This is a genomic window from Pseudomonas sp. R3.Fl (assembly GCF_023516765.1).
GTDB lineage: Bacteria > Pseudomonadota > Gammaproteobacteria > Pseudomonadales > Pseudomonadaceae > Pseudomonas > Pseudomonas citronellolis.
Genome location: NZ_JAMGSO010000001.1, coordinates 1,976,635 through 2,032,283, shown reverse-complemented (window position 1 = coordinate 2,032,283; position 55,649 = coordinate 1,976,635). Strand labels below are relative to the sequence as shown.

The window sequence follows — 55,649 nt, the reverse complement described above, 5'->3', positions numbered from 1 at the left end:
GCCGACCCAGAACGCCCGGAGTTCCGGCTGCGCTGTTTCCCGGGCCAGCAGGCGCAGGTCCTCGGCCGTCTCGGCGTCGAAGATCAGGGCCTGGACGCCGCGCTCCATGGCCGACTGGATGATCCGGGCCACTTGCCCCGCCGACCGGCGCAGTTGTTCCAGAGCGCAGTGTTCGACGCGCAGCCCGGCGGCGCCGAGCATCCTGGCCATGTCGGCCGGCGCATCGGCATGTTCCAGGCGCCAGGTGTCGGTGCTTTCCAGCGGCGCGCCGTGCACCAGCACCTGACCGTCGCGCACCGTGCGGCCCATTTCCGGAAAGGCGGGGGCGACCAGCGCCAGGCCCGCCAGGGGATGCAGCGCGGCGACTTCCGCGGCCCAGTTGCCGCGCAGGGTCGAGTCGATCTTCTTGTACAGCCGCTGGCCCGGCCTGGCCAGGGCATGGAAGGCTGCGACGCTGCGCTGCGCGGCCTGTGTGGCGTCCAGGCGGCGGCTGTCGGTATCCACGGCGATGACCTCGACCTGCGCCTGCGTCGGCCGGGCGTCGAGCATCACCAGGCTTCGCCAGCCGCGGCTGGCGAAGCCCACGGCGCAGTCCGCCGCGCCGGACAGGTCGTCGGCGATGATCAGCATGTTCATCGGGGCGACTCCGGCGCCATCGAGGTGCGCTGCTCGGCGCTTTCGGCCCGCTGCCTGACGCGCTTGGCCAGGGTGGAGACCAGTACGGGCGTGAGGATGGCGGTGACCACCACGCAGGAGGCGACGAGCATGGTGGCGCTGGCGGCGGCCGGGGCGTAGACCGGGTTGGCGGCGGCGACCAGGGCCGGCACGGCCGCGGCATTGCCCGCCGTGGTGGCCGCCGCGGCGCCGGCGACGCCAGTGCCACCGGTCAGGCGGTCGGCGAAGTACAGCGGGATGCCGGTCAGCACCACCACCGCCACGCCCATCAGAAGGCCGAGCACGCCGGCCTGCCAGACCTTGTGCAGGTCCAGGCTGGCGCCCAGGGCGAGGGCGAAGAAGGGGATCAGCACCGGCACCGCCTTGCCGAGGAATTCGCGCATTTCACGGTCGAGGTTGCCGATGAGGATGCCCAGCAGCAGCGGCAGTATCGCCCCCAGCAAGGTCGGCCAGGGGAACGCCGAGAGCCCGGCGACGCCCAGGGTGAGCATGGTCAGGAAGGGGCCGGACTCCAAGGACATCACCGAATAGGCGCCGACGTCCTCGGGGCGGCCGTACTGGCCCATCAGCGCCATGTACAGGCCGCCGTTGGTGTCGTTCATCGCCGCCACCACGGCCAGTGTGGACAGGCCGGCGAAGAAGCCGGCCGAGATGGGTTGTTCCCCCAGGAACTGGCCGAGCAGGATGCCGAGGAGCATCGCCGTGCCGACCTTGGTCGCGAACAGCGCGCCGCCTTTCTTCAGCAGGTAGGGCGTGGTGCGGACGTTGATGCTCGCGCCCATGCAGACGTAGAACACCGCGAGTATGGGCAGCGCGCCGGTGAACAGGGCGTTGGTGAAGGAGCCGAAGAATTTCGGCGTGTCCGGCGCGAAGGTGGCCACCAGCGAACCGAGCAGCAGCGGGACGATCATCATGCCGCCGGGAATACGCTCGATCGTGCGCTTGATCGGGATCTGGATCATGGGCAGGTACCTGTTCGTTCTTGTTCGACTTGTTGTAGGGGGATTTGATCGAATCGCTCATGTATTTGATTGATTCGATCATCAGGATGCGATTTAAAGGACATGTTCTGCGCAAGTCAATCATGGTTTTGCGCATTTCGATCAAGAAGGGACGGCCGGCAGGCTGCGGAGGGAGGCGGCTGGAGGCTGGGCGGAGCGAGGGAAGGGGGCCCGCTTCAGCGGGCGGAGGAACTGGTCGGCGCCAGTTCGACGGTGGCCATGGGCAACTGGCGGAAGGGTTCGAGCGTCCTCTCGTCCGGCGTCGAGGTGATCAGGCGCCATTCCCGCTCCAGCGGCGTCCAGTGCTGCTGGCGCGCGCGGCCCAGCTTCTCGGCGTCGGCCAGTATGTACACCTCGGCCGCCCGCCTGATCACGCATTCCTTGAGGTAGGCCTGCTGGGCGCTGGCTTCGCAGAGGCCGAGCCCGGCGACGACGCCGTCGGCACCGAGGAAGGCGCGGTCGAAGCTCAGCCGGCTCAGCGACAGTTCCGCCAGCGGGCCGAAGGTGCTCATGCCGGTGCTGCGCAGGTCGCCGCCGATCAGGGTGATCCGCACGCCGGGGGCATTGGCCAGCGCGGTGAGCGCCAGCAGGTTGTTGGTGATGACGTGCACGTTCTGCAATGCGCGCAGATGCGCTGCCAGCGCCGCGCAGGTGGTGCCGCTGTCGAGGAAGATGCTGTCGCCCTCGCGGATGTGCGCGGCCGCGGCCCGGGCGATGGCCATCTTTTCCTCTCGATGGCTGGCGTTGCGCTGCTCCAGGCTGGCTTCCGGCTCGTGGGTGCCGATCAGCGCGGTGGCGCCGCCGTGGGTCCGCACCAGCCGCCGCTGTTGGGCCAGCAGGCTGAGGTCGCGGCGCACGGTGGCCTCCGAAACGCCCAGGGCGGCGCCCAGTTCTTCCACGCTGGTGTCGCGGTGGCGAACGAGGTCGAGGATGGCGCGCTGGCGGTCGGTCGGTTTCATGGCGGTCTCGCTTTGCTGTCGGGGCTGCCGGTTGGCCGTTGCGCAGGCCGCCCGCGGTGGCGGGCGGGGCGGGCTAGCGGGGGCTGAGGATGGTGTCGCGCGCCTCGGGCAGCAGCCCCGGGTAGTCCAGGGTGTAGTGCAGGCCGCGGCTTTCGTGGCGCTGCATGGCCGAGCGGATGATCAGGTCGGCGACCACGGCGAGGTTGCGCAATTCGATCAGGTCGCGGCTGACCTTGTAGTTGCTGTAGAACTCGTCGATCTCGCTGAGCAGCATCTGCACGCGGTGCTGGGCGCGCTGCAGGCGCTTGGTGGTGCGCACGATGCCGACGTAGTCCCACATGAAGCGCCGCAGTTCGTCCCAGTTGTGCGCGATGATCACGTCTTCGTCCGAGTCGGTGACCTGGCTTGCGTCCCAGCTCGGCAGGGCCGGGGTGGCCGGGGTGCTTTCCAGGCGCGCCTGGATGTCGGCGGCGGCGGAGCGGGCGTAGACGAAGCACTCCAGCAGCGAGTTGCTGGCCATGCGATTGGCCCCGTGCAGGCCGGTGAAGCTGGTTTCGCCGATGGCGTAGAGGTGCGGCACGTCGGTGTGGCCGTGCTCGTCCACCAGCACGCCGCCGCAGGTGTAGTGGGCGGCCGGCACCACCGGGATGGGCTCGCGGGTGATGTCGATGCCGAAGGTCAGGCAGCGTTCGTACACCGTGGGGAAGTGTTCCTTGATGAACTCGGCCGGCTTGTGGCTGATGTCCAGGTACACGCAGTCCACGCCCAGGCGCTTCATCTCGTGGTCGATGGCGCGCGCGACTATGTCCCGCGGGGCCAGTTCGGCGCGCGGGTCGAAGCGCTTCATGAAACGCTCGCCGTTGGGCAGGCGCAGGTAGGCGCCTTCGCCGCGCAGCGCCTCGGTGATGAGGAAGCTCTTGGCCTGCGGGTGGTACAGGCAGGTGGGGTGGAACTGGTTGAATTCCAGGTTGCCGACGCGGCAGCCGGCGCGCCAGGCCATGGCGATGCCGTCGCCGGAGTTGCCGTCCGGGTTGCTGGTATAGAGGTAGACCTTGCTGGCGCCGCCGCAGGCGAGCACGGTGAAGCGCGCGGAGAAGGTGTCCACCTCGCCGCTGTCGCGGTTCAGCACGTAGGCGCCGAGGCAGCGCTGGCCGGGCAGGCCGAGCTTGCGTTCGGTGATCAGGTCGACTGCCACGCGCTGCGCCAGCAGCTCGATGTTCGGGCGCTGCCGGGCCTGTTCCAGCAGGGTGTTGAAGATGGCCGCGCCGGTGGCGTCGGCGGCGTGGATGATGCGCCGGTGGCTGTGCCCGCCCTCGCGGGTGAGGTGGAATTCGAAGCCGCGGTCCTCGCGGCCCGCCTCGCTGTCGCGGGTGAAGGGCACGCCCTGGTCGATCAGCCACTGGATGGCCTCGCGGCTGTGCTCGACGGTGAAGCGCACGGCGTCTTCCCGGCACAGGCCTGCGCCGGCGTCCAGGGTGTCCTGCACGTGGGACTCGACGGTGTCGGTGTCGTCCAGCACCGCGGCGACCCCGCCCTGGGCCCAGAAGGTCGAGCCCTGGGACAGTTCCCCCTTGCTCAGCACGGCGATGCGCAGGTGCTGCGGCAATGTCAGGGCCAGGCTGAGGCCCGCGGCCCCGCTGCCGATCACAAGGACGTCGTGATGAAAGTGCTCGCTCATGCCCGGATTCCGATTGGTGGCGGCCTAGTATATAGAAGGGGGGATCGGCACAATAGCGGCCCTGTGCCTGCCGCCGTATTTCTGGCGCAAGCCCCGGCGTTCATGCGCCAGGGGCGGCAGGCGGAACTATTTCAGTCTTTCCGGTTCTAACGGTGAATGTCCGAAACCTTCTTGCGGCGGGGTTCCCGAAGAGCGAGAAGGCTGTGGTTGTTCGCCGATTGCAGTGGATTTTCAAAGGCTTGGACAATGGGTCCGGCCGGGTCGCGGTGAAGCGACAAAAAAACTGTGCGGCGTACGCTTGGAGGGGAGAACTTTTGCAAGACATCCGAGTCTATCTTGGCAGAGCGATTCTGCTGGGTGCTCGCAGCTCCTCCGGGCTTGTTGAGGAGCATGCATGCTAACCCAGGAACAGGATCAGCAACTGGTTGAACGGGTACAGCGCGGAGACAAACGGGCTTTCGATCTGCTGGTGCTGAAGTACCAGCACAAGATCCTCGGGTTGATCGTGCGGTTCGTGCACGACGCCCAGGAAGCCCAGGACGTTGCGCAGGAGGCTTTCATCAAGGCGTATCGCGCCTTGGGCAACTTCCGCGGTGACAGTGCCTTTTATACCTGGTTGTACCGGATCGCCATCAATACCGCGAAGAACCACCTGGTGGCGCGCGGTCGGCGGCCTCCGGACAGCGATGTGACAGCCGAGGATGCGGAGTTCTTCGATGGCGACCACGCCCTGAAGGACATCGAATCACCGGAACGGGCAATGTTGCGGGACGAGATCGAGGAAACGGTCCATCGCACCATCCAGCAACTGCCAGAGGACCTGCGCACGGCATTGACCCTGCGCGAATTCGAGGGATTGAGCTACGAGGATATCGCCACCGTGATGCAATGCCCGGTGGGTACGGTCCGCTCACGGATCTTCCGTGCGCGGGAAGCGATAGACAAAGCCTTGCAGCCGTTGCTGCATGATGAACAGCCCTGAATACGGCGGAACAGCCAAGAGAGGTACGCCATGAGTCGTGAAGCCCTGCAGGAGTCGCTGTCCGCGCTGATGGATAACGAAGCGGACGAACTCGAACTGCGCCGGGTACTCGCAGCCTGCGGTGAAGACGCGGAAATGCGTGCCACCTGGTCGCGCTATCAACTGGCCCGGTCGGTGATGCACCGCGAGCCGGTGCTGCCCAAGCTGGATATCGCCGCGGCGGTATCGGCTGCGCTGGCCGAGGAGGCCGCCCCGGCCCAGCCGCGGCGCAATCCGTGGCGCAACGTCGGGCGCGTGGCGGTTGCCGCGTCGGTGACACTGGCCGTGCTGGCGGGTGTTCGTCTATACCATCAGAATGATAGCGTTGCTCCGAGCCTGGCCCAGCAAGGCGCCACGCCGCAGATCACTCTGCCGCAGGTGCAGGGCCCGGCGGTACTGGCCGGCTACAACCAGGACGAGGACGCACCGCAGGTCATCACTGGTGGCTCGGGCAGCCCCACCACCTGGCACGAACAGCGTCTTCCGGGATATCTCCGCCAGCATGCCCAGCAGTCGGCGGTGAACGGTGCCGACAGCGCCCTGCCTTACGCGCGAGCCGCCAGCCTGGAAAGTCGCTGAAACCCCTTTAAGGAGCGTCATGCGCGCCACCTTCCTGTTGTTCTTCCTGGGCGGTCTGCTGGCAATGCCGGTACAGGCCGCCGATGTTCAGGCGTGGGTCAAGCGGCTGACCGAGGGCCAGCAGCGACAAAGCTTCCAGGGCACCTTCGTCTACGAGCGCAACGGCATCTTCTCCACCCATGAGGTCTGGCGTCTGGTCGAGCCCGACGGCTCGGTGCGCGAGCACTGGCTGCAACTGGACGGCCCGCGCCAGGAAGTGGTCAAGCGCGATGGCGTGACCCAGTGCATCGCCGGCGGCATGGCCGGGCAACTGGGTGCCGGGCAGCTGTGGCCGGTGCGCAAGCTGGCCTCGGACGACCTGGCTTCCTGGTACGACATCCGCGTGGTCGGCCAGTCCCGCATCGCCGGGCGCGCGGCCACGGTGATCGGGCTGATCCCCCGCGACCAGTACCGCTACGGCTTCGAGCTACACCTGGACCAGGAAACCGGCTTGCCGCTGAAATCGCTGCTGCTCAACGACAAGGGCCAGGCGCTCGAACGCCTGCAGTTCACCCAGTTCAGCACCGCGGCGCCGGACGACAGCGGCCTGCAGCCTTCCGAGGCCTGCCAGGCGGTCCCCGCGGGCAAGCCGGACGCCTCGGTCGCCAGCAGCTGGCGCTCGGAATGGGTGCCACCGGGTTTCACCCTGAACAACACCTATGAGCGCCGCAGTCCGGTGTCGGACGATCGCGTCGTCAGCATGGACTATGGCGATGGCCTGGCGCGTTTCTCGATCTTCATCGAGCCGCTGCACGGCGCCAGGATCGACGACGCGCGCACCCAGCTGGGGCCGACCTCGGTGGTGTCCAAACGCCTCAATACCGAAGATGGCGGCATGATGGTCACCGTTGTCGGCGAGATTCCCACCGGGACCGCCGAACGCATCGCCATGTCGGTGCGGCCGCAGGCGCCCGCCCAGGGAGCTGCCGCGCAGTGATCGAAGAGCGGGGGCGGGTGATCGGCGTCGAAACCGCAGCGGTGCGGGTCCAGACGCTGCGCCAGAGCACCTGCTCAGCCTGCAGCGCCAAGGCCGGATGCGGCCAGGGGTTGTTGCAGCAATTGGGCTCCTCTGCGGGGCGCGGCGAAGTCCGCGCCCTTTCTGCTTTCCCGCTCGGGGTGGGTGACGAGGTGGTGCTCGGCATACGCGAGGACCTCTTGTTGAAATGCGCCCTGATGTTCTATCTATTCCCCCTGCTCGGCCTGTTCGCCGCTACGCTGCTCGCGTGGTGCGCCGGCCTCGCCGAGCCCTGGTTGATCCTGGCCGGCCTCGCGGGTTTCCTCGTGACCTGGCTGTGGGTACGGCGCCATGCCCGGCGCCATTCGGATGACCCGGCGTTGCAGCCGGTTGTGCTGCGTACGCTGGTCACAGGGGCCGAGGGCCCCGCCTAAGTCCACTTCCCTTTGAATACGGGAGCAGTAGTCCATGCAAACCCTGAAACGCAGTATGGCCGCGATGGTCGCCCTGCTGGCCTTGAGCCTGTCTGTGGTCGCCCGCGCCGAATTGCCGGATTTCACCCCGCTGGTGGAGAAGGCTTCGCCGGCCGTAGTGAACATCAGTACCACCCAGAAGGTGCCGGACCAGGTCGCCAGCGGGCAGATGCCCGACCTGGAAGGCCTGCCGCCGATGTTCCGCGACTTCATCGAGCGCAGCATGCCGCGTGGCCAACGCCCGCCGCGTGGGGCGCAGCGCGAGGCGCAATCCCTGGGTTCGGGGTTCATCATTTCCGATGATGGCTACGTCCTGACCAACAACCACGTGGTCGCCGACGCCGACGAGATCGTCGTGCGCCTGTCCGACCGCAGCGAGCACAAGGCCAAGCTGATCGGCGCGGACCCGCGCAGCGACGTGGCCCTGCTGAAGATCGACGCCAAGGGCCTGCCGACCCTCAAGCTGGGCGATTCCGACAAGCTCAAGGTCGGTGAGTGGGTGCTGGCCATCGGCTCGCCGTTCGGCTTCGACCACTCGGTGACCGCCGGTATCGTCAGCGCCAAGGGCCGCAGCCTGCCGAACGAGAACTACGTGCCCTTCATCCAGACCGACGTGGCCATCAACCCGGGCAACTCCGGCGGCCCGCTGCTGAACCTGCAGGGCGAGGTGGTCGGCATCAACTCGCAGATCTTCACCCGCTCCGGCGGTTTCATGGGCCTGTCCTTCGCCATCCCGATCGACGTCGCCATGAACGTGGCCGACCAACTGAAGAAAGGCGGCAAGGTCAGCCGCGGCTGGCTGGGCGTGGTGATCCAGGAGGTCAGCAAGGACCTCGCCGAATCCCTCGGCCTGGACAAGCCGGCCGGCGCCCTGGTGGCCCAGCTGGTGCAGGACGGCCCGGCGGCCAAGGGCGGCCTGCAGGTCGGCGACGTGATCCTCAGTCTGAACGGCCAGACCATCAACGAGTCGGCTGACCTGCCGCACCTGGTCGGCGGCATGAAGCCGGGCGACAAGGCGGCCCTGGACGTGTTCCGCGATGGCTCGCGCAAGACCCTGAACATGACCATCGGCAACCTGCCGGACGAGGACGACGAAGTCGCCGCCGTCGAAGGGCAGGGCGCCGAGCGCAGCAGCAACCGCATGGGCGTGACCGTCGCCGACCTCACCGCCGAACAGCGCAAGTCGCTGGACATCAAGGGCGGCGTGGTGATCAAGGACGTCCAGGACGGCCCGGCAGCGATGATCGGCCTGCGTCCGGGCGACGTCATCACCCACCTGAACAACCGCACGGTGGATTCCGCCAAGGCCTTCTCCGACATCGCCAAGGCGCTGCCGAAGGGCAAGTCGGTGTCCATGCGCGTTCTGCGCCAGGGGCGTGCCAGCTTCATTACCTTCAAGCTGGGGGAATGACTGGCGGGTAGGTAGGCCGGAAAAGGGTCGTGCCACCGGGGCATCCGGTGTGGCCGATGAATCCAATCGCGGACGGAGTCCGCTCCTACGACGTGCTTCCCTGAACCGTAGGAGCAACTGTCTGCGTCGAGGTGCTTTTCGTAGGATGGGTTGAGCTTGCGAAACCCATGCGGTTGCGCTGATGGGTATCGCTTCGCTCAACGCCATCCTACGAAAAGCCGTGCTTCCTGGAAGCGTAGGAGCGGGCTCTGTCCGCGATTCGGCGGATAACGCCGCACGCAGAAACCTCCGGGCGCACCGGAATACCTCTGAAGGCCAAATGAAAAACGCCGTTTCCCCCTCAGGAAACGGCGTTTTTTTAAGTGCGTTCAGCGCAGCTCAGCGGAACGCCCAGCGCACCCCCAACCAGGCGGTACGCGGCGCCCCCGGAGCAACGAAGGTCTCACCCACGGAATTGCTCCGCCTGCCATTGACTGCGCCATTGCCGGCAGCACCATCGGTACGCATCACGCCATTGTCGTCGAACGGATTGGCGCCAAGCATGCCGGCCGTGGCGTACTCACGGTCGAACAGGTTGTTGACTTGGGCGAAGACGCGCCAGGCCGGAGTGAGCTGGTAGGCGCCGTTGAGGTTGAACACGGTATAGCCGCCGATCTCGCCGCCACCCTGGTACAGGCCGCCACTCTGGTGGTCGTTGTTCTCGTTGCCGCGCACGTAGGAGCTGGAGACGCTGATGGCATCGGCGCCGATGCTCAGGCGCTCGGTCACCGCATAGTCGGCCGACAGCTTGAGGATGTTGCGCGGGATCAGCGGAATGCGGTCGCCGGACTTCACGCTGATGTTGCCGTCCTCCGCGCTGCTGTTGGCCTCGCCCAGGAAGGTTTCGCCCGAGCGATAGGTGGCGTCGATGAAGGTGTAGTTGGCGGCCAGCGCCCAGTCGCCCCAATTCCCGGAGATGCCGGTTTCGATGCCGCGCCGGCGGGTTTCGCCGAAGTTCGCGAAGTAGCCGCTGCCGCTGGTGCTGGAGGACACGAACATGATGTCGTTGCTGTTGCGCGCGCTGAACAGCCCGGCGTTCCACTGCACGTTGTTTCCGATCAGGCCGCGCAGGCCGGCTTCCCAGGTGCGCGTCACCACCTGTTCCAGCGGCGGATCGCCAGCCATGGAGTTGGGCAGGCGGCAGGGCGACTCGGGGTTGGCGCAGCCCAGCTCGATGGTGGTCGGGGCCCGGCTGCCTTCGCTGTAGCCGACGTAGGTGGTCAGGCTGGGCGTTGGACGGAAGGTCAGGCCGATGGCCGGGTTGAAGCGGTTGAAGCTGTGCTTGCCGCTGAGCGAGGCGTTCTCGTCGACGGTATCGCCCAGGGCGTCGCCGTCGAGTTCGTAGTGGGACAGTTGGTCGTGGTTACGCACCGAGATGTCGTTGTAGCGCCCGGACAGCGTGAGATCGAGCGTCGGGGCCAGGCTCAGGGTGTCGCTGCCGTAGAGGCTCCAGGTGCGGGTGTTGCCCTTCAGGCGTGCGGCGCGGTCGTCCAGTTCGCCGTCCAGGTTGAAGGCGTTGCCGGCTTCGGCGTAGACGCCCGTGCCGACGATGCCGCGGTCGGCGGTGAGCGCGCCGTATTCGGCCGACTGCCGGAAGCGTACCTGGCTGTAGTCGAAGCCGCCGCCCAGGGACAGCAGGTTTTCCTTGCCGAACAGGCGGTTGCGCAGCGAGAACTGCTCGAACAGGCCGATGTTGCTCTGGGTGGTGCGGGTGCGGTTGATCATTCCGGTGCATTTTTCGCCGGGTTCGCCGCCCGGCTCGAACTGCGCGACGCAGGCCGCCAGGTTCGCCGCGGTGGTGTAGCTGCCGGCCGTCGGCAGGATGTTCTGCCCGGCTTCGCCGATGCCCTCGGGCAGGGACTCGTCGTTGATGTCGCCGTTGAAGGTGTCAGTCTTGATGTGGCGGTAGTAGAGGTTGCCGGAAGCGCTCAGGTCGTCGCTGTAGTCGTGGTTCCACTGCAGGTTGAGGAAGTTGGCGGTGTTCTGCGTGTTGTCCGGGTAGGTGTACACGCTGTCGCGGTCGCGGCGTAGGAAGCTCTCGGGGACCATGCCGTTACCGTTGAGGTCGCTGTCGGCGAAGCTGTAGGTCAGCTTCAGGTCGGTGGCTTCGCCCTGCCAGCCGAGCTTGCCGAACAGCTGCTGCGCGTCGGAGTCGGAGTGGTCGCGCCAGCCGTCTTCCTCGAAGTGGGTGCCGGCGAAGAACCAGTCCCATTGCCCCTCGCTGCCGCCGTACTCGGCCTCGCCGATCCTGCGCCCGTAGGAGCCCAGGGTGGCCTGGACGGCGCCGCCGGGGTTGTCGCGGCCGTTCTTTGTCTGCACCGAAAGCGCGCCGCCCAGGGTGTTGAGGCCGAACAGCGGGTTGCTGCCGGGCATCAGTTGCGCGCCGGCGATGGCGTTGTCGGGGATCAGGTCCCAGCTGACGACGTCGCCGAACGGCTGGTTCATGCGCACGCCATCGAGGTACAGCGACAGCCCCTGAGGCGTGCCGAGCAGCGGCGAGGCGGTGAAGCCGCGGTAGTTGATGTCCGGTTGCAGCGGGTTGTTCTGGATCTCGTTGACGTAGACCCCGGCGCTGCGCCGCTTGAGGTAGTCGGCCAGGTCGAGCGCCTGGCTTTTCTGCATGTCCTCGCCGCTGAAGGTCTGCACCGGCGCGGCGATCTGGTCGCGGGAGACGCCCAGCGAGGGCAGCGGCAGGCTGCTGATCACCTCGCTCTGCCCGAGCGACAGGGGCTGCTCGCCGTCCGCGGCCCGGGCGGGCAGGGCGAGGCCGGCGGCATGGGCCACGAGCAGGGCGAGGGCGCTCGGGCCGAAGGGGTGGCGTCTGGGCATGGCAGTGCTTCCTGGTTCTTGTTGGCGTTATGGGGCGGCGCGGCCGAATCGCTCCGCCGCGCCTGGGCCAGGCGCGCAATCGCTCGGTGGGGAGGGCGGCCCTGGTCGGCGTGCGGCTGCACGGAGGACACTAGGGCCGTGGACGGGGTGGGAAAATCCTACGTTGGATGCGGGCGCATCGTACGAACGTACTGGATGGCGGCCGCTGGGCGTCGGCAGCGCTGCGGCGCAGGGTGACGCCTGGCTGCGGATTCAGGTAAACTCCCCGGCTATTTTTCGGCGGATCGCCGCCTTCAGCCTTCCGAGTGTGTCAAGCCGTGAGTGACCTGAGTCATATCCGCAATTTCTCCATCATCGCCCACATCGACCATGGCAAGTCGACCCTGGCCGACCGCTTCATCCAGATGTGCGGTGGTCTGTCCGACCGCGAGATGGAAGCGCAGGTCCTCGACTCCATGGACCTGGAGCGCGAGCGGGGCATCACCATCAAGGCCCACAGCGTCACCCTGCACTACAAGGCGAAGGACGGTAAGACCTATCAGCTGAACTTCATCGACACCCCCGGCCACGTCGACTTCACCTACGAAGTCAGCCGCTCCCTGGCCGCCTGCGAAGGCGCGCTGCTGGTGGTGGATGCCGGCCAGGGCGTCGAGGCGCAGTCGGTGGCCAACTGCTACACCGCCATCGAGCAGGGCCTGGAAGTCATGCCCGTGCTGAACAAGATGGACCTGCCGCAGGCCGACCCGGACCGGGTGAAGGACGAGATCGAGAGCATCATCGGCATCGACGCCACCGACGCCGTGGCCTGCTCGGCGAAGAGCGGCATGGGCGTGGACGAGGTGCTCGAGCGCCTGGTGCAGACCATCCCGGCGCCCGAGGGCGAGATCGAGGCGCCGCTGCAGGCGCTGATCATCGACTCCTGGTTCGACAACTACCTGGGCGTGGTCTCGCTGGTGCGCGTCAAGCACGGCCGCGTCAAGAAGGGCGACAAGATCCTGGTGAAGTCCACCGGCAAGCTGCACCAGGTGGACAGCGTCGGCGTGTTCTCGCCGAAGCACACCGAGACGCCGGACCTCAAGGCCGGCGAAGTGGGCTTCATCATCGCCGGCATCAAGGACATCCACGGCGCGCCCGTGGGTGACACCCTGACCCTCAGCACCACCCCCGACGTGGCCGTGCTGCCCGGCTTCAAGCGTATCAAGCCGCAGGTCTACGCCGGCCTGTTCCCGGTCAGCTCCGACGACTTCGAGGACTTCCGCGAAGCCCTGCAGAAGCTGACGCTGAACGACGCCGCCCTGCAGTACGAGCCGGAAAGCTCCGAGGCCCTGGGCTTCGGCTTCCGCATCGGCTTCCTCGGCATGTTGCACATGGAGATCATCCAGGAGCGCCTGGAGCGCGAATACGACCTGGACCTGATCACCACGGCGCCCACCGTAATCTTCGAGATCGTGCAGAAGAACGGCGACATCCTCTATGTCGACAACCCGTCCAAGCTGCCCGACCTTTCGTCCATCGACGAGATGCGCGAGCCCATCTGCCGGGCCACCATCCTTGTGCCTCAGGAGCACCTGGGCAACGTCATCACCCTGTGCATCGAGAAACGCGGTGTGCAGCGTGACATGCACTTCCTCAGCGGCCAGGTCCAGGTGATCTACGACCTGCCGATGAACGAAGTGGTGCTGGACTTCTTCGACCGTCTGAAGTCGACCAGCCGCGGCTACGCCTCGCTGGACTATAGCTTCGACCGCTTCGAGCCGGCCAACCTGGTCCGTCTCGACGTGCTGATCAACGGCGAGAAGGTGGACGCCCTCGCCCTGATCGTCCACCGCGACAACGCTCCCTACAAGGGGCGCCAACTGGTGGAGAAGATGAAGGAACTGATCCCGCGTCAGATGTTCGACGTCGCGATTCAGGCGGCCATCGGCGGGCAGATCATCGCCCGTTCGACGGTCAAGGCGCTCAGGAAGAACGTGCTGGCCAAGTGCTACGGTGGTGACGTGAGCCGTAAGCGCAAGCTGCTGGAGAAGCAGAAGGCCGGTAAGAAAAGGATGAAGCAGGTCGGTAGCGTGGAGATTCCCCAGGAAGCCTTCCTCGCCGTGCTCAAAGTGGACAGTTAGATTCTATGACGCTGAATTTCCCGCTGTTGCTGGTGATCGCCGTCGCCTTGTGCGGCGCCCTGGCCCTGGTCGACCTGGTGCTCTTCGCACCGCGCCGCCGGGCCGCCATTTCCGCCTACCAGGGCTCGGTCACCGAGCCCGATCCGGAAGTGCTGGACAAGCTGAACAAGGAACCCGTGCTGATCGAGTACGGCAAGTCCTTCTTCCCGGTGCTGTTCATCGTGCTGGTGCTGCGATCCTTCCTGGTCGAGCCGTTCCAGATCCCCTCCGGCTCGATGAAGCCCACCCTCGAGGTCGGCGACTTCATCCTGGTCAACAAGTTCGCCTACGGCATCCGCCTGCCGGTGCTGGACGCCAAGGTGATCCCGGTCGGCGACCCGCAGCGCGGCGACGTCATGGTGTTCCGCTACCCCAGCGACCCGAACATCAACTACATCAAGCGCGTGGTCGGCGTGCCGGGTGACCGCGTGCGCTACACCAGCGACAAGCGCCTGTACGTCAACGACCAGCTGGTGGCCGAGCAACTGATCGGCGAGGAGCCGGGCAGCCTGGGCAGCGTGACCCTCTACCAGGAGAAGCTGGGCGAGGCCGAGCACCTGATCCGCAAGGAAATGACGCGCTACCGCGTGGAGCCCGGCAAGGAGTGGACGGTACCCGCCGAGCACTACTTCATGATGGGCGACAACCGCGACAACTCCAACGACAGCCGCTACTGGAACGATCCGAAGATTCCGAAGGAGCTGCTGGGCATGGTTCCGGACCGCAACATCGTCGGCAAGGCCTTCGCCGTGTGGATGAGCTGGCCGGACCCGAAACTGCGCAACCTGCCGAACTTCTCGCGGGTCGGCGTGATTCACTGAATGTGAGATGCGTCGAGCGCCGGCCGCCGGTCGGTGCTAGAACGAAGGGCGGGGCGGCACGCGGGGAGCGGGTCTGCCCCGCTTGCACTTGGAACCGCCGGTGGCGGGGGATGAGAACCATACCGACATGAGGTCAGCATGAAGTACGCAGGTTCGCAGAAGGGGATGTCGTTGCTGGGTTGGCTGGTGGTGCTGGCCATTGTGGCCTTCCTGGCCAGTACCGCGTTCAAGATCATTCCGCACTACCTCGACTACTACGCCATCGAGAAGGCCATCAAATCGGTGGAAACCGACAAGGCGGCGGATGTGCGCAGCGTCCCGGAGTTCTACTCTTACGTGGACAAGGCGCTGACCATCAACAACATCCGCGACCTGAAGCTCGAGGACGCGCTGACCGTGGAGCAGGACAACAACGAGTTCCGCGCGCACCTGAAGTATGAAAAACGCGAGCCGCTGATCGAGAACCTCGACCTGGTGGTCCACTTCGACAAAGAATTCCGTGTAAGAACGCCGTGAGCAATACCCTGGATCGACTCGAGCGCAAGCTCGGCTACACCTTCAAGGACCAGGACCTGATGGTCCTGGCCCTGACCCATCGCAGCTTCGCCGGGCGCAACAACGAGCGCCTGGAGTTCCTCGGTGACGCCATCCTCAACTTCGTCATCGGCGAAGCCCTGTTCAGCCACTTCCCGCAGGCCCGCGAGGGCCAGCTGTCGCGCCTGCGCGCACGGCTGGTCAAGGGCGAGACCCTGGCCCTGCTGGCCCGTGGCTTCGAACTGGGCGACTACCTGCGCCTGGGCTCGGGTGAGCTCAAGAGCGGCGGTTTCCGCCGCGAGTCGATCCTCGCCGACGCCATGGAAGCGCTGATCGGCGCCATCTACCTGGACACCGGCATGGATTCCGCGCGCGAGCGCATCCTCGCCTGGCTCGGCCCGCAACTGCGCGAGCTGACCCCGGTGGACACCAACAAGGACCCCAAGACGCGCCTGCAGGAGTTCCTGCAGTCGCGCGCCTGCGAGCTGCCGCGCTACGACGTGGTGGACATCCAGGGCGAACCGCATTGCCGGACCTTCTTCGTCGAGTGCGAAGTGGCCCTGCTGAACGACAAGACCCACGGGCACGGCGGCAGCCGCCGCATCGCCGAGCAGGTGGCCGCCGCCGCCGCGCTGGTGGCCCTGGGCGTGGAGAATGGCCATGACTGAACAACACGACGACATCAGCCGCTGCGGCTACGTCGCCATCGTCGGCCGCCCCAACGTGGGCAAGTCGACGCTGCTCAACCACATCCTCGGGCAGAAGCTGGCCATCACCTCGCGCAAGCCGCAGACCACCCGCCACACCCTGCTCGGCATCAAGACCGAAGGCGCGGTGCAGGCGGTGTACGTCGACACCCCCGGCCTGCACAAGGACAACGACAAGGCGCTGAACCGCTACATGAACCGCTCCGCCAGCGCCGCGCTGAAGGACGTCGACGTGGTGATCTTCGTCGTCGACCGCCTGCGCTGGACCGACGAGGACCAGATGGTCCTGGACCGCGTGCAGCACGTCAGCTGCCCGGTGCTGATCGCGGTGAACAAGGTCGACCGCCTGGAAGACAAGGCAGAGCTGCTGCCGCATCTGCAATGGCTCACCGAGCTGCTGCCCAAGGCCGAAGTGGTGCCGATCTCCGCCCAGCACGGGCAGAACCTCGACCTGCTGGAAAAACTGGTGGCCGAGCGCCTGCCGGAAAGCGAGCACTTCTTCCCCGAAGACCAGATCACCGACCGCAGCAGCCGCTTCCTCGCCGCCGAACTGGTGCGCGAGAAGATCATGCGCCAGCTCGGCGCCGAGCTGCCCTACCAGATCACCGTGGAGATCGAGGAGTTCAAGCAGGAGGGCGCCGTGCTGCACATCCACGCGCTGATCCTGGTGGAACGCGAAGGGCAGAAGAAGATCATCATCGGCGACAAGGGCGAGCGCATCAAAAGCATCGGCCAGAGCGCGCGCAAGGACATGGAAGTGCTGTTCGACTCCAAGGTCATGCTCAACCTCTGGGTCAAGGTGAAGGGCGGCTGGTCCGACGACGAACGCGCCCTGCGCTCGCTCGGCTACGGCGACCTCTGACACCCACCCGCGCGGCCCGCTCCAACGGGCCGCCTGAAGGCCGCACCCGCGCATGAGCCTCGTCAGCGTTCCCCTGCCGACCTTCATCCTGCACAGCCGCCCGTACAAGGAAACCAGCGCGCTGGTGGACTTCTTCACCCCCGAAGGCCGCCTGCGCGCTGTATTGCGCGGCGCGCGTGGCAAGTCCGGGGCGCTGGCGCGGCCGTTCGTGCCGCTGGAGGCGGAATTCCGCGGCCGCGGCGAGCTGAAGAACGTCAGCCGCCTGGAAGCCGCCGGCATCCCCAACCTGCTGGCGGGCGAGGCGCTGTTCAGCGGCTTGTATCTGAACGAATTGCTGATCCGCGTGCTGCCGGCGGAAGTCGCCCATCCCGAGTTGTTCGAGCACTATCGCGCGACCCTGCCGGCGCTGGCCGCCGGACGCCCACTGGAGCCCTTGCTGCGTGCTTTCGAATGGCGGCTGCTGGACGAGCTGGGCTATGGTTTCGCCCTCGATCGCGATATTGTCGGACAAGATATCGTCCCCGGCGGCCTCTACCGCCTGCTGCCCGACGCCGGCCTGGAGCCGGTGGGCGGCTTCCAGCCGGGCCTGTTCCACGGCGCCGACCTGCTGGCCATGGCGGAGGCCGACTGGAGCGCCCCCGGCGCCCTGGCCGCGGCCAAGCGCCTGATGCGCCAGGCCCTGGCGCCGCACCTCGGCGGCCGACCGCTGGTCAGCCGCGAACTCTTCATGAATCGCAAGGAACCTCCCCGTGACTGAAGCCAACCGCATCCTCCTCGGCGTCAACATCGACCACGTCGCGACCCTGCGCCAGGCCCGCGGCACCCGCTACCCGGACCCGGTGAAAGCGGCGCTGGACGCCGAGGAAGCCGGCGCCGACGGCATCACCGTGCACCTGCGCGAGGACCGCCGGCACATCCAGGACCGCGACGTGCGCGTGCTCGCCGAGGTGCTGCAGACGCGCATGAACTTCGAGATGGGCGTGACCGAGGAGATGCTGGCCTTCGCCGAGGCGATCCGCCCGGCCCACGTCTGCCTGGTCCCGGAAACCCGCCAGGAACTGACCACCGAAGGCGGCCTGGACGTGGCCGGCCAGGAGGCGCGCATCCACGCCGCGGTGCAGCGCCTGGCCGCCGCCGGCTGCGAGGTGTCGCTGTTCATCGACGCCGACCCCCGGCAGATCGAGGCCTCCGCCCGCATCGGCGCGCCGGCCATCGAACTGCACACCGGGCGCTACGCCGACGCCCACGGCGTGGCGGAAACCGCACTGGAACTGGCGCGCATCCGCGACGGCGTGGAGGCCGGCCTGTCCCACGGGCTGATCGTCAACGCCGGCCACGGTCTGCACTACCACAACGTAGAGGCGGTGGCGGCGATCGCCGGGATCAACGAACTGAACATCGGCCACGCCCTGGTGGCCCATGCGCTGTTCGTCGGCTTCAAGCAGGCGGTGGCGGAGATGAAGGCGCTGATCGTGGCGGCTGCCAAGCGCTGAGCCCTAGGGGTTCCGGGCGCGGCTCCGGCGTTGGCGGAGGCGGCGGTGTATCGGCGTATAACCGCGAACGGTTATACGCCCTACGTTTCCTGGGACACCCAGTCGTGGGAGCAATTGTCTTGCCGGCTGCGCCGAGGTGCTCTTCGTAGGAGCGAGCTTGCCCGTACCGTAGGAGCGGACCTTGTCCGCGATAGCCGGACGTCCCGGCGCGATTCGCGGATGAGATCCGCTCCTACGCAACCCCACCCACGGCATTCCCCCTGCCCGCGATTCGCTAGGGCTTGCGCGCCACCAGGGTGGCGCGCAGCGGCGCCGGCAGGCCTTCGAGGGTGCGGGTGGGGTCGTGCGGGTCGAGGAACTCCGGCAGCGACTGGTAGCGCATCCACTGGGTGGAGCGCTGTTCCTCCACCGTGGTGCGGCTCTGGTCGACGCAGCGCACATCCGTGAAGCCGGCGCGGCGCAGCCACAGTTCCAGGGCCGCTACCGAGGGCAGGAACCAGACGTTGCGCATCTGCGCGTAGCGGTCCTCCGGCACCAGCACCGTGGTGACGTCGCCTTCCACCACCAGGGTTTCCAGCACCAGCTCGCCGCCGCGGCGCAGGCAGTCCTTGAGCGCGTAGAGGTGGTCGATGGGCGAGCGGCGGTGGTAGAGCACGCCCATGGAGAACACGCTGTCGAAGCCTTCCAGCTTCTCCGGCAGCTCCTCCAGGGCGAGCGGCAGGTGCCAGGCGGGCAGCTCCGGCAGGTAGCGCTTCATGGCCAGGAACTGGCAGAAGAACAGCCAGTTCGGGTCCACGCCCACCACGCTGCGGGCACCGGCGCCGAGCATGCGCCACTGGTAGTAGCCGTTGCCGCAGCCGACGTCGAGGATGCGCTTGCCGGCCAGGTCCAGGTGCGGCGAGACGCGCTCCCATTTCCAGTCCGAACGCCACTCGGTATCGATGTGCACGCCGAACACGTCGAAGGGCCCCTTGCGCCAGGGGATCAGCCCTTGCAAGGCGGTCCTCAGCGCGGCGCGGGTGGTGTCGTCGCAAGGGCCTTCCAGGGCGAAGCGGCGGGCCAGCTCGACGCTTTCGGCGCGCAGTCCGGGCAACTGGTCGACGGCGGCCAGCCAGCGCTCCAGGTTGCCGTGGCCGTCTGCCACCTTGGCCGCGAGCTGCGCGGCGAGGGATTCGCTCCAGGCTTGCAGGGGCGTGCCGGCCAGTTCCCGGCGCAGGCCGTCGAGGGCGAAGCGTTCGATCATGGCAGGGCGACCAGCGAGGCGAAGTTCAGGCACTGGAACCACGGCACCACCTTGGAGAAACCGGCCTGGGCCAGGCGCTCGCGGTGCTCGTCCAGGGTGTCCGGGCGCATCACGTTCTCGATGGCGGTGCGCTTCTGGGCGATCTCCAGCTCGCTGTAGCCGTTGGCGCGCTTGAAGTCCAGGTGCAGCTCGTTCAGCAGCTCCTGCTCGGCGGCATCGCTGAAGCGCAGCTTCTCCGAGAGGATGAGCGCGCCGCCGGGCAGCAAGGCCTGGCGGATGCGCTGCAGCAACTCCAGGCGCTTGCCCGGCTCGATGAACTGCAGGGTGAAGTTCATGGCCACCAGCGAGCAGGGCTGGAAGTCCATGGCCAGGATGTCCGCCTCCAACAGGTCCGCCGGCAGCAGTTCCTGGTACATGGCGTCCTGGGCGCTGAGGTACTCGCGGCAGCGCGCCAGCATGGCGGCGGAGTTGTCCACGCCCAGCACCCGGCAGCCGTCGGCCCTGACGTGGCGGCGCAGCGCCTGGGTCACCGCGCCCAGCGAGCAGCCCAGGTCGTAGATCAGGCTGTGCGGCTGGGCGAAGCGCGCGCCGAGCACGCCGATGTTCTCGACGATGGTCGGGTAGCCCGGCACCGAGCGCTTGATCATGTCCGGGAAGACGCGCGCCACGTCCTCGTTGAAGGTGAAGTCGGCGACGTGTTCCTGGGGTTGGGCGAAGATGCGGTCAGACTCGCTCACGCGGTGGGGCCTCGGTACGGGTGATGCGGACGGCCGGCGCCAGTCTCGGGCGCCGGGGTGCGCATTGTAGCCGAGCGGGGCGCGGCGCCCCAACCTCCGGGCGATGAGCCCGGCGCCTCACTTGAGCTTGTCGGAGAAGTACTCGCCGGCGCCCTGCAGCGGGCCCAGGGGGTTCTTCTTGTCTTCCACGCGGCGGATGTTCGGCTCGCCGTTGCTGACCTTGTGCACCACCACGTCGTCGATCAGCACGAACACCGGGCGGAACGACCAGCCCTGGACCTGGCGGCGCTTGCGGAAGTTGAACATGTCGGCCCAGAAGCTGCCGATGCGCTGGCTGTCGGTCTTGTTGAAGTCGAAGGAATAGCCGATGCAGCGGTCCTTGGCCTGCAGGCAGGTCACCAGGCCGTCGGGCAGGTAGTCGATGGGGATGTTCGGCTGCACGAAGAGCAGGCGCACGTCGATGAACGAGAGCATCTTGGCGTTGCCCTGAGTCAGCGGGTCGAAGCCCAGGCTGAGCAGTTGCGAGCGCGTGGTCCGGCCCGGCACCACCTGTTCGTAGCGGTGCTCGGCGTCCTGGTAGTCGATGAAGGGGGACTGCACTTCGGCGCGCTCGCTGGGCAGCAGGCTGCCGCACGCGCCAAGCATCAGACAGGTTCCAAGCATCCCCAGCAAACGGACTTCAGCACGCATGAAACCTCTCCATTCGATACTCCCTGGTATTTGATCTATAGACGATGACGGCAGCGCCTGCCGGACTTTTCTACAGGGCGAATGTGTCAGTCGACGGAGACCAGGTACTCGCGCATCAGCGGTGCCCAGGCGTCGCCTTCGCGCAGCCTGCGCAGGCCCTCGTCGAGCTGCGCCAGGCGTGCGTCGGCGTCCTTCAGGTGCGGGCTCAGGGCCACGTACATCGGCCGCGGGCTGGGCAGCTCGCCGGCGCTGCGGACCTGCCCGGCGAGGCCCTGGCGCTGGAGGTAGCGGTCGACGATGCGGCGGTCCTCGACCACCACGTCGACGCGGCCGAGCAGCAGCTTCTGCAGGTTGCGTTCGAGCACGCGCTCGCCGCTGAGGACCTGCACCCGCTCGTGGTCGTCCAGGTTGCGGTCGCGCCAGGCGTCCAGTTGCTCGCCGTAGGAATAGCCCTGCGCCATGCCGACGGCGAGCCCGTCGAGGGAGGCTGGGTCGCGGTAGCGCCAGTCGCTGTCGGCGCGGGTGTAGAAATGCATGTCGGCCCAGGCGATGGGTTCGCGGCCGATCAGCAGCCCCTGGCTTTCCTCCGCGTAGGCGCCGATCACCCCGTCGATCAGGCCTTCGCGGGCCATCTGCAGGGCCCGCGACCAGGGCAGGTTCTCGAACTGCGGCGGCTCGGGCAGGGCCTGGCCCAGGCCTTCGAGCAGGTAGCCGGGTTTCTCCGGCGTCTGCGGGCACAGGTAGGGGCACCAGTCGTCGCCGCCCAGGCGCAGCGGCTCGGCGGTGGCGCCCAGGGCTGCCGCGCAGCACAGGGCGGTGAGGGTGGCGCGCAGCATGTCGTCCTCAGGCGAGGGGGTTCGCCTGCGAGTATGGCAGAGGCGTATGGCGCGCACTAACCGAGGCGGCGATGCCCAGTTGGCCGAGCCAGTAGCTGAGCATGATGGCGTAGCCGGAACCGGCGAAGGGCGAGACGAAGCGGTTGATACCGATCATGCCGTCGGAAATCACGAACAGCAGCGCGCCGGCGGCGGCCAGGCGGGCGCTGGGCGAGGCCTGCGGCAGCCGGGCCAGGGCGCGCCAGAGCATGCAGGCGATCACCAGGCTGTACGCCGCGATGGGCAGGCGCAGCGGGCCCAGGCCCTGGCGGTCGAGCAGCAGGAACAGGCCGCCGCCGAGCGCTGCGGCACAGGCCAAGGCCAACGGGGCGGGGCGTCGCGTCTCGCCCAGGTAGGCGGCGAGGTAGGCCAGGTGAGCGAGGAGGAAGGCGCACAGGCCGGGCACGAAGGCATTCAGCGGCCATTCCAGCAGCACGTCGCCGAGCAGCGACAGCGCCAGTCCCAGGGCTACCCAGCGGCGGTAGGGGGTTGCCGGCGAGGCGCCGACCCAACCCAGCAGGGCGATGATCGGCAGCGGCTTGCAGAGCATGCGCAGCCAGGGCAGGTCGAGGGCGATGCCGAGCAGGTAGGCGAGGCCGGCGAGGACGGCCAGGGGGAGCAGCCAGCGCATCTGTCAGTTCTCCGCAGCAGGGTGCGTCGACTGTGCCGCAGCCATCGCCGCCGCCCCAGGCCGCGGGCGTCAGATCGGGTGGTATTTGGCGCCGCGCTCAGTACGCCTTGAGTGCGCAGTCGAAGGTGCGCTCGGGGGCGACGTCGGCCTCCCAGGGGCGGCGGTAGGCCAGTTGCAGGTGGTCCTCGCCGCTGGCGGTGACGCGGAAGCGCCAGGTGGACTCGCCGGCGCTGCCGACCAGGCCGCTGTCCTCGGGGTTGTTGTAGACCTCCGGGCCCAGGCTGGCCAGCACGTGGCTGGCGGGGTTGCGCACTTCCCAGCGGAAACCGGTGGTGGGGTTGCTCGGCAGCATCAGCACCAGTTCCTGGCCCTGGTGCAGTTCCAGGGGCTTGCAGGGCTTGTCGTCTTCCAGGCTGACCACGGGCTTGGGTTGGCTGGCGCAGGCGGCGAGCAACAGCAGGGGCAGGGCGAGCAGGGGGCGGGGCGACGGCATGACGACTCCTCGGACGGTCCGGACAGGCGGGAGGATATCGCAAAGGTCCGGCGCGGTGGGGCCATACGTCCCTAGGGAACGGGATTGCCGAAATGCTCTTCGTAGGAGCGAGCTTGCTCGCGAACCTGATGCCCCGCAGCGGAGTCCGTTCGCGAGCAAGCTCGCTCCTACAAAAGCCGTGCTCGCCTGCAACGCAGGATCTCATCCGCGAATCACGTCGATCGCGGACAAGGTCCGCTCCGGGGGAATGCCATACCTTCGGGCAACCTGTAGGAGCGGGCCCTGCCTGCGATTTCGCGCGCAGGGCCCGCTCCTACATGGGAATGGTGTAGGTGGCGCGGCGTAGGAGCGGATCTCATCCGCGAATTGCGCCGGGACGTCCAGTCATCGCGGACAAGGTCCGCTCCTACGGGGGGATGCCGTGCCTCGGGGCAACCTGTAGGAGCGCGCCCTGCGCGCGAAATCGCAGGCAGGGCCTGCTCCTACAGGTGGATGCCTATGCCCTCAGGCCGGGAACAGCACCTTGGCCACGTCGCTGTAGCGCTTGGCGAAGTGCACCGTCAGGTCTTCCTTGAGGTAGTCCGGCAATTCCTCGAAGTCGCCGCGGTTGGCTTCGGGCAGGATCAGTTCGTGGATCTTCTGCCGGCGCGCCGCGATCACCTTTTCGCGCACCCCGCCGATGGGCAGCACCTGGCCGGTGAGGGTCAGCTCGCCGGTCATGGCCACGCCCTTCTTCGGCGCCTGGTTGCGCGCCAGGGACAGCAGGGCGCTGGCCATGGTGACGCCGGCGCTGGGGCCGTCCTTGGGCGTGGCGCCCTCGGGCACGTGCAGGTGGACGAAGGCCTGGTCGAAGAAGTTGGCGTCGCCGCCGTACTTCTTCAGGTTGGCGGTGATGTAGCTGTAGGCGATTTCCGCCGACTCCTTCATCACGTCACCCAGTTGCCCGGTCAGCTTGAAGCCGCGGTTCAGCGTGTGGATGCGCGTCGCCTCAATGGGCAGGGTGGCGCCGCCCATGCTGGTCCAGGCCAGGCCGGTGATGACGCCGATGCCGGAGAGCAGTTGCTCGGTGCGGAACACCGGCATGCCGAGGTAGCTCTCCAGGTCCTTGGCGCCGATCTTCAGCTTGGCCTCGGGGTCTTCCAGCAGCTTGACCACGGCCTTGCGCACCAGCTTGCCGAGCTGTTTCTCCAGTTGCCGCACCCCGGCCTCGCGGGCGTAGCCCTCGATCACCGCGCGCAGGGCGGCGTCGTTGATCGACAGCCGCTCCTTCGGCACCCCGGCCTTCTCCAGCTGCTTGGGCCACAGGTGGCGCTTGGCGATGGCCAGCTTCTCCTCGGCGATGTAGCCGGACAGGCGGATGACTTCCATGCGGTCGAGCAGCGGCCCGGGGATGGAGTCCAGGGTGTTGGCCGTGCAGACGAACAGCACCTTGGACAGGTCCAGGCGCAGGTCCAGGTAGTGGTCGAGGAATTCCACGTTCTGTTCCGGGTCCAGCGTCTCCAGCAGCGCCGAGGCCGGGTCGCCCTGGTAGCTGGCGCCGAGCTTGTCGATCTCGTCGAGCATGATCACCGGGTTCATCACCTCGACGTCCTTCAGCGCCTGCACCAGCTTGCCCGGCAGGGCGCCGATGTAGGTGCGGCGGTGGCCCTTGATCTCCGCCTCGTCGCGCATGCCGCCGACGCTGAAGCGATAGAACGGCCGGCCGAGGCTCTCGGCGATGGACTTGCCGATGCTGGTCTTGCCCACCCCGGGCGGGCCCACCAGCAGCACGATGGAGCCGGCGATCTCGCCCTTGAAGGCGCCCACGGCGAGGAATTCGAGGATGCGGTCCTTGACGTCGTCGAGGCCGGCGTGGTGCTTGTCCAGCACCTTGCGCGCGTGGGGCAGGCTGAGCTTGTCCTTGCCCAGCACGCCCCAGGGCACCGCGGTGGCCCAGTCCAGGTAGTTGCGGGTGACCGCGTATTCCGGCGAGCCGGTCTCCAGGATCGACAGCTTGTTCAGCTCCTCGTCGATGCGCTTCTTCGCCTGTTCGGGGAGGATCTTGCCTTCCAGGCGGGCGCGGAACTCGTCGGCGTCGGCGCTCCTGTCGTCCTTGGTGATGCCCAGCTCCTGCTGGATGGTCTTGAGCTGTTCCTTGAGGAAGAACTCGCGCTGGCGCTCGCCGATCTTGCGGTTGACCTCGGCCGACAGTTCCTTCTGCAGGCGTGCGACTTCCACCTCCTTGCGCAGCAGCGGCAGGACCTTCTCCATGCGCTTGAGCATCGGCACCGTGTCCAGCACCTCCTGCAGCTCGTTGCCGGGCGCGGTGGTCAGGGCCGCGGCGAAGTCGGTGAGCGGCGAGGGGTCGTTGGGGTTGAAGCGGTTCAGGTAGTTCTTCAGCTCCTCGCTGTACAGCGGGTTGAGCGGCAGCAGCTCCTTGATCGCATTGATCAGCGCCATGCCGTAGGCCTTGACCTCGTCGCTGGAGTCGCTGGGCGTGTGCGGGTAGTCCACCTCGACCAGGAACGGCGGGCGGTGGCGCTTGATCCAGCCGCGGATGCGCACCCGCGACAGGCCCTGGGCGACGAACTGCAGCTTGCCGCCTTCGCGGCTGGCGTGGTGCACGCGCACCAGGGTGCCGTGCTCGGGCAGGCTGTCCGGGTCGAAGTGGCGCGGGTCGTCCGGCGGGTTGTCCATGAAGAACAGCGCCAGGCAGTGGTGGTCGGTCTTGGCCACCAGCTCCAGGGTTTCCGCCCAGGGTTCTTCGTTGACGATCACCGGCAGCACCTGCGCGGGGAAGAACGGGCGGTTGTGGATCGGGATGACGTAGACGGTGGTCGGCAGCTTCTGGCCGGGCAGCACCAGGCCGGTCCCGGTGACCTCCTCGGCGCTGTGGATATCGTGAATCTCGTCTTGGTCGCTCATGAGGCACCTGACTGATTGAACATGACAGTCTAGATGGGGAATCGGCCCGCGACTTTCAATTCCCCGACGAGCGCGGCCTGTTGCCGGAGGTTTCCCGCGGCGGGCGCAGGAAGTCGCTGGGCGGGCGGCCGAACTGGCGGCTGAACATGGCGCTGAAGGCGCTGGGCGTGGAGTAGCCGACCTCCAGCGCCGCCTCCAGCACGCTGACGCCGCTGCCCAGCAGCTCCAGGGCGCGCAGCAGCCGGGCCTGCTGGCGCCACTGGCCGAAGGTCAGCCCGGTGTCGCGCAGGAACCAGCGGCGCACCGTCTTGGCGTCGACCTTGGCCCGCGCGGCCCAGTCCTGGAGCCCGGCTTCCAGGCCCATGTCCCGGCACAGCCGGCGCAGGCGCGGCTCGTTGGGCAGCGGCAGGTGCAGGGGCAGCGCCGGCTCGCTGGTCAGCTCGTCGAGCAGCAGGCGCAGCACGCGGCCGTCGCGGCTGTCCGCCGGAACCTCGCCGGCGATGCCGACGGCGGCCAGGATCAGCTCGCGCAGCAGCGGCGAGATGGCCAGCACCGTGCATGCGGTGGGCAGGTGCGGCGCGCTGTCCGGCTCGATGTAGAGGGTGCGCACGCGTACTTCGCCGACCATCCGCGTCCAGTGCTCGACGCCGGCGGGAATCCACAGGCCGCGGTTGTCCGGCACCACCCAGAGGCCGCCGGCAGTGCCCACCACCAGCACCCCGCGCACCGCATAGAGCAGTTGCGCGCGCTGGTGGCTGTGGCTGGGCACCTGGTGGCCGTCGGCGTAGTCCAGGGCGACGGCGGTCACCGGGCCGGTGGCGTGCTGGTCGCCGTGGATGGAGGGAATGTCCGCTTCTCGCATTTCATCGCCCGTTTTGCGTTAGACGGCCAGTCTCGCCCGTTACTAGCATGCTCGCCAATCCCCTCGCGCCCGGTTTTTCCCATGTCCGATTTCGCCAGTGCCCTGCAACCGCTCACCGAACAGCTCACCCGCATCGCCGACCTGCTGCAGCGCAACCTGCCGCCGCAGCCGGCCCAGGCGCTGCAGCCGGGAGTGATCGCCTACCTCTGGGAATACCGCCCCCACGCCGGGGTGGCCCAGGCGCAGCTGACGCCGGTGCGCGAGCCGGCGCTGATCGCCTTCGACGACCTGCGCAACGTCGAGCGGCAGAAGGCGCTGATCGAGCGCAACACCCGCCAGTTCGTCCAGGGCCGCCCGGCCAACAACGTGCTGCTCACCGGCGCCCGCGGCACCGGCAAGAGTTCGCTGGTGAAGGCCTGCCTGCACGCCTTCCACGCCGAGGGTCTGCGCCTGATCGAGGTGGACAAGGAGCACCTGGGCGACCTGCCGCAGATCATCGAGCTGGTCCGCCAGCGCCCGGAGCGCTTCATCCTGTTCTGCGACGACCTCTCCTTCGAGGACGGCGAGACCGGCTACAAGGGCCTGAAGACGGTGCTCGACGGCTCGGTGGCGGGGCAGGCCGGCAACGTGCTGATCTACGCCACCTCCAACCGCCGCCACCTGCTGGCCGAGCGCGCCGCCGACAACCTGGCCTTCTCCCGCGGCGAGAACGGCGAGCTGCACCCGGGCGAGGCGGTGGAAGAGAAGGTCTCGCTGTCCGAACGTTTTGGCCTGTGGATTTCCTTCTATGCCTTCAGCCAGGACGAATACCTGGAGGCGGTGGCGCGCTGGCTGCAGTCCCACGGCCTGGGCGAGGAGGACATCGAGGCCAGCCGCGCCGAGGCGATCCGTTGGGCCACCCACCGTGGCTCGCGCTCCGGGCGCATCGCCGCGCAGTTCGCCCGCGACTACGCCGGGCGCCACGCCGGCTGACCGGCGCGGCTGGGCAGGGCCGCGCAACTTCGCTAGAGTGCGGGAAAGCCACGCACGCCTCCTGCCGATGTTGCACGCACGCCTCGCTCGCCTGCCCGAGCAGTCCCACGCCCACGACCACGAACATCACCAACTGGTGATGGCCCTGGCCGGCCGCGCCGAGTTCGAGGTCGACGGGCGCGGCGGCGAGGTCTGCCGCATGCGCGCCTGCCTGGTGCCGGGGGACGCCCGGCACGCCTTCGCCGGCACGGGCGACAACCGCATGCTGATCCTCGACCTGCAGGCGCCAGGCGTGGCGGACGAGGACCGCGAGCTGCTGGCACGGCTGTTCGAGGCGCCGCGCTACCCGACGCTGGATGCCGACTTCCAGAACCTGCTCAGCTACGCCGGCGCGGAACTGGCGCGCTATGGCAGCGACCCGCTGCTGGCCAGGGCGCTGGGCGGCGTACTGCTGCGCGCCCTGCATCTGCGCCTGTTCGGCGAGACACCCCGGCCGGCCACCGGCCCGCTGGACATGCAGCGCCTGGACGGGCACATCCGCAGCCACCTGGCGCGGCGCATCACGGTGGCCGAACTGGCCCAGGTGGCCTGCCTGAGCCCCAGCCATTTCCACGCCCAGTTCAAGGACAGCGTCGGCCTGACGCCGCACCAGTACCTGCTCAAGCAGCGCCTGGACGCCGCCGCGCGCCTGCTGCGCGAAACCGACCTGGCGCTGGTGCGGGTGGCGGAAGAGTGCGGCTTCTCCAGCCAGAGCGCCCTGACCACGGCGATGCGCCGCTACCTGGGGCTCACGCCCGGGGCCCTGCGCCGCGGTTGAGCCGGCCGCCTCAGGGGCCGGCGATGTCGCGGGAGTCGACCTCGGCGCGGTAGCCGGGGCCGACGTCGAAGAGCACGAAGTAGGGCACCGCCGGGCGCTGGAAGGTCAGGCTGGAGTCGGCGCCCAGGCGTTCTTCCAGCAGCGTCTGGCCGTCATGGCCGAGGACCCGCAGCTTCACGCCCTGCGCCTGGCTGCCGTCGCTGAAGCCGCCCAGGCAGCGGATGCGCTCGGCGTCCAGGGCCTTGCATTCGAGGAAGGGCGCGTGGGCCATTGCCTGCGGGGCGAGGCCCAGCAGGAGGAGGGGAAGCAGGGCTTTCATCGGGACGCTCCTTGGCGGTCGAGCCAGGCCACCAGCGACGGGGAGGCCTCGGCGAGGGGCAGGCTGGCCTGGTGCACGCTGCCGTCCCAGGCTTCGACGGTCAGCCACAGCTGGTCGTCGGCGCGGGCGCGTGGCGGCACCGCCACCTCGGTGAACTGCTGGTACGGGCTGCCGCTGAGCAGCGCGCCGGGGGCGCTCAGGCTGTAGGGCCGGCCGATGCGCAGGTAGGCCGCGCGGATGCGCTGCTCGCAGCCCTGGCACCAGGCCAGGGTGAAGGCCTTGAGGTGGCCGGCGCGGCCTTCGTCCTCGGGATCGCCGACTTCCCATTCGGCCAGGCGCGCGCGCCAGGGGCCGACCTGCAGTTCGCCGACCTCGCGTTCGCCCAGGCCGGTGAGGCCGCGGTCGACGCGGGCGTCGTGGAGGAACGCCGGTAGGTAGCCGAGGGGGATCAGCACCAGCAGGGCGCTGAGGTGGAAGCGCCAGCGCAGCCACTGGCGGCGCAGGCGCGAAGGTTGACGGGCGGGCATGGCGTTCACTCCGTGAGGGCCGCGGTGCGCTGCGGGGTGCGTTGCTTCTTCAACTGCTTGGCGGTGGCCAGCAGGGTGCGCTTGCTCCAGATCTGCAGGCCGCTGAGCACCATCAGGCTGAGCAGCAGGCCGAAGGCGAACCAGATCAGCTTCACCCATAGCCCGCCGAAGTCGCCCACGTGCAGCGGGCGCATGGATTCGCTGAAGAACTCCAGGCCGCTGCGGTCGCCCAGGCGCCGGGTGGCGGCCAGGCTGCCATCGTAGGGGTTGACCTTGGCGCGCTCGAACAGCAGCGGGAACCAGCCGTGGCCGAGCAGGCCGATGGGCGCGAAGGCATCGCCCGGCAGCGCCAGGTAGCGCGGCTCGAAGCCGGGAATCTCGCGCTGCGCGACGGCCACCGCCTGATCCAGGCCGATGCGCGGCGGCGGCCCGCCGTCGACGCCCGGCGGCACCTGCTCGGGCTGGATGATGGCCGGCACGCCCTCGCTGGAGATGGAAATGGCGTTGTCGTAGAGCACCGCCTGGACCAGGAACCAGGTGCCGCTGACGGCGATCACCGCGATGAACCAGATCGACCAGATGCCGGTCAGGCGGTGGAAGTCGCCCCAGAAGATGCGCGCGCCCTGGTTCAGGCGCAGGCGCGGGGCGAGGAAGCCGCGCCAGAAGCGCTTGTAGACCACCAGCCCGGTGACCAGCGAGGCCAGCATCGGCAGGCCCAGCAGCGTCACCAGGTACCAGCCCCAGCTGTAGCCGTGGCTGAAGGGCACCAGCCACCAGCCGTGCAGGGCGCGGGTGAAGTTGCGGAAGTCGAACAGCGGCGCCTCGCCCTGGATGGCGCCGCTGTACGGGTTGACGTAGAGGGTGGCGTTGCGCGCGTCCGGGTAGCTGACCTGGGCCTCCACGGCGAAGTGCTCTTCGCTCGGCACGCGCAGGCCCTGCACATGGGCCTGCGGCTGCTGGCGCCGGACCGCGGCCAGCAGGGCGTCGTAGCCCAGGCGCTGGGCGTTGCCGGGCGGCGCGTTGGCGCGGATGGCCGGGTTGGCCAGCCAGACGATCTCCTGGCTGACGGTGGCCAGGGTGCCGGTGATGCACACCAGGAAGACGAAGAACCAGATGGGCAAGGCCAGCCAGCTGTGGATCAGGAACCAGTTCCTGGCACGGGATTTCTTGGACATGGGGACTTCAGGCTTCACGCAGTGGAGGAGGCGGCGATGCCACCGGGGCCCCGCCATTGGCCGGGGATTCTATGGATAAGGACGGATGAGACGGAGAAATCGGCCAGTGGGTTTGCAATAAATTATTTCATCGCTCCGGTTGCCGGTTTTGCCCCGCTCGTTCGTCTTCATTAGAGAAAGCCGCAATGGCGGCCCGGAAAAGGACTCTTTCGTGACCCTCCACCATCGCTTCCCCGACGCGGCCGCCGACGGCCGGCCCGAGGTCCTGCCGCTGGCGCTGCGCCGTGAACTGCGCCCGGCGCGCAAGCTGCTCGAGCGCGCCGGCCTGCGTTGCAGCCTGCCGCGCCTGAAGGTACTGGACGTGCTCTGCTCCGGCGGCTTCTACAGCGTTTCGGCGCTGCACCAGCGCCTGCTGGACGAAGCCGCGCCCATTTCGCCCAACTGCGTGCGCCAGACCTTGCGGCGCCTGCATGCCAGCGGCGTGCTGCGTCGCGATGCGCAGCGCCGCTACGGCCTGGAGACAGAGCTGTTGGCCTAGGGCCCAGGGGTTCGTGGACGAACGATTGACGTGTCGGCCGGCCAACCCGGTCTACAGTTGAAGTGTCGATCATTCGTTGAAAGAACCTGAGGGAGTGTAGCCATGAGCCAGCTGTTCGAGCCCCTGACCCTGCGCCAACTGACCTTGCCCAACCGCATCGGCGTTTCCCCCATGTGCCAGTACTCGGCCGAGGACGGCCTGGCCAACGACTGGCACCTGGTGCACCTGGGCAGCCGCGCCGTGGGCGGCGCGGGCCTGGTCCTGGTGGAGGCCACCGCGGTGGTTCCGGAAGGGCGCATCACCGACCGCGACTTGGGCCTGTGGAAGGACGAGCAGGTCGAGCCCCTGCGGCGCATCACCCGCTTCATCGAGTCCCAGGGGGCGGTGGCCGGCATCCAGCTGGCCCACGCCGGGCGCAAGGCCAGCACCTACGCGCCCTGGCTGGGCAGGCCGGGGAGCATGCCGGTGGCCGAGGGCGGCTGGGTGCCGCTGGCGCCGTCGGCCATTGCCTTCGACCCCAAGCACACCACGCCCACGGCGCTGACCGAGGCGCAGATGGCCGAGGTCACCCAGGCTTTCGTCCGCTCCGCCGAGCGCGCCCTGGCGGCGGGCTTCAAGGTGGTGGAGGTGCACGCGGCCCACGGCTACCTGCTGCATCAGTTCCTCTCGCCGCTGTCCAACCAGCGCCGCGACCAGTACGGCGGCTGCTTCGAGAACCGCATCCGCTACCTGCTGGAAGTGACCCAGGCGGTGCGCGAGGTGTGGCCTGAGGAACTGCCGCTGCTGGTGCGCCTGTCGGCCACCGACTGGGTGGAGGACGGCTGGAACCCCGACGAGACGGTGGCGCTGGCCCGGCGCCTGAAGGACCTGGGCGTCGACCTGATCGACGTGTCCTCCGGCGGCACCGCGGTGAACGCCGAGATTCCGGTGGGCCCGGGCTACCAGACGCAGTTCGCCGAGCGGGTGCGCAAGGAGGCCGAGATCGCCAGCAGCACCGTCGGCATGATCACCGAGCCGGTGCAGGCCGAGCACATCCTGCGCACCGGCCAGGCCGACCTGATCCTGCTGGCCCGCGAGCTGCTGCGCGAGCCCTACTGGCCGCTCAACGCCGCCGACGAGCTGGGCGGCCAGCAGGTGCCCTGGCCGGCGCAGTACCTGCGCGCGGCCCATCGCGGCACGCCGATGCGCAAGCCCCTGGGCGAAGCCTGAGGCCATGGCGCGCCGTCCGTCGGGCGGCGCGCCGGCGCTTTCTTACAACAGAATGTGAAATGGATCGCATGCAGGCATTTTGCTGCTATGCTCCGCCGCAACGCGTCAGGACGACGCACTTGCCACTGGTACACGCATGGACGCACGCACCCCACCCTCCGCCGTGCCGGAGTCGGAGATCGCCCTGCTGGCGAACATCCTGGCCCTGGCGACGCGCAACATGTCCGCCCTCAGCACCCTGATCGGCCAGCTTTCCCTGGAGCTGGGCCGCAGCACCGACCCGCACCTGCAGCAGGTCGGCCAGCGCGCCCTGAACGACATCGCCCACCTGGCCGGCGACCTGGAAACCCAGTGGGAGCTGATCGGCAGCCTGGCGCGCTTCTGCCCGCTGCTCAAGCGCAGCCAGCTCAAGCCCGAGCCGCTGCTGACGGAAATCCATATCACCGAGCTGCCCACCGCCGAATGAGCCTTTGATCGGGATCAGCTGTCTGTCGCCGGGGCGGGGCTAGCCTGTCCTGACCATTCCCCGAAAGGAGCCCGGCCATGAAAGCCCTGGTCTACCGCGGTGTCGGCGACATCGCCCTGGAAGAGCGCCCCGACCCCGAACTGCAGGCGCCCGGCGACGCCGTGGTGCGCCTGGTCCGCACCACCCTCTGCGGCACCGACCTGCACATCATCAAGGGCGACGTGCCGGCCTGCAGGCCCGGACGCATCCTCGGCCACGAGGGCGTCGGGGTGGTCGAAAAGGTCGGCGCGGCGGTCAGCCAGTTCAAGCCCGGCGACCGCGTGCTGATCTCCTGCATCAGTGCCTGCGGCAAGTGCGACTTCTGCCGCAAGGGCATGACCTCGCACTGCCGCACCGGCGGCTGGATCCTCGGCCACCTGATCGACGGCACCCAGGCCGAGAAGGTGCGCATCCCCCACGCCGACACCAGCCTCTACCACCTGCCCGCCGAGGTGGACGAGGAGGCCATGGTGATGCTCAGCGACATCCTCCCCACCGGTTTCGAGTGCGGCGTGCTCAACGGCCGCGTGCAGCCCGGCGGCAACGTCGCCATCGTCGGCGCCGGCCCGGTGGGCCTGGCCGCGCTGCTCACCGCGCAGTTCTACTCGCCGGCGCGGATCATCATGATCGACCTGGACGACAACCGCCTGGAAGTGGCGAAGGGCTTCGGCGCCACCGACTGCTTCAATGCCGGCGATCCGCAGCTGCTGGAGAAGGTGAAGGCGCTGACCGACGGCCTGGGCGTGGACAGCGCGGTGGAAGCGGTGGGCGTGCCGAGCACCTTCAGCCTGTGCGAGGAATTGATCGCACCCGGCGGCGACATCGCCGTGTTGGGCGTACACGGGGTGCCGGTGGAGTTGCACCTGGAGCGCCTGTGGTCGCACAACATCACCCTGCGCACCCGCCTGGTGGACGCGGTGACCACGCCGATGCTGCTCAAGAGCGTGCAGGCCGGCAAGCTGCAGCCCGAACAGCTGATCACCCACCGCTTCGCCCTGGACGACATCCTCCAGGCCTACGAGACCTTCGGCAAGGCGGCGCAGAACAAGGCGTTGAAGGTGATTATCGAGGTTTGATGGCGGGGGCTTTGCGTATTTTCGTATTTTCGTAGGAGCGAGCTTGCTCGCGAACCGTGCATTCCTGCGATGTTGGCGTGATGGATTGACTCCGCTCCCTCTCCCCAACCCTCTCCCTGAAGGGAGAGGGGGCCTTATGGTTTGAAGCGCAATATCGATGCTCGCCGGTTAGCACCACACGTTTCCGCAGGCACGGATAGCTCCCTCTCCCTTCGGAGCGGGGCGCGCAGCCAGGACGGGGGGAGAGGGCTGGTGGGCATAGCACCAACAGCCCCACGTTAACCTCACCACCCCAATTGCTTATGCAACCCAAGGGCGTCGTAGTAGTCCCCCTGGTAAACGATCTTGCCATCCTTGACCTTCACGTAGCTCACACCGTCGAACGACAGCGGCTTGTTGGTCGCCGGCGTCTGCGCGTCCCAGGCGCCGGTGTTGGTGCCGCTGAAGGTCCACTGGAAGGCGATGCCGTCCTTGTCGACGATGGGCTTGCCGTTCATCTTCCACTTCAGGTCCGGCACGGCGCCGACGAAGACCTTGATCACGTTGTCGCGCGCGGCCTCGCGGCCCTTCTGCGGGGTGCCGACGGTGACGTCGAAGTACTCCGCGTCCTTGGCCAGGTAGCCGGCGGCCTTCTCGGCGTCGTGGGCGTTCCACGCGGCCATGTAGGCGTCGACTATCTGTTTCGGCGTCTCGCCAGCCTGGGCCAGGCCGGCGAGGGTGAACAGCGACAGCAGGTAGAACGCTCTGACGAGGTGACGCATGCTTGCCTCCGTTGCGGGCGCGCCCGCGGGTTGTGGGCCGGGTGGCCCTGAGTGCCGGGGAGTCGCTGGGTTCCCGCGTTCGCGGGAATGACGATGGGAGATCGTGCGCTAGCTAACCCCGTCACCCCCGCGAACGCGGGGGCCCAGCGACTTGCCTCAGTGTTTGAACATCACATGACGAACGGCGGTGTAGTCCTCCAGCCCGTACATGGACATGTCCTTGCCGTAGCCGGAAAGCTTCATGCCGCCATGGGGCATCTCGGTGGTCAGCATGAAGTGAGTGTTGACCCAGGTGCAGCCGTACTGCAGGCGGGCCGCCAGGCGGTGGGCGCGGCCGATGTCGCTGGTCCACACCGAGCTGGCCAGGCCGTAGTCGGAGTCGTTGGCCCAGGCCAGCGCCTGCGCTTCGTCGTCGAACTCGGTGACCGAGACCACCGGGCCGAAGATCTCGCGGCGCACCACTTCGTCGTCCTGGCGGGCGCCGGCCAGCACGGTCGGCTCGAAGAAGAAGCCGGGGCGGTCGGCGCGCTTGCCGCCGGTGACCACCTCGATGTGCGGCAGCTGGCGGGCACGCTCGACGAAGCCGATGACGCGCTCCAGGTGCTGCTCGGTGATTACCGGGCCCAGTTCGGTGTCCGGGTCGTCCTGCTCGCCGTAGCGGATGCTGGCGACGGCTTCGCCCAGTTTCTGCACGAATTTGGCGTAGATGCCCTTTTGCGCATAGATGCGGCAGGCAGCGGTGCAGTCCTGGCCGGCGTTGTAGAAGCCGAAGGTGCGGATGCCTTCCACGGCGGCGTCGATGTCGGCGTCGTCGAAGATGATTACCGGGGCCTTGCCGCCCAGCTCCATGTGCATGCGCTTCACGGTGTCGGCGGTGCCGGCGATGATGCGGCTGCCGGTGGCGACCGAGCCGGTCAGCGAGACCATGCGCACCTTCGGGTGGGTGGTCAGCGGCTCGCCGACGCTCGGGCCGCGGCCGAAGACCAGGTTGACCACGCCGGCGGGGAAGATGTCGGCCATCAGTTCGGCCAGGCGCAGGGCGGTCAGCGGGGTCTGCTCGGAGGGCTTGAGCACCACGGTGTTGCCGGCGGCCAGGGCCGGGCCGAGTTTCCACGCGACCATCATCAGCGGGTAGTTCCAGGGCGCGATGGAGGCGACCACGCCGATCGGGTCGCGGCGGATCATCGAGGTGTGCCCGGGCAGGTATTCGCCGGCGGCGGAACCCTGCAGGCAGCGGCTGGCGCCGGCGAAGAAGCGGAACACGTCGGCGATGGCCGGCAGTTCGTCGTTCAGCGCGGCGCTGTAGGGCTTGCCGCAGTTGTTGGATTCCAGGCGCGCCAGTTCCTCGGCGTGGGCGTCGATGGTGTCGGCCAGTTTCAGCAGCAGCAGCGAGCGGTCCTTCGGCGCGGTCTGCGACCAGGCGTCGAAGGCGGCGTCGGCGGCCTGCACGGCGGCGTCGACCTGGGCCGGGGTGGCCTCGGCGATCTCCACCAGGGTGGTGCCCAGGGAGGGGTTGAGCACGGCGAGCTTCTCGCCTTCGCCAGCGACCAGTTGGCCGTTGATCAGCAGTTTGGTTTGCATTCTTTAAGTCCTCTTGGTCAGGAGCTTGTGGCGTAATCGTTGGTCTTTCTTGTGGGCCCGCCGCTTGCGGCAGTCCTGAGGGGGTTCTATTTGCCGCTGCCCGCCACGCCCTCGCCACCCTTGGTCAGGTAGTAGGCGCCGAGGATCGGCAGCATGGTCACCAGCATCACCAACATGGCCACCACGTTGGTCACCGGCACGTCGCGCGGGCGCGTCAGTTGGTTGAGCAGCCAGATCGGCAGGGTGCGTTCGTGGCCGGCGGTGAAGGTGGTGACGATGATCTCGTCGAAGGACAGGGCGAAGGCCAGCATGCCGCCGGCCAGCAGGGCCGAGCCGAGGTTCGGCAGGATCACGTAGCGGAAGGTCTGCCAGCCGTCGGCGCCCAGGTCCATCGAGGCCTCGATGAGGCTGTGGGAGGTGCGGCGGAAACGGGCGATCACGTTGTTGTAGACGATCACCACGCAGAAGGTCGCGTGGCCGATGACGATGGTCAGGAAGCCCGGTTCTATCCCCAGCGTCTTGAACGCCGACAGCAGCGCGATGCCGGTGATGATGCCGGGCAGGGCGATCGGCAGGATCAGCATCAGCGAGATGCCCTCCTTGCCGAAGAAGTCGCGGCGGTACAGCGCGGCCGCGGCCAGGGTGCCCAGGAGCATGGCGATCAGGGTGGCGATGCAGGCGATCTTCAGCGACAGGGTGATCGACTCCAGCACGTCCTGGCGGCCGAAGGCGACGCTGAACCAGTGCAGGGTGAAGCCCTGTGGCGGGAAGCTGAACGCGGCGTCTTCGGTGTTGAACGCGTACATGAAGATGATCAGGATCGGGAAGTGCAGGAACACCAGCCCGCCCCAGGCGGCGGCTTTCAGACCCCAGGAGGCTTTGTCAGAGTGCATCGAAGGCCCCCAGGCGTTTGACGATGGACAGGTACACGGCGATCAGCACGATGGGCACCAGGGTGAAAGCGGCGGCCATCGGCATGTTGCCGATCGCGCCCTGCTGGGCGTAGACCATGCTGCCGATGAAGTAGCCCGGCGGGCCCACCAGCTGCGGCACGATGAAGTCGCCGAGGGTCAGGCTGAAGGTGAAGATCGAGCCGGCGGCGATGCCCGGGATCGACAGCGGCAGGATGACCTGCGCGAAGGTCTGCCGCGGATGCGCGCCAAGGTCGGCCGAGGCTTGCAGCAGCGACGGCGGCAGGCGCTCCAGGGAGGCCTGGATCGGCAGGATCATGAACGGCAGCCAGATGTACACGAACACCAGGAAGCGCCCCAGGTTCGAGGTGGACAGGGTGTTGCCGCCCACGCCGGGCACGTCCATCAGCAGGTCCAGCAGCCATTGCAGGCCGAGGTGGTGCACGAACCACATGGCCACGCCGCCCTTGGCCAGCAGCAGGGTCCAGGCGTAGGCCTTGACGATGTAGCTGGCCCACATCGGCATCATCACCGCGATGTAGAAGAACGCCTTGGTCTTGCCGCTGGTGTAGCGCGCCATGTAGTAGGCGATGGGGAAGGCCACCACGCCGCTGGCGATGGACACCGCGACCGCCATCGCCAGGGTGCGCTGGATGATGTCGAAGTTGGCCGGGGTGAACAGGGCGGCGAAGTTGGCCCAGGTCAGGTCCGGCGTCACCGTCATGGTGAAGTCGTCGAAGGTGTAGAAGCCCTGCCACATCAGGGTCAGCAGCGAGCCCAGGTAGATGGCGCCGAACCACAGCAGCGGCGGCACCAGCAGCAGCGAGAGGTACAGCGTCGGCTTGCGGTACAGCAGGTTGGACAGGCGCCGCAGCGGGCCGTTGCCGGCCGTGGGCGCCTGCGCGTTCATCGTCAGCTCCATCTCAGGCGCCCTCGTTCAGCGCCACCATGGCCTCGCGCGCCCAGCGCGCGGTCACGCGCTGCCCCGGCTGGTGGGCCACGGCGGCGGCGTCCCACTGGCTGTTGGCCTGGCTCAGGCAGAGGTTCTGGCCGTTGTCCAGGCGGATTTCGTAGCGGGTGGCGGCGCCCTGGTACTGGATGTCGTGCAGCAGGCCGCTGATCTCCAGGTCGCCGGCGCCGCGCTCGCCGCTGGCGAAGCGGATGTGCTCGGGGCGGATGGAGAACGGCTGGGTGTTGCCGGTGAGGCTCTGGGCGAGGTCGCCGCGCAGCACGTTGGAGGTGCCGACGAACTCGGCGACGAAGGGCGTGGCCGGCTGCATGTACAGGTTGCGCGGGGTGTCGACCTGCTCGATGCGGCCCTTGTTGAACACCGCCACGCGGTCGGACATCGACAGCGCTTCGCTCTGGTCGTGGGTGACGAAGATGAAGGTGATGCCCAGCTGGCGCTGCAGCTTCTTCAGCTCGCTCTGCATCTGCTCGCGCAGCTTCAGGTCCAGCGCGCCCAGGGGTTCGTCCAGCAGCAGCACGCGCGGGCGGTTGACCAGGGCGCGGGCCAGGGCCACCCGCTGGCGCTGGCCGCCGGAGAGCTGCACCGGCTTGCGGCTGCCGTAGCCGCCGAGGGCGACCATGCCCAGGGCTTCCTCGGCGCGCTTGAGGCGCTCGGCCTTGCCCACGCCTTTCACCTTCAGGCCGTAGGCGACGTTCTCCAGCACGTTCATGTGCGGGAACAGCGCGTAGTCCTGGAACACGGTATTCACGTCGCGCTGGTACGGCGGCAGGCCGGCGGCCTCCTGGCCATGGATGCGGATGGAGCCGGAGGAGGGCTGTTCGAAACCGGCGATCAGGCGCAGGCAGGTGGTCTTGCCCGAGCCCGAGGGGCCGAGCATGGAGAAGAACTCGCCGTCCTTGATGTCGATGGACACCCGGTCAACGGCTTTCACCTCGCCGAACTGGCGGGAGACCTGGGTGAATTGAACAGCGGGGGTGGTCATGGGGCACGCTCCAGGGGCAGGAATTCGGCGTGCGAAGGCCCTGCCCGGAAAAATCGGGTGAATCAGAAACGGATGTCGGGAAAGCGGGACGTAGGATGGGTTGAGCGAAGCGATACCCATCGATGTGGCATCGCTCCGGGGTGATGGGTTTCGCGGAGCTCAACCCATCCTACGAATGTCCCTACGGCGCTGGCTTAGCGGCCGCCCATGATCGCGATGTAGTCCTGGGTCCAGCGGCTGTAGGGCACGAACTTGCCGCCCTCGGCCTGCGGGGTCTTCCAGAAGGCGATCCTGGCGAACTGGTCGAAGCCGTTGGTGGCGCAGCCTTCGGCGCCCAGCAGCTCGCTGGCCTTGCAGCCTTCCGGCGCGGCCGGCACCGAGCCGAACCAGGCGGCGACGTCGCCCTGCACCTTGGGCTCCAGCGACCAGTTCATCCACTTGTAGGCGCAGTTCGGGTGCGCGGCCTCGGCGTGCAGCATGGTGGTGTCGGCCCAGCCGGTGACGCCTTCCTTCGGGAACACGGTGGCGATCGGCTGCTTCTCGCCCTTCAGCGCGTTGGCCTGGTACGGCCAGGAGCTGGAGGCGGCCACGCCTTCGTTCTTGAAGTCGCTCATCTGCACGGTCGCGTCGTGCCAGTAGCGGTGGATCAGCGAATGCTGCTTGCGCAGCAGGTCGAGCACGGCGCTGTACTGCGCCTCGGTCAGCTGGTACGGGTCCTGGATGCTCAGTTCCGGCTGGGTGCTCTTCAGGTACAGCGCGGCGTCGGCGATGTAGATCGGGCCGTCGTAGGCCTGCACGCGGCCCTTGTTCGGCTTGCCGTCGGGCAGGTCCTGCGCCTGGAACACCACGCTCCAGCTGTCCGGCGCCTTGGGGAAGACCTTGGTGTTGTACATCAGCACGTTCGGGCCCCACTGGTACGGGGTGCCGTAGGTCTTGCCGTTGACGGTGTACCAGGGCGCGTCCTTCAGGCGCGCGTCGACGTTCTTCCAGTTGGGGATCAGCTCGGGGTTGATCGGCTGCACGCGCTTGCCGTAGATCAGCCGCAGCGAGGCGTCGCCGGAGGCGGTGACCAGGTCGTAGCCGCCCTTGGCCATCAGGCTGACCATTTCGTCGGAGGTGGCGGCGGTCTTCACGTTGACCTGGCAGCCGGTGTCCTTCTCGAACTGGGTGACCCAGTCGTAGGCCTTGTCGGATTGGCCGCGTTCGATGTAGCCCGGCCAGGCGATGATGTCCAGGCGGCCTTCACCGGCGCCGACCGCCTTGATGGCGTCGGCGGCCTGTACGCCGGCGCTGGCCAGCAGGGCGGTGGTGATGGCGCTGAACAGTGCTGTCTTGCGCATGCGATGTCTCCCTCGTTTGTTGTCTCTATTGGTGGGGCAGTGTCAATCGAGCAACGGCCCTCGCGCGGCGTACCGCCGGGGCATTTCTTATGTACCGGCGGGCGGGCCCGCCGGGGCGTTCAATCCAAGCGGTCGCCGTGGCGGGCCATGATGTGGCGCACCACGCTGTAGTCCTGCAGCGAGTCGCTGGACAGGTCCTTGCCGTAGCCCGAGCGCTTGAGGCCGCCGTGGGGCATCTCGCTGGCGAGCATGAAATGGGTGTTGATCCAGGTGCAGCCGTACTGCAGGCGGTTGGCGATCTGGAAGGCCTTGTCCAGGTTCTGCGTCCACACCGAGGAGGCCAGGCCGTATTCGGAGTCGTTGGCCCAGTCCACCGCCTGTTCCAGTTGCTCGAAGCGCGTCACCGTGACCACCGGGCCGAACACCTCGCGCTGGACGATCTCGTCCTGCTGCTTGCAGCCGGCCAGCAGCGTGGGCTGGTAGTAGAAGCCGGGGCCGGAGTGCACGGCGGCGCCGGTCACGCGCTCGATGTGCGGTTGGCCCAGGGCGCGTTCGACGAAGCTGGCCACGCGGTCGCGCTGGCGGGCGCTGATCAGCGGGCCGATCTCGTTGTCCTGATCGCGCTTGCGGGCGAAGCGGATGCTCGCCACCGCCTCGCCCAGCTCGGCCACCAGGCGGTCGTGGATGCCGGCCTGGGCGTAGATGCGGCAGGCGGCGGTGCAGTCCTGCCCGGCGTTGTAGTAGCCGTGGGTGCGCACGCCCTGGACGACCGCCTCGATATCGGCGTCGTTGCAGACGATGACCGGCGCCTTGCCGCCCAGCTCCAGGTGGGTGCGCTTCAGGGTGCGCGCGGCGGCCTGGAGAATCTTCTGCCCGGTGACGATATCGCCGGTCAGCGAGACCATGCGCACCCGCGGGTGGCCGACCAGGTGGCTGCCGACGTTCTCGCCGCCGCCGCAGACGATGTTGAGCACGCCCGGCGGGAGGATGTCCGCCAGCGCCGGGGCCAGCGCCAGGATCGACAGCGGGGTGTGCTCGGAAGGCTTGAACACCAGGGTGTTGCCGGCGGCCAGGGCCGGGGCGATCTTCCATGCGGCCATCATCAGCGGGTAGTTCCAGGGCGCGATGGAGGCCACCACGCCCACCGGGTCGCGGCGCACCATGCTGGTGTGCCCGGGCACGTACTCGCCGGCCAACTGGCCCTGCTGGCAGCGCACGGCGCCGGCGAAGAAGCGGAACACGTCGGCGGTGGCGGGGATGTCGTCCTGCCGCGCCAGGTGCAGCGGCTTGCCGCAGTTCAGGGCTTCCAGGCGGGCGAGGGCGTCGGCGCGCTTGTCGATGGCGTCGGCGATGGCCAGCAGCGCGGCGGAGCGCTGCGCCGGGGTGGTCCGCGACCAGGCCGGGAAGGCGCGCTGGGCGGCGTCGATGGCCTGTTCGATCTGCTCGGGAGAGGCATCGGCGACCGAGACCAGGGTTTCGCCGCTGGCGGGGTTGAGGATCGCCTCGGCGAGGCCCTGGCTGGGCGTCAGCTGACCGTCGATCAGCAGCTCGGTGTACAGGGTCGGGGTGCTCGCCAGGGCGTTCATCTTCGCGGCTCTTTTCTTCTCGGTCTTGTTTTCGGGGGCCATGGGTTGCTCCGGTGGGTTGCCCGGAACTGGCCCTTTTGTATGAAGCCAGAGACTAGATTCCGGACCTGAGGTCGACAAATTCTAAATACTGAAAGTGGCATTCGATTAAATCGAATGCTGCTAGATGGAAGGCCGCTTGGCGTTGGGCTGTTCGCGGGCCACGGTGAGGAACGGGTCCACCAGCGCCGGCCGCGCCGTGCCGCGGCGCCAGGCCAGGCCGACGTCCAGCGGCTCGCCCAGGTCCACCAGCGGGCGCGCCTCGATGATGTCGCCCTCGAGCGACCAGGGGCGGTAGGTCATGTCCGGTTGGATCGACAGGCCGAGGCCGGCGGCCACCAGGCTCCGCACGGCCTCCACCGAGGCGGTGCGCAGCGTCACCTGCGGCACCAGCCCGGCGCGCGACCAGATGCGCTGGGTGTGCAGGCCCATCTCGTCGGCGTTGAGCTGGATCAGCGGCTCCCCGGCGACGTCCGCCAGGCCGATGCTGTCGCGCTCCAGCAGCGGGTGCTGGGCTGGCAGCCAGAGGCGGTGCGGCGAGTGGGTGAGCACCTCGGTCTGCAGGGCGTGGCGGTCCTCCAGGTTGGAGAGGATCAGCACGCCGACGTCGATCTCGCCGCTCACCAGCAGGTGCTCTATATAAGGCCGCTCGTCCTCCACCACGCGCGTCTGCACGTTGGGGTAGGCGCGCTGGAAGCGGGTGATCAGGTCGGCCAGGTAGTAGCCGGCGACCAGGCTGGTCACGCCGATGGTCAGGCTGCCGGCGACCTTGTCGGTGCTCTGCTGCAGGCTGCGCTTGGCGTTCTCCACCGTGGCCAGGATCAGGTGTGCCTGGCGCAGGAACTGGTGGCCCTGGTGGGTGAGCGTCATGCCCTTGGCGTGGCGCTCGAACAGGCGCACGCCGATTTCCTCCTCCAGTTGCTGGATGGCCAGGGTCAGGGTGGACTGGGAAATGAACACCGCCTGGGCGGCGGCGGAGATCGAGCCGGTCTCGGCGACGGCGATGAAATGGCGGATCTGGCGCAGGGTCATCATGGGTGGCGGGCCATGGCTTTTGTGCTTTATCGAAAATCTATAGGAGCATTCTTTTAAATCGAATGAAAGCACCCGCCCAACCTGCCTGCTCTTCGTAGGAGCGAGCTTGCTCGCGAACGGATTCCGCCGCGGGGATCATTCGCGAGCCGCGGCGATGGGTGTCGTTTCGCTCAACCCATCCTACGACGACGTTCTCCTGCACCTGTAGGAGCGGGCCCCGCCCGCGATTCGCCCGGCCCAGCAATATCCCGAAGCACTCTGCGCCTGCGTACCCACGGGAGCGGGCGCTAGAGTCGAGGTTTCCCTCAACCGACCCAGGAGACCGCCATGAACACCCGTGGCCTGCTCGACCAACTGCTCAAATCCGGCCAGGAACTCCTGCAGAACAAGGGCCTCGCCCAGAGCGGCGGCCAGCCCGGCCAGGCCCAGGGCAAGGGCGGCCTGGACCTTGGCAGCCTGCTCTCCGGCGCCGGTGGCGGCGCCCTGGCCGCCGGCGCGCTGGGCCTGCTGCTGGGCAGCAAGAAGGCGCGGAAGATGGGCGGCAAGGTCGTCACCTACGGTGGCCTGGCCGCCCTCGGGGTGATCGCCTACAAGGCCTACGGCAACTGGCAGCGCCAGCAGGCCAGCGCGCCGCGCGGCGAGCCGCAGACGGTGGACCGCCTGCCGCCGGTGGAAGCCGAGGCCCACAGCCACGCCATCCTCCGCGCCCTGGTGGCGGCGGCCAAGGCCGACGGCCACATCGACGCCCGCGAGCGGCAACTGATCGACGGCGAGATCGCCAAGCTCACCGGCGACCTGGAACTGCAGGGCTGGCTCGACCGCGAACTGGCCAAGCCGCTGGACCCGCGGGAAGTGGCGGGGGCCGCGCAGAGCGAGGAAATGGCCGCCGAGATGTACCTGGCCAGCCTGCTGATGGTCGACGAGGAGAACTACATGGAGCGCGCCTACCTCGACGAACTGGCCCGCCAGCTGAGCCTCGACCCGGGCCTCAAGGCCGAGCTGGAAGCCCAGGCGCAGAAGGCCCTGCAGGCACTGCCGGCCTGATTCTCAGCGCGCCCCTGAATAGTCCCGGACGGCATTGGCGGAATCCGCCACCGGGACTATCGTTGCCTGACCGCAACCACGCCGAGGGCGCTGCCATGAACACCACGGATCTGCTGGAACAACTGCTGCGGGCCGGCCAGGGCGCGCAGGCGCAACAGGGCGGCGGAGGCGGCCTGGGTGGCCTTGGCGGGTTGCTTGGCGGCCTGCTCGGCGGAGCCGCCGGCGGTGGCGCAGCGGCCGGAGGCCTGGGCGGCCTCGGCGGCGTGCTGGGCAGCATGCTCGGCGGCGGCGCCCCGGCCAGCCAGGGCCGCTCCAGCGGCGGCGGGGTCAACTACGCCATGCTCGCCTCCCTGGGCATGATGGCCTTCCAGGCCTACCAGAACTGGCAACGACAACAGGCGGCCGCCGCGCCGCAACAGGCGCCGACCACCGTCGACCAGCTCTCTGGCGACGAAGCCGAAGCCCACAGCCATGCCATCCTCATCGCCCTGATCGCCGCGGCCAAGGCCGACGGCCGCATCGACGACAAGGAAAAGCAGGCGATCTACGCCGAAATCTCTCGCCACGCCGGCGAACCGGAACTGCAGGCCTGGCTCGACAACGAGGTGCAGAAACCCCTCGAAGCCGCCGACGTGGCTCAGGCCGCGCAAGGCGACCCGGGCAAGGCCGCGGAGATGTACCTGGCCAGCGTGATGCTGGTGGACGACCAGCAGGAAAGCGAGCGCAACTACCTGGACGAACTGGCCTACCAGCTGCAGCTCGACCCGGAACTGCAGGCGCACCTGGAACAGCAGGCCAAGACCGGCGGTGAAGTAGCCTGAAACAACTTCGCGCGGCCCTGGGCCGCGCATTCGCACAGGCACATGGTCGAAGGGACGCAATCAATCCGGACGAATGTATCCTGCGTTCGCCCTTCAACCGGCAAGGAGGCGTCATGCCCTTCACCCGTTTCACCCTCTCCACCGCGCTGCTGCTCAGCGCCACCGCCACCCTGGCCAACGCCGCCAAACTCGAAGACGTGGCGCCCTATCCCAAGGCCGAAGACGGCTTCGTGCGGCAGGTCATCCACCTGCCGCAGCAAGCTCACGAAGAGAACTTCAAGGTCGAAGTCCTGGCCGGCAAGACCCTGACCGTCGACTGCAACCGTCAACGCCTGGGCGGCAGCCTGGAAGAAAAGACCCTGGAGGGCTGGGGCTACCCCTACTACCGCCTGGACAAGGTCGGCGGCCCGGCCAGCACCCTGATGGCCTGCCCGCAAGGTGCCAGCAAGAAGGACTTCGTACCGGTGGTCGGCGACGGCTTCCTGCTGCGCTACAACAGCAAGCTGCCGATCGTGATCTACGCGCCGAAAGACATCGAAGTCCGCTACCGCATCTGGTCCGCCTCGGACAAGGTCGAACACGCCCGCGCCGAGTAAGCCCCCCGACCAAGCCCATGCGTCCTCGTAGGAGCGGGCCCTGCCCGCGAAATCGCGCGCAGGGCGCGCTCCTACATGGGAATGGCGCGGGTGTGGCAGCGTAGGAGCGGATCTTATCCGCGATCCTGCTGACAGGGCCGGCACTCGGCCGGGCAGGGCGATGGGTATCGCTTCGCTCCACCCATCCTACGAAGAGCGCCACGGTTCGGCCTGCGATGCAGTTCGCCTGGACTCACTTAACGTCAACGCCAGGGTTGCCGCACAATACGCGGCCCGCAGCAGGCCAACAGGGAGCGTTCTGTGCAAAGAATCCTGATCATCGGCTCCGGTGGCAGCGGCAAGAGCACCTTGTCCGCCACCCTTGGCCAGCGCCTGGCGCTACCGGTCATCCACATGGACGCGCTGTACTGGCAGCCCGGCTGGCAAGAGCCGGAAAAACCGGACTGGCAGGCTCGCGTACAGGCGCTCTGCCTGGGCGAGCGCTGGGTGATGGACGGCAACTACTCCGGCACCCTGGCGCAGCGCCTTGCCGCCTGCGACACCGTGATCTTCCTCGACCTGCCACCGTTGCTCTGCCTGTGGCGCGCCCTATGGCGCGGCTTCCGCTACCGCGGCCGAGTCCGCCCGGATATGGCCGAAGGCTGCCCCGAACAACTGCCCGACCCGGCATTCCTGAACTGGATCTGGAACTACCCCAAGCGCAGCCGCCCCAAGGTGATGGAATTGCTGGATGCGCACCGGCAGGGGCGGCGCATCATCCATCTGCGCTCGCGACGTGAGGTCAGGCAGTTTCTCCGAGAGTTGGACTGGAGTCCGTCTGCGACAGCGGAACACAACTTCTGAGTGCAGAGACCTAAATCGCCAGCACCTCACTGGTAGGAGCGAGCTTGCTCGCGAAGGAGGCTCGCCGGCGACTCTGGTGTTTTCAGTTGAATCCGTCCCCTCTCCCCAGCCCTCGGCTACGCGCCCCGCCCTGAAGGGAGAGGGGGCTTGTCCGTGCCAGTGGGGAAGGATGGCTTCAGCCGGAACCACTATCGTGGCCGGCTAACACTATGATGTCCAACCCTGCCCAACAGTCCCCTCTCCCTTCAGGGAGAGGGTTAGGGAGAGGGCGCTCTCATGCCTGGCACCGACATGACCGGGAAACTCTGTTCGCGAGCAAGCTCGCTCCTACAAAAGCGTCCAACCGCCCAGGCCACGGAGTGCCGACCTCAGCCCAAGCGCATCGTCTGCGCCAACTCCGGCAACGGCACCCAAACCTGCCCCTGCCAATCCAGCACGCTCAACTGCTGTTGCTCCCAACGCAGCAACCGCCGCTGCGGCACCTCACCCAGCGCAGGCTCAGCCACATCCCGTAGGCTCGGCACCACCGAATTGCTGATCCATTGGCGAATGCCACGGTTCTCCGGATGGTGGAAAAGAATCAGCACGGCATACACCGCGGACTCGCTCAGCAACTCCACCTCTTCGGCCAAGCCGTTGTCATTGCGCAGCATGGCGCGACGCAACTGATCCGGATCGAGATTGCGCGCCAGGCGATCCTGCAGAAAGGCATTCATCAACTTGCCCAGGTCGTGCACGACGAACCAGGGCTGGCCTTCGATCAGCAGGGCGCGGAGGCGGCGTTTGTGGCGGTAGAAGTGGGTGGGAATGAGCTGGGGCTGGACAGACGTCGTGGAAATGGAAATAGACATGGATGTTGCGTCCTTTCAGATACGCTCCATGCTGACGGGCATGTATTCCGCCGTGAGGGTGTGTTCAGCACCATGAGAGGAATTTACGTTTTTAGATTGAGGGCGGCAATGCGTTAAGACCCAGGTTGGGATAGTTGAAGGATGATGGCTATTGGCTATTCTTGGGTTTGGCCTCGGCCAGCAGCGGTATTACCTGCCTGTTTGATGGATGTACTAGAGACAACTTGTTAAGGCGGAAGATATGACCGATAGAAGACCCATCAACCCTAATGTGAACGTCCCTAAACCTGGCGGTGGAGAGCAGCCACGCTCCAGGAACAACGACGGCCAGATTCGCGAGAAGCGTAGCGACGCTGGAAAGTCTAGAAAGAAATAACTGCTTAATATCGGCGGAACATCAGTCTTGCGGCTGATGTTCCGCCAGCTTTGTTCCTCCGGGGAGGCCTGTTATCATTCCAGTCTTCGGCTCCCCCATCAACACGCCCTGCTCCCGCTCACACAACCCCACCAGAAAATCCCAAACCAACCTCAGTCGCACCGACCGGTGCAACTCCCGCCGCGTACACATCCAGTACTCCCGCTCGATGAATTCCTCCGGCAGCACCGGCACCAGCAGCGGGTCGTGCAGGCCCATGAACTGCGGGAGGATGGCCAGGCCGACGCCGGCCTGGGCGGCTTGTTGCTGGGCCACCACGCTGGTGCTGCGGAACACCACCTGGGGGTGGCGGCAGAAGCTGTGGTGGAACATCAGTTCCTGGCTGAACAGCAGGTCGTCCACGTAGCCGATCCACTGGTGCTTGCACAGGTCGTCGCGGTCGCGCAGGGGCGGGGCCTTTTCCAGGTAGGCGGGGCTGGCGAACAGGCTCAGGCGGTAGCGCGTCAGGCGGCGGCTGATCACCAGGTCGGCGTTGGGCCTTTCCAGGGTGATGGCGATGTCCGCCTCGCGGTTGGTGATGCTGACGAAGCGCGGCACCGACACCAGTTCCAGCTCGAGGCCCGGGTACTGGCGCATCAGTTCGCCCAGGCGCGGGGCGAGGAACATGGTGCCCAGGCCCTCGGTCACGCCCAGGCGCACCTGGCCCAGGGGGCTGATGCTCTGGCTCATTTCTTCCTGGGCGAGCAGGGCGGTGTTCTCCATGGCCTCGGCGTGCCTGAGCAGCGCCAGGCCCGCCGGGGTCAGCTGGTAGCCGCCGGTGTGCTGGGCGAACAGCTGGGTGCCCAGGTCGCGCTCGATGTTTTCGATGTGCCGGGCCACGGTGGCGTGGGTGGTGTTCAGCTTGCGCGCGGTGGCCAGCAGGCGGCCGCTGCGGTGCAGTTCGAGGAAGTAGCGCAGGTCGTTCCAGTCGAACATGGCGGGCTCCGTTGTTAGAAAACGATCAGCAGCTGACTCGAAATGTTCGTTTTTTTATCGCGAATGAGCGGCTAGCCTCAAGCGACGCATCGATAAGAACAACAAGAGGTCAGCCCATGCCCCAGGCACTGGACGCTTTCGACTACCTGATCGTAGGGGCCGGCCCCGCCGGTTGCCTGCTGGCCAACCGGCTGTCCGCCGACCCGGCCAACCGTGTGCTGCTGATCGAAGCCGGCGGCCCGGACAACTACCCCTGGATCCACATCCCCGTCGGCTACCTCTACTGCATCGGCAACCCGCGCACCGACTGGTGCTTCGATACCGAGTCCGTTCCCGGCCTCAACGGCCGCGCCATCAAGTACCCCCGCGGCCGCGTGCTCGGCGGCTGCTCGTCGATCAACGGCATGATCTACATGCGCGGCCAGGCCCGCGACTACGACGGCTGGGCCGCCGAGGGCAACCCCGGCTGGGGCTGGAACGACCTGCTGCCGCTGTTCCTCGGCATGGAGGACCACTTCGCCGGCGACAGCGCCATCCACCACGGCGGCGGCGAATGGCGGGTGGAGCAGCAGCGGCTGTCCTGGGAAATCCTCGATGCCTTCCGCGAGGCGGCGGCGCAGACCGGCATCGCTTCGGTGGACGACTTCAACGGCGGCGACAACGAAGGCTGCGGCTACTTCCAGGTGAACCAGCGCGGCGGCGTGCGCTGGAATGCTTCCAAGGCCTTCCTGCGCCCGGTCGAGCAGCGCCCGAACCTGCTGGTGCTGACGAATGTCGAGGCGCAGCAACTGATCCTCGAAGACGGCCGCGCCAAAGGATTGGTGGTGGACTGGCAGGGCGCCCGCCGCGAACTGCGGGCGCGCCGCGAGGTGATCCTGTGCGCCGGCGCCATCGGCTCGCCGACCCTGCTGCAGCGTTCGGGCATCGGCCCGCGGCCCTTGCTGGAGCAACTGGGCATCGGTGTGCGCCACGAGCTGGCCGGCGTCGGCGAGAACCTGCAGGACCACCTGCAGCTGCGGCTGATCTACCGCATCCAGGGCACCCGCACGCTGAACCGCATCGCCGCCACGCCCTGGGGCAAGGTCGGCATGGGCCTGGAGTACCTGTTCAAGCGCAGCGGCCCGCTGTCCATGGCGCCGAGCCAACTGGGCGCCTTCGCCAAGTCCGACCCCGGCCAGGCCTCGGCCAACCTCGAATACCACGTGCAGCCGCTGTCGCTGGAGCGCTTCGGCGAGCCGCTGCACGCCTTCCCGGCCTTCACCGCCTCGGTGTGCGACCTGCGTCCGCAAAGCCGCGGCAGCGTGCGCATCCGCAGTACCGACCCGCGCGCCAAGCCGCTGATCCAGCCCAACTACCTGAGCCACCCGGAAGACCTCAAGGTAGCCGCCGACGCCATCCGCCTGACCCGCCGCATCGCCGCCGCGCCGGCCCTGGCGCGCTTCCACCCGGAGGAATACAAGCCCGGCCCGGACTTCCACAGCGAGGAAGACCTGCACCGCGCCGCGGCGGACATCGGCACCACCATCTTCCACCCCGCCGGCACCTGCCGCATGGGCAGCGGGCCGAATGCCGTGGTCGATAGCCAGCTGCGCGTGCACGGCATCCCCGGCCTGCGCATCGCCGACGCTTCGATCATGCCCAGCCTGACTTCCGGCAACAGCTGCTCGCCGGTGCTGGTGATCGCCGAGAAGGCGGCGCGGATGATTCTGGCCGAACCCTCGCGGCAGGCGGAGGTCATCCCTATCAGCGGTCGGGAGGAGAAGGCCCTGTCCTGACGGCCACCCCGGCGGGACGAACACGAGGTTCGACAGCAGACAGCGTCGCGCGGCCCCCGGGCCGTGGCGGTCGAGGCTGAAACAACAATAAGAGCCCCCACGAGGGGCAGGAGAGCCGTAATGACCGATCTAGCACAGCCCCAGTCGTTCGAACGGGGGCGCTCCAGCAGCCGCGAAGAGCGCAAGGTGATCTTCGCTTCCTCGCTCGGCACCGTGTTCGAGTGGTACGACTTCTTCCTCTACGGATCGCTGGCAGCGGTCATCAGCAAGCAGTTCTTCGCCGGCGTCAACGACACCACCGCTTTCATCTTCGCCCTGCTGGCCTTCGCCGCCGGCTTCCTGGTGCGGCCCTTCGGCGCCCTGGTGTTCGGCCGCCTGGGCGACATGATCGGGCGCAAGTACACCTTCCTAGCCACCATCCTGCTGATGGGCCTGTCGACCTTCTGCGTCGGCCTGCTGCCGTCCTACGCCAGCATCGGCGTGGCCGCGCCGATCATCCTCATCGCTCTGCGCCTGCTGCAGGGCCTGGCCCTGGGCGGCGAATACGGCGGCGCGGCCATCTACGTCGCCGAGCACGCCCCGGCCAACAAGCGCGGCGCCTACACCAGCTGGATCCAGTGCACCGCCACCGCCGGCCTGCTGCTGTCGCTGCTGGTGATCTGGGGCTGCCGCCAGGCCACCGGCGGGGCCTTCGAGACCTGGGGCTGGCGCCTGCCGTTCCTGATTTCCATCGTGCTGCTGGGCATTTCCACCTGGATTCGCCTGTCCATGCAGGAGTCGCCGGCATTCCTGAAGATGAAGGCCGAGGGCAAGATCAGCAAGTCGCCGCTGAAGGAGTCCTTCACCCGCTGGAGCAACCTGAAGATCGTGCTGATCGCCCTGTTCAGCATCAACGCCGGCCAGGCGGTGACCTTCTACGCCGCGCAGTTCTACGTGATGTTCTTCCTCACCCAGGTGCTCAAGGTCGACCCGGGGCTGTCCAACGTGCTGCTGATCATCTCCCTGGTGATAGGCGCGCCGCTGTTCGTGCTGGCCGGCTGGGTGTCCGACAAGGTCGGGCGCAAGCCGGTGCTGGTGGTCGGCCTGCTACTGGCGACGGTGTTCTACTTCCCGCTGTTCAAGGCCCTGACCCACTACGCCAACCCGCAGATCGACCAGGCCTCGCGCCAGGCGCCGGTGGTGGTGATGGCCGACCCGGCCACCTGCACCTTCCAGTTCGACCCGGTGGGCAAGGCCAAATTCGACAGCCCCTGCGACAAGGCCAAGACCCTGCTGGTGAAGGGCGGCGTGCCCTACAGCACCCAGGCCGCACCGGCCGGCAGCGAGCTGGTGGTAAGCGTGGGCGAGAAGCGCATCGAAGGCTTCGACGCCGCCGCCCTGGGCGCCGCGGTGAAGGAAGCCGGCTACCCGACCCAGGCCGACGCCTCGCTGGTGAACCGGCCGATGGTGATCGCCATCATCGTGGCGCTGATCTTCATCGCCACCTGCTGCTACGGCCCGCTGGCGGCGCTGATGGTCGAGCTGTTCCCGACGCGCATCCGCTACACCTCGCTGTCGCTGCCGTACCACATCGGCAACGGCTGGTTCGGCGGCCTGCTGCCGACCATCTCCTTCGCCCTGGTGGTGTACACCGGCAACATCTTCTACGGCCTCTGGTATCCGGTGCTGATCACCGGCGTGAGCCTGGTGTGCTCGCTGCTGTTCCTGCGCGAGACGCGGCATAACGACATCCATGCCGATTGAACCTGGCGCTGCCGGGGGCTTTTCGTAGGAGCGAGCTTGCTCGCGAACGGTGCTTTCCGGCGGCAACTGTGTCTCAGGTTGACTCCGCTCCCTCTCCCCAACCCTCTCCCTGAAGGGAGAGGGGGCTGTCCGGCGCGCTCGGGAAAGTTCGGTGTCAACCTGTAGGAGCGGACTCTGTCCGCGATTCGGCGGATAACGCCGTAGGCGTTATGCGCCCTACGTCCAGCCGGGGCCATCGCCGGCAGGTGTGTTCAGAACAACTCCATCTGCCGATCGACCAGCCGCGCGAAGTCATCGCCGACGAAGGGCAGGATGGCGTCGGCCACCGGTTGCAGCTGGCGCGTCAGGTAGTGCTCGTAGTCGATGGCCGCGCGGCGGTTTTCCAGGGGCTCGGGGCCGGCGGTGGTGATCAGGTAGCTGATCCAGCCGCCGTGCTGGTATTGCCGCGGGCGGCCCTGGCTCTGGTTGTAGTCGTCGGCGGCGCGGGCTGCGCGCACGTGGGGCGGGACGTTGCGTTCGTAGTCGTCCAGGCGCCGGCGCAGGCGCTTGCGGTAGACCAGCAGGTCGTCCAGCTCGCCGGCCAGGGTGCGGCGCACGTAGTCGCGCACGTAGTCCTGGTAGGGCTGGCGGCGGAAGATGCGTTCGTACAGCTCCTGCTGGAAGCGCTGGGCCAGCGGCGACCAATCGGTGCGCACCGTCTCCAGGCCCTTGAAGACCATTTCCTCGTTGCCATCGGCGCGTCGTACCAGGCCGGCGTAGCGCTTCTTGCTGCCTTCCTCGGCGCCGCGCACGGTGGGCATCAGGAAGCGCTGGTAGTGGGTTTCGTACTGCAGCTCCAGGGCGCTTTCCAGGCCGTAGGTTTCGCGCAGATTTTCCTTCCACCACTGGTTGATGTGTTGCACCAGGGCGCGGCCGATGCGCTCGGCGTCCGCTTCGGCGTGGGCGCCGCCGAGCCAGACGAAGGTGGAGTCGGTGTCGCCGTAGATCACCTGGTGGCCCTGCGCTTCGATCAGCTCGCGGGTGCGGCGCATGATCTGGTGCCCGCGCATGGTGATGGACGAGGCCAGGCGCGGGTCGAAGAAGCGGCAGCCGCTGGAGCCGAGCACGCCGTAGAAGGCGTTCATGATGATCTTCAGCGCCTGGGACAGCGGCTTGTTGCCCTCGCGCTTGGCCGCCTCGCGGCCCTGCCACACGCGCTCGACGATGGCCGGCAGGCAGTGCCGATTGCGCGAGAAGCGGGCGCCGCGGAAGCCTTCCACCGAGTGCTCGTCGTCCGGCTGGCGCAGGCCTTCCACCAGGCCCACCGGGTCGATCAGGAAGCTGCGGATGATCGACGGGTACAGGCTCTTGTAGTCCAGCACCAGCACCGATTCGTACAGCCCAGGGCGCGAGTCCATGACGAAGCCGCCGGGGCTGGCCTCCGGCGGCTTGCCGCCGAGGTTGGGGGCGACGAAGCCGAGGCGGTGCATGGCCGGCAGGTACAGGTGGGTGAAGGCCGCCACCGAGCCGCCGCTGCGGTCGGCGGGCAGGCCGGTGACGCTGGCGCGTTCGAGCAGGAAGTGCAGCAGCTCGGTCTTGGCGAAGATGCGCGTGACCAGCTCGCAGTCCTTGAGGTTGTAGTGGGCCAGGGCCGGTTTGTCCTCGGCGAACTTGCGGTCGATCTCGGCCATGCGGTCGTAGGGGTTGTCGATCGCCTTGCCTTCGCCCAGCAGCGTCTGCGCCACGCTTTCCAGGCTGAAGGAGGGGAAGCTCCAGGTGGCCGAGCGCAGCGCCTCGATGCCGTCGATGATCAGCCGCCCGGCGGCCGCGGCGAAGTAGTGGTTGCTGCCGCTGCCGTGCTGGCGCCAGTGCATCTCGTCTCCGTCGCGGCCCAGGCGCAGGGGGATCTTCAGGCGCTGGGCGTGCTCGCGCAGCACGCGCAGGTCGAACTGCACCAGGTTCCAGCCGATGATGGCGTCGGGGTCGTGCTCGGCCAGCCACTGGTTGAGGCTTTCCAGCAGTTCGCCGCGGCTGTCGCGGTAGGCCAGGTCGAAGTCCAGCCAGCTGGCGTCGCCGTTGGCCGGGCCAAGCATGTACACCTGGCGCTGGCCGCAGCCTTCCAGTGCGATGGAATAGAGGTTGCCGTGGATGTCGGTCTCGATGTCCAGGGACACCAGCTTCAGCTGCGGCCGATAGTCCGGCGCCGGCTTGAGCACGGCCTCGCACAGCACGCCCTCGGCATCGGCCTCGCCATCGAAGCTCACCGGGGCGGTGATGAAGCGCTCCATCAGGTAGCGCTCCGGCGGACGGATGTCGGCCTCCAGCACTTCGATGCCGGCCGCGCGCAGGCGCTTGTCCAGGTCCATCAGCTGGCGGTGCTGGCGGCAGTACAAGCCCAGCACCGGGCGCTGCTCGAAGTCGCGCAGCTGCAGCGGGCGCAGTTCCACACCGGCCTCACCCTGCAGCAGGCGCTGCGCCGCCTCGCGCTGGGCGGCGGGGAGGAAGGCCACCGAGGTCTGCGGCGGCAGGCGCACCCGGCGCGGGCCGGCGTCGGTGGCCAGCCAGAACTCCACCTCGGTGCCGGCGGGCGTGTCGCGCCAGTGCCGGGTGAGGACGAAGCCGTGTTGTGCTGCCACCGGTAACCCCTGGGAAGAATCTTTCAGACGCTCATTCTACCCGGGGCGCCGGACGCGCGCCCGGCCGCCTCTGGACGAGCGGCCTAAGGTTGGCGGCGGTAGCGGCCGATAAGTGGGGGTCATTCCACCCGCCGGTACCCTGTTCGTCATGCCTCACTCCCCCTTCTCCCTGGAAAACCACTACCGCAAGGCCGACCGCATCATGTTCGGCGTGCTCTGGCTGATGTTCGCCTACTCGCTCGCTCTGGCCGCCTGGCACGACACCTGGGGGCAGGCGCTGCTGATCGGCGGCGGCACGCTGGCGGCCATGCACGGCCTGTACCCGCTGATCGGCGGCCGGCGCCTGATGCGCTGCTGCATGGGCATCGCCTTCATGGCCTTCGCCGCCCTGCAGATCAACCAGAGCGGCGGGATCATCGAGATGCACTTCGGCATCTTCGTGCTGCTGGCGATCCTGGTGTTCTACCGCGACTGGCTGCCCATCGTGGTCGCCGCCAGCTTCATCGCCGTCCACCACCTGGCCTTCTTCGCTCTGCAGCAGGGCGGCAGCGGGTTGTGGGTGGCGCCCCAGGGCACCTGGCCGATCATCTTCCTGCACGCTTTCTACGTGGTGCTGGAAAGCTCGATCCTGGTCTACCTGGCCATCCAGTCCCACGCCGAGGCCCGTGGCGCCATGGGCCTGCTGGCTTCGGTCAGCCGCCTGACCGAAAGCGACGTGGTCGACCTCAGCTACCGCAGCCCGGTGTCCGGCGCCATGAACTCGCGCCTCAACCGCTTCCTCGCGCGGCTGGACGAACTGGTCGCCGTAGTCCTGCGCGATGCCCTGGGGCTGAACGAACTGGCCCAGCAGCTGGCCAGCACCACCCAGACGCTGCGCGACGGCGCCCGGCGCCAACTGGGCGAGACCGCGCACATGTCCGGCGCCATGCGCCAGATGGGCAGCACCATCGAGGGCGTGGCGGCCAATGCCGGCGAGGCTGCGCAGACCGCCCTGCGCATC

52 protein-coding genes (2 of these 52 only partly in view) are annotated in these 55,649 nt (G+C 67.8%); 25 read left to right on the top strand and 27 right to left on the bottom strand.

Annotation, left to right across the window (positions count from 1 at the left end; genetic code table 11):
- From M8R19_RS08660 to nadB, 4 genes are all read right to left on the bottom strand, one after another.
- On the bottom strand, window positions 1–636 hold the 5' portion of the coding sequence (locus M8R19_RS08660) for a four-carbon acid sugar kinase family protein (RefSeq protein WP_249917581.1). It extends 612 nt beyond the left edge of the window; only the first 636 of its 1,248 coding nucleotides appear in the window; the start codon lies at window positions 634–636; its stop codon lies beyond the left edge, outside the window.
- A complete protein-coding gene (locus tag M8R19_RS08655) occupies window positions 633–1,637 on the bottom strand; it encodes a 2-keto-3-deoxygluconate permease (protein WP_249917580.1) in 1,005 nt (334 codons plus the stop codon). The genes M8R19_RS08660 and M8R19_RS08655 overlap by 4 nt, the downstream gene beginning before the upstream one ends.
- 215 nt (window positions 1,638–1,852) lie before the next feature.
- Window positions 1,853–2,635 carry a DeoR/GlpR family DNA-binding transcription regulator gene (locus M8R19_RS08650; protein WP_249917579.1) on the bottom strand — a complete coding sequence of 261 codons (783 nt, stop codon included), beginning with the start codon at window positions 2,633–2,635 and terminating at the stop codon, window positions 1,853–1,855.
- Between the two features lie 73 nt (window positions 2,636–2,708).
- A complete protein-coding gene (gene nadB / locus M8R19_RS08645) occupies window positions 2,709–4,313 on the bottom strand; it encodes an L-aspartate oxidase (protein ID WP_249917578.1) in 1,605 nt (534 codons plus the stop codon).
- Window positions 4,314–4,707: 394 nt separating this feature from the next.
- Between nadB and rpoE the strand changes: the two genes are divergently transcribed.
- Genes rpoE through M8R19_RS08620 form a run of 5 tightly spaced genes read left to right on the top strand, consistent with a single transcriptional unit; the run spans window position 4,708 to window position 8,791 of the window.
- Complete coding sequence (gene rpoE, locus M8R19_RS08640) at window positions 4,708–5,295, top strand: RNA polymerase sigma factor RpoE/AlgU (RefSeq protein WP_009616435.1); 588 nt, start codon at window positions 4,708–4,710, stop codon at window positions 5,293–5,295.
- A 30-nt stretch (window positions 5,296–5,325) separates the two neighbouring features.
- Window positions 5,326–5,913, top strand: coding sequence for a sigma-E factor negative regulatory protein (locus M8R19_RS08635; protein ID WP_074978839.1), 588 nt, complete (start codon window positions 5,326–5,328; stop codon window positions 5,911–5,913).
- 19 nt (window positions 5,914–5,932) lie between these two features.
- Entirely contained in the window at window positions 5,933–6,889 is a 957-nt protein-coding gene (locus M8R19_RS08630) for a MucB/RseB C-terminal domain-containing protein (protein WP_249917577.1), read from the top strand.
- A complete protein-coding gene (locus M8R19_RS08625; protein ID WP_249917576.1) occupies window positions 6,886–7,341 on the top strand; it encodes a SoxR reducing system RseC family protein in 456 nt (151 codons plus the stop codon). Before M8R19_RS08630 ends, M8R19_RS08625 begins: the two co-directional genes overlap by 4 nt.
- A gap of 34 nt (window positions 7,342–7,375) precedes the next feature.
- Window positions 7,376–8,791, top strand: a complete 1,416-nt coding sequence (locus M8R19_RS08620; RefSeq protein WP_074978833.1) for a DegQ family serine endoprotease — start codon at window positions 7,376–7,378, stop codon at window positions 8,789–8,791.
- Window positions 8,792–9,169: 378 nt separating this feature from the next.
- On the opposite strand, the gene M8R19_RS08615 is transcribed toward M8R19_RS08620, so the two are convergent.
- On the bottom strand, window positions 9,170–11,659 hold the full coding sequence (locus M8R19_RS08615) for a TonB-dependent receptor (RefSeq protein WP_249917575.1): 2,490 nt from the start codon (window positions 11,657–11,659) through the stop codon (window positions 9,170–9,172).
- Between the two features lie 317 nt (window positions 11,660–11,976).
- Between M8R19_RS08615 and lepA the strand changes: the two genes are divergently transcribed.
- The 7 genes from lepA (at window position 11,977) to pdxJ (ending at window position 18,232) form a co-directional block, all read left to right on the top strand.
- A complete protein-coding gene (lepA, locus tag M8R19_RS08610; RefSeq protein ID WP_074978829.1) occupies window positions 11,977–13,776 on the top strand; it encodes a translation elongation factor 4 in 1,800 nt (599 codons plus the stop codon).
- 5 nt (window positions 13,777–13,781) lie between these two features.
- Window positions 13,782–14,636, top strand: coding sequence for a signal peptidase I (lepB, locus tag M8R19_RS08605; RefSeq protein ID WP_074978827.1), 855 nt, complete (start codon window positions 13,782–13,784; stop codon window positions 14,634–14,636).
- A 138-nt stretch (window positions 14,637–14,774) separates the two neighbouring features.
- Complete coding sequence (locus tag M8R19_RS08600) at window positions 14,775–15,152, top strand: DUF4845 domain-containing protein (protein ID WP_009616451.1); 378 nt, start codon at window positions 14,775–14,777, stop codon at window positions 15,150–15,152.
- Window positions 15,149–15,838: a ribonuclease III gene (rnc, locus tag M8R19_RS08595; protein WP_009616452.1), complete on the top strand. Its 690-nt coding sequence runs from the start codon at window positions 15,149–15,151 to the stop codon at window positions 15,836–15,838. Before M8R19_RS08600 ends, rnc begins: the two co-directional genes overlap by 4 nt.
- A complete protein-coding gene (gene era / locus M8R19_RS08590; RefSeq protein WP_074978826.1) occupies window positions 15,831–16,739 on the top strand; it encodes a GTPase Era in 909 nt (302 codons plus the stop codon). The genes rnc and era overlap by 8 nt, the downstream gene beginning before the upstream one ends.
- 52 nt (window positions 16,740–16,791) lie before the next feature.
- On the top strand, window positions 16,792–17,496 hold the full coding sequence (gene recO / locus M8R19_RS08585) for a DNA repair protein RecO (protein WP_074978824.1): 705 nt from the start codon (window positions 16,792–16,794) through the stop codon (window positions 17,494–17,496).
- Window positions 17,489–18,232, top strand: a complete 744-nt coding sequence (gene pdxJ / locus M8R19_RS08580) for a pyridoxine 5'-phosphate synthase (RefSeq protein ID WP_249917574.1) — start codon at window positions 17,489–17,491, stop codon at window positions 18,230–18,232. Before recO ends, pdxJ begins: the two co-directional genes overlap by 8 nt.
- A 274-nt stretch (window positions 18,233–18,506) precedes the next feature.
- Here the strand turns inward: pdxJ and cmoB are convergent, their stop codons facing one another.
- The 8 genes from cmoB to M8R19_RS08540 all read right to left on the bottom strand — a co-directional run bounded on the left by cmoB (window position 18,507) and on the right by M8R19_RS08540 (window position 26,667).
- The gene (gene cmoB / locus M8R19_RS08575; RefSeq protein ID WP_249917573.1) at window positions 18,507–19,475 is read right to left on the bottom strand and encodes a tRNA 5-methoxyuridine(34)/uridine 5-oxyacetic acid(34) synthase CmoB; all 969 of its coding nucleotides are present in this window, start codon (window positions 19,473–19,475) and stop codon (window positions 18,507–18,509) included.
- Window positions 19,472–20,212 carry a carboxy-S-adenosyl-L-methionine synthase CmoA gene (gene cmoA / locus M8R19_RS08570; RefSeq protein WP_249917572.1) on the bottom strand — a complete coding sequence of 247 codons (741 nt, stop codon included), beginning with the start codon at window positions 20,210–20,212 and terminating at the stop codon, window positions 19,472–19,474. The genes cmoB and cmoA overlap by 4 nt, the downstream gene beginning before the upstream one ends.
- A 117-nt stretch (window positions 20,213–20,329) precedes the next feature.
- The gene (locus M8R19_RS08565; RefSeq protein WP_009616464.1) at window positions 20,330–20,902 is read right to left on the bottom strand and encodes a hypothetical protein; all 573 of its coding nucleotides are present in this window, start codon (window positions 20,900–20,902) and stop codon (window positions 20,330–20,332) included.
- Between the two features lie 86 nt (window positions 20,903–20,988).
- A complete protein-coding gene (locus M8R19_RS08560) occupies window positions 20,989–21,738 on the bottom strand; it encodes a substrate-binding periplasmic protein (protein ID WP_249917571.1) in 750 nt (249 codons plus the stop codon).
- Between the two features lie 7 nt (window positions 21,739–21,745).
- Window positions 21,746–22,408: a lysoplasmalogenase gene (locus M8R19_RS08555; RefSeq protein ID WP_249917570.1), complete on the bottom strand. Its 663-nt coding sequence runs from the start codon at window positions 22,406–22,408 to the stop codon at window positions 21,746–21,748.
- Between the two features lie 97 nt (window positions 22,409–22,505).
- Window positions 22,506–22,901, bottom strand: a complete 396-nt coding sequence (locus M8R19_RS08550) for a protease inhibitor I42 family protein (protein WP_043271366.1) — start codon at window positions 22,899–22,901, stop codon at window positions 22,506–22,508.
- Window positions 22,902–23,405: 504 nt separating this feature from the next.
- Window positions 23,406–25,805, bottom strand: coding sequence for an endopeptidase La (gene lon, locus M8R19_RS08545; protein ID WP_074978815.1), 2,400 nt, complete (start codon window positions 25,803–25,805; stop codon window positions 23,406–23,408).
- 55 nt (window positions 25,806–25,860) lie between these two features.
- Window positions 25,861–26,667, bottom strand: a complete 807-nt coding sequence (locus M8R19_RS08540; protein ID WP_249917569.1) for an AraC family transcriptional regulator — start codon at window positions 26,665–26,667, stop codon at window positions 25,861–25,863.
- Between the two features lie 81 nt (window positions 26,668–26,748).
- Between M8R19_RS08540 and M8R19_RS08535 the strand changes: the two genes are divergently transcribed.
- Together M8R19_RS08535 and M8R19_RS08530 are read left to right on the top strand one after the other, a co-directional pair.
- Window positions 26,749–27,639 (top strand): ATP-binding protein, encoded by an 891-nt coding sequence (locus M8R19_RS08535; protein WP_074978813.1) that lies wholly within the window; start codon window positions 26,749–26,751, stop codon window positions 27,637–27,639.
- A gap of 67 nt (window positions 27,640–27,706) precedes the next feature.
- A complete protein-coding gene (locus tag M8R19_RS08530) occupies window positions 27,707–28,456 on the top strand; it encodes an AraC family transcriptional regulator (RefSeq protein ID WP_043271359.1) in 750 nt (249 codons plus the stop codon).
- A gap of 10 nt (window positions 28,457–28,466) precedes the next feature.
- On the opposite strand, the gene M8R19_RS08525 is transcribed toward M8R19_RS08530, so the two are convergent.
- Genes M8R19_RS08525 through M8R19_RS08515 form a run of 3 tightly spaced genes read right to left on the bottom strand, consistent with a single transcriptional unit; the run spans window position 28,467 to window position 30,477 of the window.
- Entirely contained in the window at window positions 28,467–28,775 is a 309-nt protein-coding gene (locus M8R19_RS08525; protein ID WP_043271358.1) for a hypothetical protein, read from the bottom strand.
- Window positions 28,772–29,302: a PA2404 family protein gene (locus M8R19_RS08520; protein WP_064584149.1), complete on the bottom strand. Its 531-nt coding sequence runs from the start codon at window positions 29,300–29,302 to the stop codon at window positions 28,772–28,774. The genes M8R19_RS08525 and M8R19_RS08520 overlap by 4 nt, the downstream gene beginning before the upstream one ends.
- A 5-nt stretch (window positions 29,303–29,307) precedes the next feature.
- Window positions 29,308–30,477 (bottom strand): PepSY-associated TM helix domain-containing protein, encoded by a 1,170-nt coding sequence (locus M8R19_RS08515; RefSeq protein WP_116422958.1) that lies wholly within the window; start codon window positions 30,475–30,477, stop codon window positions 29,308–29,310.
- Window positions 30,478–30,688: 211 nt separating this feature from the next.
- On the opposite strand from M8R19_RS08515, the gene M8R19_RS08510 reads away from it, so the two are divergent.
- The 4 genes from M8R19_RS08510 to M8R19_RS08495 all read left to right on the top strand — a co-directional run bounded on the left by M8R19_RS08510 (window position 30,689) and on the right by M8R19_RS08495 (window position 33,805).
- Window positions 30,689–31,015 (top strand): ferric uptake regulator family protein, encoded by a 327-nt coding sequence (locus tag M8R19_RS08510; RefSeq protein WP_249917568.1) that lies wholly within the window; start codon window positions 30,689–30,691, stop codon window positions 31,013–31,015.
- Between the two features lie 102 nt (window positions 31,016–31,117).
- The gene (locus M8R19_RS08505; protein ID WP_116422959.1) at window positions 31,118–32,224 is read left to right on the top strand and encodes an NADH:flavin oxidoreductase/NADH oxidase; all 1,107 of its coding nucleotides are present in this window, start codon (window positions 31,118–31,120) and stop codon (window positions 32,222–32,224) included.
- 136 nt (window positions 32,225–32,360) lie between these two features.
- Window positions 32,361–32,690 carry a hypothetical protein gene (locus M8R19_RS08500; RefSeq protein WP_074978806.1) on the top strand — a complete coding sequence of 110 codons (330 nt, stop codon included), beginning with the start codon at window positions 32,361–32,363 and terminating at the stop codon, window positions 32,688–32,690.
- 77 nt (window positions 32,691–32,767) lie between these two features.
- Entirely contained in the window at window positions 32,768–33,805 is a 1,038-nt protein-coding gene (locus M8R19_RS08495; protein ID WP_249917567.1) for a zinc-dependent alcohol dehydrogenase family protein, read from the top strand.
- A 284-nt stretch (window positions 33,806–34,089) separates the two neighbouring features.
- Here M8R19_RS08495 and M8R19_RS08490 read toward each other — a convergent pair whose 3' ends face one another.
- The 8 genes from M8R19_RS08490 to M8R19_RS08455 form a co-directional block, all read right to left on the bottom strand.
- Entirely contained in the window at window positions 34,090–34,566 is a 477-nt protein-coding gene (locus tag M8R19_RS08490) for an ester cyclase (RefSeq protein ID WP_043314958.1), read from the bottom strand.
- A gap of 156 nt (window positions 34,567–34,722) precedes the next feature.
- Window positions 34,723–36,147, bottom strand: a complete 1,425-nt coding sequence (locus M8R19_RS08485; protein WP_116422961.1) for a gamma-aminobutyraldehyde dehydrogenase — start codon at window positions 36,145–36,147, stop codon at window positions 34,723–34,725.
- Window positions 36,148–36,233: 86 nt separating this feature from the next.
- Window positions 36,234–37,040 carry an ABC transporter permease gene (locus tag M8R19_RS08480; protein WP_116422962.1) on the bottom strand — a complete coding sequence of 269 codons (807 nt, stop codon included), beginning with the start codon at window positions 37,038–37,040 and terminating at the stop codon, window positions 36,234–36,236.
- Window positions 37,030–37,980 carry an ABC transporter permease gene (locus M8R19_RS08475; RefSeq protein WP_407072382.1) on the bottom strand — a complete coding sequence of 317 codons (951 nt, stop codon included), beginning with the start codon at window positions 37,978–37,980 and terminating at the stop codon, window positions 37,030–37,032. The genes M8R19_RS08480 and M8R19_RS08475 overlap by 11 nt, the downstream gene beginning before the upstream one ends.
- 1 nt (window position 37,981) lies before the next feature.
- Window positions 37,982–39,010: an ABC transporter ATP-binding protein gene (locus tag M8R19_RS08470; RefSeq protein WP_249917565.1), complete on the bottom strand. Its 1,029-nt coding sequence runs from the start codon at window positions 39,008–39,010 to the stop codon at window positions 37,982–37,984.
- 194 nt (window positions 39,011–39,204) lie between these two features.
- Window positions 39,205–40,350 (bottom strand): putative ABC transporter substrate-binding protein YdcS, encoded by a 1,146-nt coding sequence (ydcS, locus tag M8R19_RS08465; RefSeq protein WP_249917564.1) that lies wholly within the window; start codon window positions 40,348–40,350, stop codon window positions 39,205–39,207.
- Window positions 40,351–40,469: 119 nt separating this feature from the next.
- Window positions 40,470–41,978, bottom strand: coding sequence for a gamma-aminobutyraldehyde dehydrogenase (locus M8R19_RS08460; protein ID WP_249917563.1), 1,509 nt, complete (start codon window positions 41,976–41,978; stop codon window positions 40,470–40,472).
- Between the two features lie 120 nt (window positions 41,979–42,098).
- The gene (locus tag M8R19_RS08455) at window positions 42,099–43,010 is read right to left on the bottom strand and encodes a LysR family transcriptional regulator (protein ID WP_009616507.1); all 912 of its coding nucleotides are present in this window, start codon (window positions 43,008–43,010) and stop codon (window positions 42,099–42,101) included.
- A 327-nt stretch (window positions 43,011–43,337) separates the two neighbouring features.
- Here M8R19_RS08455 and M8R19_RS08450 point away from each other — a divergent pair, with 327 nt between their 5' ends.
- The 4 genes from M8R19_RS08450 (at window position 43,338) to M8R19_RS08435 (ending at window position 46,314) form a co-directional block, all read left to right on the top strand.
- Window positions 43,338–44,054 carry a tellurite resistance TerB family protein gene (locus tag M8R19_RS08450; protein WP_249917562.1) on the top strand — a complete coding sequence of 239 codons (717 nt, stop codon included), beginning with the start codon at window positions 43,338–43,340 and terminating at the stop codon, window positions 44,052–44,054.
- 95 nt (window positions 44,055–44,149) lie between these two features.
- On the top strand, window positions 44,150–44,875 hold the full coding sequence (locus M8R19_RS08445; RefSeq protein ID WP_249917561.1) for a DUF533 domain-containing protein: 726 nt from the start codon (window positions 44,150–44,152) through the stop codon (window positions 44,873–44,875).
- Window positions 44,876–44,988: 113 nt separating this feature from the next.
- Window positions 44,989–45,471, top strand: coding sequence for a serine protease inhibitor ecotin (gene eco, locus M8R19_RS08440; protein WP_058487278.1), 483 nt, complete (start codon window positions 44,989–44,991; stop codon window positions 45,469–45,471).
- 300 nt (window positions 45,472–45,771) lie between these two features.
- Complete coding sequence (locus M8R19_RS08435) at window positions 45,772–46,314, top strand: P-loop NTPase family protein (RefSeq protein WP_249917560.1); 543 nt, start codon at window positions 45,772–45,774, stop codon at window positions 46,312–46,314.
- A 368-nt stretch (window positions 46,315–46,682) separates the two neighbouring features.
- Here the strand turns inward: M8R19_RS08435 and M8R19_RS08430 are convergent, their stop codons facing one another.
- Together M8R19_RS08430 and M8R19_RS08425 are read right to left on the bottom strand one after the other, a co-directional pair.
- Entirely contained in the window at window positions 46,683–47,165 is a 483-nt protein-coding gene (locus M8R19_RS08430; RefSeq protein WP_249917559.1) for a BRO-N domain-containing protein, read from the bottom strand.
- Between the two features lie 397 nt (window positions 47,166–47,562).
- Window positions 47,563–48,516 carry a LysR family transcriptional regulator gene (locus tag M8R19_RS08425; RefSeq protein WP_249917558.1) on the bottom strand — a complete coding sequence of 318 codons (954 nt, stop codon included), beginning with the start codon at window positions 48,514–48,516 and terminating at the stop codon, window positions 47,563–47,565.
- A 116-nt stretch (window positions 48,517–48,632) separates the two neighbouring features.
- Here M8R19_RS08425 and M8R19_RS08420 point away from each other — a divergent pair, with 116 nt between their 5' ends.
- Together M8R19_RS08420 and M8R19_RS08415 are read left to right on the top strand one after the other, a co-directional pair.
- Window positions 48,633–50,291, top strand: coding sequence for a GMC family oxidoreductase (locus M8R19_RS08420; RefSeq protein WP_249917557.1), 1,659 nt, complete (start codon window positions 48,633–48,635; stop codon window positions 50,289–50,291).
- 120 nt (window positions 50,292–50,411) lie between these two features.
- Entirely contained in the window at window positions 50,412–52,034 is a 1,623-nt protein-coding gene (locus tag M8R19_RS08415; RefSeq protein WP_249917556.1) for an MFS transporter, read from the top strand.
- Between the two features lie 251 nt (window positions 52,035–52,285).
- Here M8R19_RS08415 and M8R19_RS08410 read toward each other — a convergent pair whose 3' ends face one another.
- Window positions 52,286–54,649 carry a DNA polymerase II gene (locus M8R19_RS08410; protein WP_249917555.1) on the bottom strand — a complete coding sequence of 788 codons (2,364 nt, stop codon included), beginning with the start codon at window positions 54,647–54,649 and terminating at the stop codon, window positions 52,286–52,288.
- Between the two features lie 148 nt (window positions 54,650–54,797).
- On the opposite strand from M8R19_RS08410, the gene M8R19_RS08405 reads away from it, so the two are divergent.
- Window positions 54,798–55,649, top strand: partial view of a methyl-accepting chemotaxis protein gene (locus tag M8R19_RS08405; protein ID WP_074986346.1) — the 5' portion only. It continues 645 nt past the right edge of the window; only the first 852 of its 1,497 coding nucleotides appear in the window; it begins with the start codon at window positions 54,798–54,800; the stop codon falls past the right edge of the window.

What these genes read in the sequence shown, in the direction of transcription:
- M8R19_RS08535 (WP_074978813.1), top strand. Translation starts at nt 26,749, where the DNA reads ATGTCCGATTTCGCCAGTGCCCTGCAACCGCTCACCGAACAGCTCACC.
- lon (WP_074978815.1), bottom strand. Translation starts at nt 25,805, where the DNA reads ATGAGCGACCAAGACGAGATTCACGATATCCACAGCGCCGAGGAGGTC.
- lepB (WP_074978827.1), top strand. Translation starts at nt 13,782, where the DNA reads ATGACGCTGAATTTCCCGCTGTTGCTGGTGATCGCCGTCGCCTTGTGC.
- M8R19_RS08475 (WP_407072382.1), bottom strand. Translation starts at nt 37,980, where the DNA reads ATGGAGCTGACGATGAACGCGCAGGCGCCCACGGCCGGCAACGGCCCG.
- M8R19_RS08425 (WP_249917558.1), bottom strand. Translation starts at nt 48,516, where the DNA reads ATGTTCGACTGGAACGACCTGCGCTACTTCCTCGAACTGCACCGCAGC.
- M8R19_RS08635 (WP_074978839.1), top strand. Translation starts at nt 5,326, where the DNA reads ATGAGTCGTGAAGCCCTGCAGGAGTCGCTGTCCGCGCTGATGGATAAC.
- M8R19_RS08555 (WP_249917570.1), bottom strand. Translation starts at nt 22,408, where the DNA reads ATGCGCTGGCTGCTCCCCCTGGCCGTCCTCGCCGGCCTCGCCTACCTG.
- ydcS (WP_249917564.1), bottom strand. Translation starts at nt 40,350, where the DNA reads ATGCGCAAGACAGCACTGTTCAGCGCCATCACCACCGCCCTGCTGGCC.
- M8R19_RS08480 (WP_116422962.1), bottom strand. Translation starts at nt 37,040, where the DNA reads ATGCACTCTGACAAAGCCTCCTGGGGTCTGAAAGCCGCCGCCTGGGGC.
- rpoE (WP_009616435.1), top strand. Translation starts at nt 4,708, where the DNA reads ATGCTAACCCAGGAACAGGATCAGCAACTGGTTGAACGGGTACAGCGC.
- M8R19_RS08530 (WP_043271359.1), top strand. Translation starts at nt 27,707, where the DNA reads ATGTTGCACGCACGCCTCGCTCGCCTGCCCGAGCAGTCCCACGCCCAC.
- M8R19_RS08655 (WP_249917580.1), bottom strand. Translation starts at nt 1,637, where the DNA reads ATGATCCAGATCCCGATCAAGCGCACGATCGAGCGTATTCCCGGCGGC.
- eco (WP_058487278.1), top strand. Translation starts at nt 44,989, where the DNA reads ATGCCCTTCACCCGTTTCACCCTCTCCACCGCGCTGCTGCTCAGCGCC.
- M8R19_RS08600 (WP_009616451.1), top strand. Translation starts at nt 14,775, where the DNA reads ATGAAGTACGCAGGTTCGCAGAAGGGGATGTCGTTGCTGGGTTGGCTG.
- M8R19_RS08525 (WP_043271358.1), bottom strand. Translation starts at nt 28,775, where the DNA reads ATGAAAGCCCTGCTTCCCCTCCTCCTGCTGGGCCTCGCCCCGCAGGCA.
- cmoB (WP_249917573.1), bottom strand. Translation starts at nt 19,475, where the DNA reads ATGATCGAACGCTTCGCCCTCGACGGCCTGCGCCGGGAACTGGCCGGC.
- M8R19_RS08495 (WP_249917567.1), top strand. Translation starts at nt 32,768, where the DNA reads ATGAAAGCCCTGGTCTACCGCGGTGTCGGCGACATCGCCCTGGAAGAG.
- era (WP_074978826.1), top strand. Translation starts at nt 15,831, where the DNA reads ATGACTGAACAACACGACGACATCAGCCGCTGCGGCTACGTCGCCATC.
- M8R19_RS08490 (WP_043314958.1), bottom strand. Translation starts at nt 34,566, where the DNA reads ATGCGTCACCTCGTCAGAGCGTTCTACCTGCTGTCGCTGTTCACCCTC.
- M8R19_RS08505 (WP_116422959.1), top strand. Translation starts at nt 31,118, where the DNA reads ATGAGCCAGCTGTTCGAGCCCCTGACCCTGCGCCAACTGACCTTGCCC.
- M8R19_RS08445 (WP_249917561.1), top strand. Translation starts at nt 44,150, where the DNA reads ATGAACACCACGGATCTGCTGGAACAACTGCTGCGGGCCGGCCAGGGC.
- M8R19_RS08515 (WP_116422958.1), bottom strand. Translation starts at nt 30,477, where the DNA reads ATGTCCAAGAAATCCCGTGCCAGGAACTGGTTCCTGATCCACAGCTGG.
- M8R19_RS08500 (WP_074978806.1), top strand. Translation starts at nt 32,361, where the DNA reads ATGGACGCACGCACCCCACCCTCCGCCGTGCCGGAGTCGGAGATCGCC.
- M8R19_RS08430 (WP_249917559.1), bottom strand. Translation starts at nt 47,165, where the DNA reads ATGTCTATTTCCATTTCCACGACGTCTGTCCAGCCCCAGCTCATTCCC.
- M8R19_RS08455 (WP_009616507.1), bottom strand. Translation starts at nt 43,010, where the DNA reads ATGATGACCCTGCGCCAGATCCGCCATTTCATCGCCGTCGCCGAGACC.
- M8R19_RS08565 (WP_009616464.1), bottom strand. Translation starts at nt 20,902, where the DNA reads ATGCGTGCTGAAGTCCGTTTGCTGGGGATGCTTGGAACCTGTCTGATG.
- M8R19_RS08470 (WP_249917565.1), bottom strand. Translation starts at nt 39,010, where the DNA reads ATGACCACCCCCGCTGTTCAATTCACCCAGGTCTCCCGCCAGTTCGGC.
- M8R19_RS08620 (WP_074978833.1), top strand. Translation starts at nt 7,376, where the DNA reads ATGCAAACCCTGAAACGCAGTATGGCCGCGATGGTCGCCCTGCTGGCC.
- M8R19_RS08415 (WP_249917556.1), top strand. Translation starts at nt 50,412, where the DNA reads ATGACCGATCTAGCACAGCCCCAGTCGTTCGAACGGGGGCGCTCCAGC.
- M8R19_RS08450 (WP_249917562.1), top strand. Translation starts at nt 43,338, where the DNA reads ATGAACACCCGTGGCCTGCTCGACCAACTGCTCAAATCCGGCCAGGAA.
- M8R19_RS08420 (WP_249917557.1), top strand. Translation starts at nt 48,633, where the DNA reads ATGCCCCAGGCACTGGACGCTTTCGACTACCTGATCGTAGGGGCCGGC.
- M8R19_RS08560 (WP_249917571.1), bottom strand. Translation starts at nt 21,738, where the DNA reads ATGCTGCGCGCCACCCTCACCGCCCTGTGCTGCGCGGCAGCCCTGGGC.
- M8R19_RS08615 (WP_249917575.1), bottom strand. Translation starts at nt 11,659, where the DNA reads ATGCCCAGACGCCACCCCTTCGGCCCGAGCGCCCTCGCCCTGCTCGTG.
- M8R19_RS08460 (WP_249917563.1), bottom strand. Translation starts at nt 41,978, where the DNA reads ATGGCCCCCGAAAACAAGACCGAGAAGAAAAGAGCCGCGAAGATGAAC.
- M8R19_RS08650 (WP_249917579.1), bottom strand. Translation starts at nt 2,635, where the DNA reads ATGAAACCGACCGACCGCCAGCGCGCCATCCTCGACCTCGTTCGCCAC.
- M8R19_RS08630 (WP_249917577.1), top strand. Translation starts at nt 5,933, where the DNA reads ATGCGCGCCACCTTCCTGTTGTTCTTCCTGGGCGGTCTGCTGGCAATG.
- M8R19_RS08550 (WP_043271366.1), bottom strand. Translation starts at nt 22,901, where the DNA reads ATGCCGTCGCCCCGCCCCCTGCTCGCCCTGCCCCTGCTGTTGCTCGCC.
- recO (WP_074978824.1), top strand. Translation starts at nt 16,792, where the DNA reads ATGAGCCTCGTCAGCGTTCCCCTGCCGACCTTCATCCTGCACAGCCGC.
- nadB (WP_249917578.1), bottom strand. Translation starts at nt 4,313, where the DNA reads ATGAGCGAGCACTTTCATCACGACGTCCTTGTGATCGGCAGCGGGGCC.
- M8R19_RS08520 (WP_064584149.1), bottom strand. Translation starts at nt 29,302, where the DNA reads ATGCCCGCCCGTCAACCTTCGCGCCTGCGCCGCCAGTGGCTGCGCTGG.
- M8R19_RS08485 (WP_116422961.1), bottom strand. Translation starts at nt 36,147, where the DNA reads ATGCAAACCAAACTGCTGATCAACGGCCAACTGGTCGCTGGCGAAGGC.
- M8R19_RS08540 (WP_249917569.1), bottom strand. Translation starts at nt 26,667, where the DNA reads ATGCGAGAAGCGGACATTCCCTCCATCCACGGCGACCAGCACGCCACC.